This window comes from Granulicatella adiacens ATCC 49175, assembly GCF_025150565.1.
Lineage (GTDB): Bacteria > Bacillota > Bacilli > Lactobacillales > Aerococcaceae > Granulicatella > Granulicatella adiacens.
This window is the reverse complement of record NZ_CP102283.1, coordinates 1,326,445-1,384,115: the sequence shown is the minus strand read 5'-3', so window position 1 is coordinate 1,384,115 and position 57,671 is coordinate 1,326,445. Positions and strand designations below refer to the sequence as shown.

The following is a 57,671-nucleotide window of genomic DNA, read 5'->3' as shown; positions in this document are numbered from 1 at the left end:
GGAACAGTAACGGATGTGAAACGTGTAGCCGAAATGGTTCATGCAGTAGGAGGCATCCTCGTTGTGGATGGTGCTCAAGCAGCGCCGCATCAAAGAGTGGATGTCCAAGCGTTAGATTGTGACTTCTATGCCTTTAGCGGGCATAAAATGCTGGCACCTACAGGGATTGGTATCTTATATGGAAAAGAAGCACTTCTTCAAGAGATGAATCCTGTAGAATTCGGTGGCGAAATGATTGATTTCGTGTACGATGAGGAGAGTACGTGGAATGAATTGCCGTGGAAATTCGAAGCAGGCACGCCAAATATCGCAGGAGCGATTGGATTGTCCGCTGCTATTGATTATTTAGAAGAAATCGGCATGGACAATATCCATCAGCATGAACAAGAAATTGTCGCATTTCTCTTACCAAAGATGCAAGAGATGGAAGGTGTGACAGTCTACGGGCCAAGTGACCCAGCACAACATTCTGGAGTCATTAGCTTTACGATTGATGGCCTCCATCCACACGACATCGCAACGGCGCTTGATATGGAAGGTTTTGCGGTTCGTGCAGGACATCATTGCGCGCAACCTTTAATGAGATGGCTGGATGTACCAGCAACATGTCGTGCAAGTCTTTATATTTATAACACGCTTCAAGAAGCTGAGAAGTTTTTAGAAGCATTAGAAAAAGTAAAGGAGTTTTTCCAATATGGCCTTATCTAAATTAGATCAGCTTTATCGTCAGGTGATTTTGGATCATTCTTCTCATCCTCACCATAAAGGATTGGTGGATGATGCGAGCATTCCAACGATTGAATTTAATAATCCGACGTGTGGAGATGTGTTGCAGTTGCAACTTGTAGTAAATGATAACGGAGTGATTGAAGATGTTCACTTTGATGGACACGGTTGTACGATTAGTATGGCGAGTGCCAGCATGATGAGTGATGCGATTATTGGAAAGACGATTGACGAAGCAGTCTCTTTAGCCGAAGACTTCTCTAGTCTGGTTCAAGGGGAAACTGTGGATGAAGAACCTTTAGGGGATGCGGCGCTCCTTGCCGGTGTTCAAATATTTCCAGCGCGTATTAAATGTGCCACTCTTGCGTGGAAAGCATTAGAACGTGCAGTAGAAAACGAGAAAGCATAAGAAAGTGGTGACAAAATGAGTGGAGTTCCTGAATTAGCCGATTACAAATATGGCTTTCATGAGGATGTAACACCTGTTTATGAAACAGGAATGGGATTAAGTGAAGAAGTCGTGCGTACGATTTCAAAGGTGAAGAACGAACCACAATGGATGCTTGATTTCCGATTAAAATCATTGAAGACATTCGAAAATATGCCAATGCAAACATGGGGTGCGGACCTATCAGATATCGATTTTGATGCAATTACTTATTTTAAACGTGCCAGCGATAAGCCAGCGCGTTCATGGGATGATGTTCCTGAAAAAATTAAAGACACCTTCGAGAAAATCGGGATTCCAGAAGCAGAACGTGCGTATTTAGCAGGAGCTTCAGCACAATTTGAATCTGAAGTGGTTTATCATAATATGAAAGAAGAATTCGATAAACTTGGAATTATTTTTACAGATACAGATTCTGCTTTGAAAGAATATCCAGAATTATTCGAAAAATACTTCGCCAAACTTGTACCACCAACGGATAACAAGTTAGCAGCTTTAAACTCAGCAGTATGGTCAGGCGGAACGTTCATCTATGTACCCAAAGGCGTGAAATGTGATGTACCGCTTCAAACGTACTTCCGTATTAACGACCAAAATATGGGTCAATTCGAACGTACCCTCATCATCGTGGATGAAGGGGCTAGCGTACACTATGTTGAAGGATGTACAGCTCCAACGTATTCTTCAAATAGTTTACATGCAGCGATCGTTGAAATCTTCGTTGAAGAAGGTGGATATTGCCGCTATACAACGATTCAAAACTGGTCGGATAATGTGTATAACTTGGTAACGAAACGTGCCAAAGCAGCTGCTTACGGAACCGTTGAGTGGATTGATGGAAACCTTGGTGCAAAGACAACGATGAAATATCCTTCAGTATTCCTTGAAGGACCGTACGCCAAAGGAACAATGTTATCGATTGCGTTTGCCGGAGAAGGTCAACACCAAGATACAGGTGCGAAAATGATTCACAATGCGCCACATACTTCAAGTTCAATCGTTTCAAAATCGATTGCTAAAGATGGTGGAGCGGTGAACTATCGTGGTCAAGTGACGTTCAGTAAAAAATCAGATTATTCGATTTCTCATATTGAATGTGACACGATTATTATGGATGACAAGTCGAAATCAGATACGATTCCATTTAACGAAATTCATAATGATAAAGTGGCTCTAGAACATGAAGCCAAAGTGTCAAAAATCTCAGAAGAGCAATTGTTCTACTTGATGAGTCGTGGAATTAGCGAGTCAGAAGCTACAGAAATGATTGTTATGGGATTCGTTGAACCATTTACAAAGGAACTTCCAATGGAATACGCTGTTGAATTAAACCGTTTAATTGCGTACGAGATGGAAGGGTCCGTTGGATAGATGACATAAGCCAAGAAACATTGATAGAATCAGGTTTCTTGGCTATTTATATTCATAACTCTATTGAATATAATCTTTAGTAATTATATGATTGTAGTAGTTTAATGATAAATAAAAATCGAGGGATATGTTTATGATTAGTGAAGAATATATAGAAAGAGAAAAACGAGTAGCAGAATGCTATAAGAGATACTTTGATTCTAGACCAGAATTAAAGAAAGCATTAGATGAATTACATGATTTGATTGAAAATGATAAGATTTCATTTGAGGAGTTCAGGAAAAGAGCTCTTGAAGCCGGAAAAAAATATGGCTAAGCATCTAACAAGTAATTAGGTGCTTTTTTTGATTGAATCTTAAATTATTTCTCGATGAATCTCTGTAAGGATTCGATAAGGTAGGCTGTTATTCAATGAATAATCTACTCCAAAAGGAAAAAGCTTCTTTATAGTTCTATATTATTTATAAAATATTTTTAAATCGAGTATATTACACTTGTATTATATTCGAGACATGTTATAATATGGTCATCAGAGAAAAAAAGAAAGGAGAATGGGAATGAGAAAACAACCGTGGTCGAACGAAAATAAGACAGAGCGGATTAACTTCACGATTGAACCTTCTTTAAAAGAAGCATTTTTGAAGATAATTTCGACTGATGTTTCAACTTATTTTAGATCGGTCATCGAGAAAGAAGTCGAAGGTCATCAAAAAAAAGTTGAAAACTGGCCGGATGCCATTAAGAATTTATTGCATGGACAATTTAAGGCGTTCTCCGAGCAAGTATTTGGAACATTTAATTACCGAGGACGAAACTATCCTTATAAGATTTTGGATGTTATGTCCGTTGAAGAAGGCCAACCATTGGAAGTCATTGACTATGAAGATGGGCTGGTTTATGTTAAAGTGATTGAGGAGCTCAATCCAGAAAAATTAGTATATGTAACTTTATAGAAAGAAGGAAATTTATCATGCCATTAACAATTATTATTATCGCTTTAGTATTAGTTTTATTAATTATTGCGTTCAAATCAATTCGTATCGTACAACAAGGACACAAAGCAGCTGTTCAATCATTCGGACGTTATGTTGGGGAATTAGGACCAGGGTTACACTTTGTAACACCAATCATTCGTAACATTGCTTACGTTGTAGATATGCGTCAACGTTCATTGGATTTAGATCCACAAGAAATTATCACAAAAGATAACGTTAATTTAACAATTGACGCTTCAGCTAAATACCATGTAGATAATCTTGAAGAATACTTATATGGAAACACAAACCCAGAAGGATTATTACTGTTAGATATCCAAAACGAATTACGTGACATCATCGGTACAATGACGATGGCTGAAATTCTTGGTGGTACAAACAAAATCAACACTGACTTAAACCAACGTGTATTCGGTAAAACAGACTCTTACGGGGTTACAATCGACCGTGTTAACATTGGTGAAGTTATTCCTCCACAAAGCATCGTTGAAGCGATGAACAAACAAATCACTGCTGACCGTGAACGTGATGCTGCGTTAATCGCTGCTGACGCTCGTCAAAAAACAGTTGAAATGGATACAAGAACTCAAAACAACAAATTATTAGCAGATGCTCGTGCTCATGCTGAAAAAATCGCAATTGACACTCAAGCAACTGTTGCTCAATTAACAGCTATCAACAACGCATTAAATGAATCTAACTTAAATGCTGCTGCATTAGAATACTTAGCAATCGATGCTAAAAAAGCTCTTGCTGAAGGTCCAAACAATACAGTTGTATTAATGGATGGACAAAATAACGCAAAAATTGCTGAAAACATTGCTTCATTAGCATCAGGACGTAAAGTTTGGGACGAAGCAGGTAAATAATCATGAAACAACGAGCTAGCAAATCTTTCTTTAGATTGAAGTGGCTTGCCGTGTTGATTGTCAGTTTCTTCATGATGGGAACTTTCCTTAGTGTTGCTGTAAATACAGTATATGCAGAAACGACCTCAGATAATTCTAGTAAAATGGTGGGGTCGTATGAAACCACGGTTAATGTTCAGGCAAACAAAAATTTTAATGAAACAATTACGGTTCCTTTAAAGTTTAACAATCCTGATTATGATTCTGTGAAAATACCTGTTCAACTCAACAATCTAAAAGAAGGAAACTATAAACTTCAATTTTTTGTATTCAGAGAAAATAAAAAATACAAAGTAGATGTCTTTCTCTTAAATAAAAATAATCTATCTATTCACCTTGAATTTATTGATATAGTGGATGGGAAAGTCGTTAAGCCATTCCAATATGATAGAGCAACGGATAAAAGAGATGTAGAGGAGATGACGACTGAAGCCGTAAATGAAAAAGAAAATCAGTCTAATCTGCAATCTACGAATCAAAAGAATAATGACAATAACACAAAGACCAATACGTACGGTAGTGAAAAAAATTCTAATACGAATGACAATAAGAAAATTAGTTTCTTGTTGAATAATTTAAATCTAAAAGATGGCGAATTTTATTATGTATTAGGACAAGCTTTGTTTTTTATCGTATTAATTCTAATGGTATTTGTTTTTATTGGTAAAAAACAAAATAAGGCAAGAAATAACTCACAAAAAGAGAACTCTAATATGAATATGAGATCTCCTAAGAGAAATGAACGACAACAAAATAATACGGATTCTAGATTGGAAGATATTCCACAAAGAGTTTATCGTCCACGTCATAGTATTTCGAATCCAAAACAACGTTCTCAAGCTAAAAAACAAGCGACTAAACAGGCATTACAATCTACAAAACACCAAAGAACTCAACAGAGCCCAGAAGAGTTTGTTGGAACTCAACGTCCAACAAGACCAGTAGTGTATAAGACAAAATCTAAAGAAAAGTCTCATACTTTACCAAGAGTACTTTCTAACAAATCTCTTCCTCGAATCATAAAAACAGTTCGTTTAAAATAAAGCGTCAAATCCTCTAAGTTGTAAAAGACTTAGGGGATTTTTTTACAGGGAAGCATTTGCAGTCTATAAAGAATGGGAGTATTCTAAGTGTGAAGGGTGGAATATGGATGCAAGAAATACAAAAACTAATGAAAAAAATTGAGGCAGATCCTCAAAATACCGAGTATACAAAAGCCGGAATACAGCCATTATTTTCTGCGCCACGACGCGCAAAGATTTTGATTGTTGGGCAAGCTCCTGGAATTAAAGCGCAAGAGAGTCGCTTATTCTGGAACGATAAAAGTGGAGATAATTTAAGAACGTGGATGGGAGTTACTCGTGATTTCTTTTATCAATCCGATTTATTTGCAGTTGTGCCGATGGATTACTATTATCCAGGAAAAGGTAAATCTGGAGATCTTCCACCACGTAAAGGTTTTGCCGAAAAATGGCATGAAAAAACTTTAGCCTTAATGCCAGATATTGAACTCATTATTTTAGTAGGAAAATATGCGCAGGATTATTATTTAAAAGACACCAAAAAGAAAAACTTAACTGAAACCGTAAAAGCGTACAAAGAATACTTACCGAAGATGTTTCCTTTAGTACATCCATCTCCTTTAAACCGCAGATGGATGGCAAAAAATCCATGGTTTGAAAAGGAAGTCTTACCTGAATTTCAAAAGAGAGTTCAAGAAATCATTAAAGGAGCCAAGTAATGAGAACAGAGGTATATCCAGAAATCGAAATCTATAACGAACATATGATTCCAGTGGGGGCCTTGCATACCATTTACGTGGAAGAGTCAGGAAACCCATTAGGACATCCAGTTGTTGTTTTACACGGCGGACCAGGAGGGGCATCCTCTCCAGCGAATCGTCAATTTTTTGATCCAGAATTTTATCGTATTATCCAATTTGATCAACGTGGATGTGGAAAGAGTACCCCTTTTGCATCGTTAGAAGAGAATACGACGCAGGATTTAGTAGCGGATATGGAGAAGATTCGTACCACATTAGGGATTGATAAATGGCTTGTCTTTGGTGGTAGCTGGGGAACAACGCTAGCCTTACATTACACGATTGCACACCGTGAACGCGTCGTAGGATTGATGCTTCGTGGGATTTTTCTTGGCCGACAAAGTGATGTAGATTGGCTGTATCAAGATGGGGCGTCTCATTTTTATCCAGAGAACTTCGAGAAGTTTAAGGCACCGATTCCTGTTGAAGAACAAGGAGAATTGGTGAATGCGTACTACAAGCGTTTGACGTCAGAGGATGAATCGATTTGTCTAGAGGCAGCGCGTGCATGGGCAGAGTGGGAACATGGTCTCGTGAAGTTGATTCCGTATGATCCAATTGTCTGGGATGAAGCAGGTATTCGCGGGGCTCTTACAATTGCGCGAATGGAATGTCACTTCTTCTATCATCACTGCTTTGTAGAAGACGATAATTTCATCTTGAATCATGCTGATGCCTTCAAGGGGATTCCAATGCATATCGTACATGGGCGTTATGATGTGGATTGCCTCCCGAGCGCGGCGTTTGAACTCGCTCAAGCAGTTGATGGCTCAGAACTCATCTTTGCACAAGCGGCAGGACATACCGCAATGGAACCTGCCACGATGGAAGCATTAGTTGGTTTTAGTGAGAAATGCAAAATTTATTTTAAATAAAAAGAAAGGCTCGTAAAATGGATCTACGGGCCTATTTTTGTGTTTAGATTTTTTCAAGAAGCATTGTAGCAATTCGCTCTACGTCTCGGTTACTTCCGCGTAATTCAAATTCATCTAGCACTGGGAATCCAAAGCGTTCTGAATATTGACGGGCAGTGAGGCAGAATTGCTTGTTGAAGTTACGATTTCCGCTACCAATTACGCCAAAGCAATGTGCGTAATTATGTTCATAGGCTAAGAAATCACCGAGTGGATTCGTTAAGACTTCAACGTCTCCATTATCCACGCCATTTCCACCTTCTAAATAAGTCGGTAGAAAAGCAACGAAGGGTTTTCCTACTTTGAAGTAATCTTCTTGGCCTTTAACAAGGTCTTTGACATTGGTTAATGTCACGTTTAAAGATGGCTCCAAGAAGCGGAGTTGATCTTTTAGACGCGTTACAAAGTTATGTGTATTTCCGGTTAAACTAATATAAATAATCGGTAATTCTTTCGACATTGAGAAACCTCCTGAAAGATTTTTGCTGTCTTTAAGTATACCGCACTTTGCCTAATCCTTCTAGAGGGTGTTTTTAAACTTTTAAAAATTGTGAAAATCAGCTATAATACTTGAGAATAAACACGAAGGAGAGACTCATGTCACATTTAAAAGAAGAAGTACAATCTCGCAAGACTTTTGCGATTATTTCCCACCCAGATGCTGGGAAAACAACGATTACAGAACAATTACTCTTATACGGGGGTGCGATTCGTCAAGCTGGTACCGTAAAAGGGAAAAAGACAGGGAAGTTTGCTAAATCTGACTGGATGGAAATCGAAAAACAACGTGGGATTTCTGTTACAAGTTCAGTGATGCAAGTGGAATACGATGGCAACCATATTAATATCGTGGACACACCAGGGCACGAGGACTTCTCAGAAGATACGTATCGTACATTAATGGCCGTGGATAGTGCCGTGATGGTTATCGACAGCGCTAAAGGGATTGAGCCGCAAACGAAGAAATTATTCGAAGTTTGTAGTATGCGTGGAATTCCAATTTTCACATTCATCAACAAATTAGACCGTGATGGACGTGAACCACTTGAATTAATCGCGGAATTAGAAGAAGTATTAGGCATTGACGCGTATCCAATGAACTGGCCAATGGGGATGGGGAAAACATTCCTTGGCTTATATGACATTTACAATAAACGTGTAGAATTGATGCATCCAGAAGAAAACGAAGATAATGACTTCCTACCATTAAACGAAGATGGGGAAGTGGACGGCGATTATGCGTTCAAACAATCAACGCTATATAACCAAGCAATCGAAGACGCACAACTTTTACTAGAAGCAGGGAATGCGTTTGATGAAGAGAAGATTGCGGCTGGTAAATTAACGCCTGTATTCTTCGGTTCAGCCTTAACAGGATTTGGGGTTCAAACATTCTTAGATGCATTTGTTGACTTCGCACCAAGCCCATCTGCGAAGAAGACAGAATCAGGGGAATTGGTAGATCCGTTACAAGAACAATTCACAGGATTCATTTTCAAGATTCAAGCAAACATGAACCTAGCCCACCGCGACCGTATTGCGTTTGTGCGTATCTGTTCAGGAGAATTCACTCCAGGGATGGACATTACAGTGAACCGTTCGCAAAAGAAAATGAAATTATCTCATACAACGCAATTCATGGCCGATAGCCGTGAAACAGTTAAAGCAGCCGTTGCAGGGGATATTATCGGACTTTACGATACAGGGAACTTCCAAATCGGAGATACGATTTATTCAGGAAAAACGCCAGTTCAGTTTGAACCACTCCCACAATTCACGCCAGAGCTCTTTAATAAAGTTTCTGCCAAAAACGTGATGAAGCAAAAATCATTCCATAAAGGAATCGAGCAGTTAGTACAAGAAGGGGCCATCCAATTGTACAAGACATACCATACAGGAGAATATATCCTTGGTGCCGTTGGTCAACTACAATTCGAAGTGTTCCAATACCGCTTATTAAATGAATACAATGCCGAAGTAGTCATGACACCAATCGGAAGTAAGATTGCTCGTTGGATTGATGAAGAACAACTGGATCCAAATATGTCATCAAGCCGTAACTTATTATGTCGCGACCGATTTGACCAACCAGTCTTCTTATTCGAAAACCAATTCGCCCTAAATTGGTTTAAAGATAAACATCCTGATGTAGAATTAAAAGCATTATTCTAATAAAAATAAGAGACTCTCTAATCACTTGATTAGAGAGTCTTTTCGCGTTTTTGATTAAGCCTCGTATCCCATTAGGATTCCGCCTTGTTCTGCATAATAGCTGCAGACCCCGCTTGTGTGGATACTAGAAACATCCGCATCTGGGAACTCGCTATGAACGGCTGCTTGAATTAAGCCACAGATTTCCGGGTTACTACAGTGGCTGATAACCACACGACCACCCTTGTAGCCATTTTTTTTCATTTCAGACCAAACTGCTTGAACAGCTTTCTTTTGACCTTTTGCTTTGTGAAGTAAGTTTAGTGTTCCTTCTGGTGAAGCGTCACCGACTAAGCGGATATTGAGCATTCCGATAACGGCGCCGACTAATTTATTTAATCGACCGTTTTTTACTAGGTTATCGACACGAGCAAGAGCAAATAATAGTTTAGTGCTCGCTAAATATTCTTTTAATGCTGCAACCACTTCTTCAAAAGAAAGTCCTTGAGCAATCAGTTCATTTGCCTTTTGGACAAATAGAACCATTTCACCACTTGCTGAAAGGCTATCGAAGACTTCAATATTTGTTTCAGGGGCTTCTTCTAATAACATTTTTTTGGCTAATTGAGCACTATTTTGGCTTCCTGATAGACCACCAGTAATTGTAATGGCAATAACATTTTCAGCACCTCTATAGGCCTCTAAAAAAGCATCTGGACTTGGACAAGCAGAAGCAGTTTTTTCCTTGGATTCATACATTTCAATCATCATAGCATCAATATCTAATGTTGCATCGTCTTTATAATGTTTCTCGCCCACTTGGACAGTTAATGGTACATTAATATATTCAGTATTTGGTGCTAGATTCTCGATTTCGCGTAAATCGCAACCAGAATCCGCAATTATTTTCCATTTCATAAGAGAATTCTCCTTTGGTAGTATAGTTCATACAAGAGTAATATACTTTGAACTTCAAAACAAGTCAACTAATCTAATTAAAACTTAACATTTTAGTGGAATTTTAGCGCTTTCTGTACTATTGTTAAGGAGTAGAAATAAATCTGAAGGAGGAGTATTATGACTCAAACAATTTCTTTTGGGTATGGATCAAAGCCAGCTCAATTATTATCGAATAAATTAAATCGACATGGAGTAATTGCTGGAGCCACAGGTACAGGGAAAACTGTTACTCTAAAAGTTCTTGCTGAACAATTAAGTGAAGCTGGTGTACCTGTATTACTTTCTGATATTAAAGGAGATTTAGCTAGCCTTGCCGAAAAAGGTGAAGTAACTGAAAAGATTGCTGAACGATTAAAAAAAGTACACGTAGAAGATTTTGAACCAAGTTCTTATCCTGTAGCGTTTTGGGATATTTTTGGAGAAAACGGAATTAATATTCGTACAACCATTTCAGAAATGGGCCCTATTTTATTATCTCAGCTGTTAGGATTAAATGAAACGCAAGAAGGCATTTTAAACATTGCGTTTAAAGTTGCTGATGAACAAGGTTTATTATTAATTGATATTAAAGATTTACGTGCAATGTTAAATTATGTTGGAGCTCATGCTTCTGAATTACGTAATTTATATGGAAATATTGCGCAACAATCTATTGGTACTATTTTACGCAGCTTATTAGTTCTAGAACAACAAGGTGGAAATCAGTTCTTTGGAGAACCAGCTTTTGAAATTGGAGATTTATTTAAAACAGATGCAAGTGGACGTGGAACCATAAATGTATTATCTTCTGAAAAGTTGTTCCAAACACCTAAATTATATGCAACTTTCTTATTATGGTTCTTATCAGAGTTATATGAAAACTTACCTGAAGTAGGAGATTTAGATAAACCAAAACTAGTATTCTTCTTTGACGAAGCACATGTATTATTCAATCAAAGCAACCCAGCTGTACAAGCAAAAATTGAATTAATTGTTCGTTTAATTCGTTCGAAAGGAATTAGTATTTTCTTCGTAACACAAAATCCAACGGATATTCCTAATGCGGTAGCCAGTCAGTTAGGAAATCGAATCCAACATGGCTTACGTGCGTTTACGCCAGCTGAGCAAAAAAATGTCAAATCAGTAGCTGAAACTTTCCGTCAAGAAGAAGGAAAAGATTTAGTTTCAGTGATTACGAATCTAAAAGTAGGGGATGCGGTAGTTTCTACTTTACAGGAAGATGGATCTCCAAGTTTTGCAGAAGTGGTTTCTATTTACCCACCAAAGAGTAAATTAGATGCGGTTGATGCTTTTGTTCGTCAACAGCTAGTAAATCAATCTCCATTCTATGATAAATATGCTGAAATGTTTGACCGTGAGTCTGCTCATGAGCAATTATTAGCATTAGAACAACAATTTCAACAAGAACAAGAAGAAGCTTTAGCTCAAAGAGAAGCTGAAAAACAAGCAGAAGCAGAACGTAAAGAAGCTGAAAAACAAGAAGCTCTTGCACAAAAAGAGGCTGAAAAACAGGCTAAATTAGAAGAAAAAGAACGTGAACGTCAAGAAAGAGAACTAGAACGTCAAGCACGACAAGCAGCAACTAAGAAAGGTGATTCTGCGATGGATCGCTTTACCAAAAATATTATGTCTAGCGTTGGACGTGAAGTAGGCCGAGTGATTACTCGCGGAGTAATGGGCTTGTTCAAAAAATAAGAGGAGGCTGTCCTATGGCAAATGTCGTTGTATTCTTAGCGGAAGGATTTGAAGAGATTGAAGGCCTTGCTACAGTTGATATTTTGAGAAGAGCAGGTCATATTGTTCATACAGTTGGCATTGGTGGACAAGTTATTACGGGTTCTCATAAAATTTCAGTGAAGACAGATGATGAATTAGAAACCTTTTATTGGGCTCAAATTGATGCATTAGTGCTTCCAGGTGGAATTCCAGGAGCTCATCATTTAAGAGAGAATGATTTCCTAATTCAAAAACTGAAAGAATATTCGAAAAAAGGGAAAATTATTGCAGCAATTTGTGCGGCACCAATTGTTCTACATAGGGCAGGATTGCTGAAAAAGAAAAAGTTTACTTGTTATCCCGGTTTTGAAGATGAAATTAATGACGGAATTTATACAGGAACGTTAGTTGAGAAAGATGGAAAAATCATCACGGGTTGTGGTGCAGCTGCAAGTTTCGAATTTGCTTATACAATAGCAGAAGCATTAGGAACAGATACCTCCGCACTTCGAGAAGGGATGCAGTACAATAAGCTTTTTAAAAAATAATAGTAGAAAGATTTGCCCTATTATTGGGGCAAATCTTTTTTGTTACAAAAACATTACAATGTTACAAAAATATTAAATGAATAACTTGATTTTTCCTTGGAAATTTGAGAGAATAAAGTATCAAAATCGACGTAATCTGTATTAGAAATTAGGGAAATATATGAGAAAAGAAGAAATTAATCAAGTAGTGAAGAAATTACGTAGTAAAGGAGTTCGTATTACCCCTCAAAGAGTGGCAATGCTAGAATTTTTAGCTAGCGTGGATACTCATCCAACTGCGGAAGAGATTTATACTGAATTAACAAGATAATATCCTCAAGTCAGTGTGGCGACAGTATATAACAATTTAAACCTGTTTATTAAAGAGGGTGTTGTTAAGGAATTAATGTATGGAGATAGTGCCAGTCGATACGATTTTGATTTAGGACAGCACTATCATGCTGTTTGCGATGTTTGTGGGAAAGTAGTGGATTTATATTATCCAGTTTTAGATGATGTTGAAAAAGCAGCAGAACAATTAACAGGGTTTAAAGTTAGAGGACATCGAATGGAAGTTTATGGGGTTTGTCCGGACTGTCAGAAAAAAGAAAAATAGTATTTAATAAGGGGTCGTGGAGAATGGAGAAGGTCATTCAACGAAGAGCCAATAATGGCAAAGAAAAACATTCAAAAAAAGAAAATAAATATACAAAAAATCCTGAAGAAATGCTAGAGACTGATTTGAAGGAAGAGGCAGTTCAAGAGGAGAATCAAGAGAACCAACGATTCGGTGGGAAGGATTCTAAAAAGAAAAGACCGAAAAAGAAAATTCCTAAAACTATTTTTTGGGTAATTGGAGTTTTAACTCTAGCTATTTTAGTATTTGAATTATTAACGATTCATCGTATTATGGCAGATCAATTTAATGAAGAAGAATTAAAACGTATTATTCAAGTTGAACAAGACGACACAAAAAAATATAACGAAAATTTTACGGTTAAAGATGAAACGAATGGCAACATTGAAATTCAGGAATTAATCCCTACAGATAGTTCTGGAAATGAAGTTGCTTCCATTGCTGAGCAGATTTCGACTTTAAAACAAACGGTGTTAGAAAAATACGCGGGTGCTTCAAAGAAAACTTTGATTTTTTTAAAAGCCTATCAAACAAAAGTTATTTCGAACGTAAATGATATTCATTACTATGTATCTGTATATCAACAAAAGGATCGTGGTTTTGAACAGAAAGAATTTTCGGAGTTAACACATAAACTTGTTTTCGCAGATACTTTACAACCATTTGAAATTTCAAAACTCTTTAATAATGATTTAGCAGTATCTAACTTTTTTGTAAAGAAAGCATTAGATGAATCTAAAGCAAATGGACTATCTGATGAGCAAACAGATAAAATTACTACTCAATTTAAAGATAACAATTGGAAGAAACTAGATACGTCAATCATTCAAAATGGAATTCGTATAAAATACAAAGACACAAACGATTCAGATGCAGAATGGACAATTCCTTTTACCGAGCTTTTTGCATATATGAATGAAAATATGATTCCGGAAACAGAGAAAGAGAACTATACACAATATCTTGCAGCTGTTAAAGAAAAACTAGGTAAGAAGAGAATTGCTTTATCGTTTGATGACGGCCCCCGACCTGAAACAACACCAAGAGTACTAGAAATTCTAAAAAAATATAACGCTCATGCAACATTTTATATCGTAGGAAGTCATGTAGAAGGTAATGAGTCTATTATTAAGCAAATTGTGGCTGAAGGACACGAACTTGGAAACCATAGTTATAGTCATCCTTTATTACCAAAGAAATCAGCAGACGAAGTGTATAAAGAGGTTCATAACACTTCAGACCTCATTGCCAAAGCTTCAGGTGGTTTAAGACCAATGAGTTTGCGTCCGCCATATGGTGGTTTTGATAAAATGGTAGCGGAGCAAGCAGGTATTGCTATAGTGAACTGGTCGATTGACTCGCTAGACTGGAAATATAGGGATGCAGCCAAAACAATTGAGCATATTAAGGAAAATGCTCATAATGGTGGAATCTTATTGATGCATGATATTCATGAAGAATCAGTAGAGGCATTACCAACAATTATTGAATACTTACAAGCAGAAGGTTACGAATTGGTGACTGTAGATGAATTGATGGCAGGACAACCATTAAAACCAAATCATGCATATTTTAACCGTGTTGATATTCAAAAAATAGATTAAGAAGCTTGCAATTTTACTGAAAATAAGGTACATTGAATAAGTGCTTAATGCACAGACCTTTTACAGAGTTTTGCGAATCACCAACGTTTTACTCAGTACAAGGCATAAATTAAAAGAAAGAGGTGTTTAGAAATGGCAATTTCTAAAGAAAAGAAAAACGAAATCATCAAAGAGTATGCATTACACGAAGGAGACACTGGTTCACCAGAAGTACAAATCGCTGTATTAACTTACGAAATCAACCACTTAAATGACCACATCCGTGTTCATAAAAAAGACTTCCACTCAAACCGTGGATTAATGAAAAAAGTTGGTCACCGTCGTAACTTATTAGCATACTTACGTAACAAAGATGTTCAACGTTACCGTGAATTAATCAACCGTTTAGGCTTACGTCGTTAATCTTAAACAAATGGAAGAACTCCCATGCATTCGTGCTTGGGAGTTTTTTAATGGATATTTATTATAGAAAAATAAGAAGATCAATATAACTTATAATGTATAAGTTATATTGCAAAATACAAATGATTAAAAAAAGGCACAAGTCCCAATTATTTGGAACTTGTGCCTTACTATTTTACATTTCTTTTATAGAGTGATCAATGATTTGTCTGTAACACATCATATTTTTATTATTGTAGGATTTAATCACATTTCGTAATAATTTGAAGGAAGAACGTCCTAATTCTAATGTATGAATATCAACATAAGCATCAATTCGAACAGAAGGTTGTACCGAGTCAAAAGTGATAATAGGCAAATGAATTTGTTTTTCATTTAAATATCGGACAGCTCCTTCTGTAAAAAGAGAGTCTGCTGTTACTAGACCATCAATGTTTCCTTCTTTAAGAAGTTCTTTTAAAGTATGGTATCCTTGTTCCCTCGTAAATTCAGATACTTGAGCAATAAGGCTATCATTTATTGGAATATCATATTTTTTTAGAGCTTTTTCATATCCTTTTAATCGGTCTCGGGATACAAATAATTGGTCGCGACCACCGATGAATGCAATAGATTTTGCTCCTTTTTGAATAATATATTCTGTTGCATCAAATCCTGCTTTTTCATTATTATTATCAACAAATGAAATAAGAGGGGATAATGTTTTTCCGATTACAACAGCCGGAAATTCTTGATCAATCGCAAATTCAACAAGGGGGTCCTCAATTTCTCCGTACAGGAAGATGAGTCCATCTACACGTTTTCCAAGAATCGTATCTTTTAGAATGGCTAAACGTTGATTCGTATCTTTTCCAGTACATAATTGTATCGAATATTGATGGTCCGCTGCTGTTTGCGAAATTCCTCGAATTACAGCAGGGAAAAATGAATTTTGATAAAAGATATCTGAGTCTTTGGGAAGAACAACGCCGATGACATTTGTTTTATTACTTGCTAAGCTTCTTGCATTAACATTGGGATGATAATTCAGTGAAGCCATGGCCTCACGTACTTTTTTCTTCGTCGCTTCACTTATACTAGATTTGTCTTGAAGTACTCTTGTAACAGTAGAAGGGGAGACTCCAGAAAGCTTTGCAACATCCTTAATAGTGGATGCCATCTATATTCCTCCTTTCCTAGTAGAGTGATTATTGAAATAAAAAATCTGGGCATGAAAACTGTTATTTTCACGCCCAGAGCATTTAAGGAACTATGATTTGATTGCTCCGTCAACCATACCTTTCATGATATGTTTTTGAGCGAATAGGAATAAGATGATTACTGGTAACATAATCAGTAATGTAGATGTTAGAATCATATCCCATTGTTTTGTAAATGATCCGGCAAAGTTTGATACCGCGATTGGTAATGTTTGAATCGCATTTCCTTTACCAAGTAATAGAAGTGGTAATAGGAAGTCATTCCAAATCCAAATTCCATTCAAGATTAAGATTGTAACGTAGATGGGTTTTAAGATTGGAAGAACTACGTAGAAGAATGTTTGCATTTTGTTACATCCATCTAATTCCGCAGCTTCTTCGATTTCTAAAGGCACCCCTTTAATGAATCCGTGGAACATGAATACTGATAGTGACATACCGAAACCAGTATACGCTAAGATAATCCCTGGATAAGAACGTAATAAGCTAAATCCAAATAATGGAGTAGTAATCGCATCACTTAAAACTTTAAACCAAGTAACAAGTGGATACATTACGACTTGGAAAGGAATAACCATTGAAGCTACGAAAATGAAGAAAATCACTGTCGAAGCTTTTGAACGGAAACGAACAAGTCCCCATGCAGCAAGAGCCGAAAATAGAGTGATTGTGAAAAGAGAAATCACAGTAATAATCGTTGATGATAAAAATGATGATGGGTAATTGATGGAAGGGTTATTCCAAATTGTAACGATATTAGTCCATAGTTGACCAAAACTTGCAGGTAAAGCTAACGGATCTGAAAGAATGTCAGCAGAGCTTTTAGCTGAGTTAATCACTAAAAGAACGATTGGACTCAAGAATAGTAAGAAAAGGATGACTCCTAAAATTTCTAGAAGTAAGATTCCCAATTTTTGTTTTTTCATTATAAGTCAATCTCCTTCCGTTTAGTGATTGAAGTTTGAATCAAGCTGATAACTACCAAGATAAAGAATAAAATAACTGCACGAGCTTGACCTAAAGCCATTAAGTTATCACCTGAAGCAGTATTATAAATGTTCATTGTAATAAACTCAGTACTTTGAATGGCTTTGTCATGCCATAGTAGTGAAGGACCACCACCTGTTAATGAGAAGTTCACATCGAAGATCTTGAATGAGTTAGTAATAGTCAAGAAGAGCGATACAGTGAACGCTGGCATTACCATTGGAATGATAATGTGACGTAGACGTTGCCATGCATTTGCACCGTCAAGTGAAGCAGATTCTACTAAACTTGAAGGTACATTTTGTAAAGCTGCAAAGTAAATCATCATAATATAACCAGCATATTGCCATGTGTTTGTAATGATTAATGCAGTCACAGCTAATTTCACATCTCCAAGGAACAAGTTATCGATTAAGAATTGGCTACCGATTAATTGTCCTAAAGCAGGGAATACTGAGTTATAGATGAATTGCCAAATATAACCAAGAACAAGTCCCCCGATTAAGTTTGGAATAAAGAATCCTGCGCGGAATATATCTTTTAATTTAATCTTGCTGGATACAAGTAAGGCAAGACTAAATGACACAATGTTTACCACGACAACGTTGAATAACGCAAAAATCACAGTAATCATTAAAGAATATTGGAAGCGAGTGTCAGCCAAACTTTCTGTAAAGTTTTTTAGACCTACAAATTGTAGGTTGGTTTGTGTAACGCTCTTCCAGTCGGTTAATGAATAGTAGAACCCTAAGAAGAAAGGCACAATAATAACGAGTGCAAAAATGATAAATGCTGGTAAAACTAATCTATAAAAATTGCGTTTTGCACGATCATCTCTGCTTAAGGCTTTCTTGTTTTTAGACATGAGAGAGTTCCTCCTTTTAATAATTTCCAGGTGGGGTAGCACCTGTATGTATACCTATTGTAGCACATAACCCACAGCCACTAAAAGGCAGCTGTGGGTTTGTTTACTACAATATTATTGATTATTTTTTAATCAAGCTTGGCACTTCTTTAATTTGGTTGATAATTAATTCTTGGAATTTAGCTTTATCAATTGAACCTTGAGCATATTGACCGTAAATTGGTCCTAATTTGTTCATTAAGAAGTTGTCAGGCATGAAGTATGGGTTGTCAAATGAGTAAACAGGTTTTTTAGCGCTAACCCATTCTGCTAAGAAACGAGATAATGGAGCAGATGGTTTCTCAGTAGTGTTAGCAAATGGAGAAATCATGTTCGCTTTGTTTACGATGTAGTCTTGACCTTCTTTAGTATCAGCTAAATCGTTGAAGAATTTATTGATAGATTCTAAAGCTTTAGTGTCTTTGTTAACTACGTAGTAAGATGGAGCACCAATGAATAATCCGTCAGCGTTTTTATCTTTACCTAATGTTTGATAAGGAATGAATCCCATTTCGAAGTTAGCATTTAATTGTTTTAAGTTAGGATCTTTCCAGTTACCTTGGTGAAGGAATGCAGCTTTTCCTGAAGCAAATGCTGAGTCCATATCTTCTTGAGTACCAACTGTTAAGAGTTTCTTATCAGTATGTTTGAATAGTAATTCAACCCAGTTAGTGTAGTTTTCTAAACGAGTTTTGTCCATTTCACCTTTTAGTACTTGGTTTGTTACTGAACGGTCACCGTTTGGAAGACCACTACTTAAGTAAGCACCAAAGTCATGGATACCCATGATCCAAGTTTCACCTTCTTTAGTTGCTGTAGCAACAACAGTAGATAATCCTAATTCATCTTTTTTACTTTCTAAAGTAGCCATTGCTTTCTCAACTGCTTCAAAAGAAGTTAGAGTAGCAGGATCAATTCCAGCTTTAGTTAAGATTTCTTTGTTGTAAGCTAATCCGTATCCTTCTACAGATACTGGGAATCCGTATACGTCGTTACCTTGTTTAAATTCAAACTCAGTTTTATCAATCCAGTCACCTTTTAATGGTTGTAGGTTGTCTTTCCACAAATCATATCCAGCTTGACCTTCAATTACGAATACGTCTGGTGCAGTACCTGCAGTAAATTCAGTTTTTAGTTGGTCAGAAATCTTACATGAACCAGAACAAGTTTTAATATTAACTTTAACTCCGTTTTTGTCTCCCCATTCTTTAGCATATGCTGTTAGGGCTTCTTGGATTTCGCTCTTATTACTATATAAAGTAAATTCTTTTTTGCTTTCAGAGCCTCCATTAGAAGAGTTTGATTGGTTACCTCCGCTTGCACAGCCTGCTAAAGCTAAACCAGCTAAGCCAACCATTAAAGATTTTTTAAACCATTTGTTTGCCATAATATTTTTCCTCCTTAAAATTCGTTGTAGATTACGCAAACGATTTCTTAACTGGTTTTAGTATACCGCTTCCATAAACCGTTTGCAAGTATTTTGTTAAAAAAAATTAAAGGAATAAAAAATACTGAATATAAGTGGTTTTTGGTTGAATTAAATAGAAATTAAGTTTATTTTATCCTTGTATATTCAAGATGTATTAAAAACTTATAAAATAATACTTGTTTTATTAAAAAAAATACTCTAATATTAAAGCAAACGGTTGCGCGAATTATTGCGCTTACATGGATAAATATACTGATTAAGGAGAGAGGTATCAAATATATGAGCAATAGAGAATCAGGTGTGTTAATGCATATTTCATCATTACCTGGTCAATATGGAATCGGAACTTTCGGTAAATCTGCATTTGATTTTGTAGATTTTCTAGTTCGTACGAAACAGACTTATTGGCAAATTTTACCATTAGGAACAACTAGCTATGGAGATTCACCATATCAATCTTTTTCGGCTTTTGCTGGAAATACAAACTTTATCGATTTCGATCTTTTAATAGAAGAAGGACTTCTAAGTAAAGAAGATGTTGAGATGAATTGGGGCGCTGAAGAAACAACGGTTGACTACGCATTATTATATGAAAAACGTCGACCTGTTTTAGAAAAAGCAGTGGCTGCTTTTCTATCTAAAGGAAAAACTCCAGCATACGAAAAATTTGTTGCAGAAAAAGCAGAATGGTTAGAGCCATTTGCAGAGTACATGGCGATTAAAGAATCCTTTGATATGAAACCGTGGACAGCTTGGAGCGACGAAGCGATTAAACGTCGTCAAAAAGATGCATTAGCAGAATATCGCTTACGTCTTGCAGAAAAATTGGAGTATCACCGTGTGACACAATTCTTGTTTGATGAACAGTGGCATGCTTTGAAAAAATACGCGAATGACAACTTCATTCAAATTATTGGCGATATGCCAATTTATGTAGCAGCAGATAGTGTAGAGATGTGGGCAACACCACATTACTTCAAAACTGATGAAGAAGGAAATCCACTTTGTGTTGCTGGATGTCCTGCAGATGATTTTTCTCCGCTAGGTCAATTATGGGGGAATCCAATTTATAATTGGGAAGCAATGAAAGAAGATGGGTTCACTTGGTGGAGCAAACGACTAAAAGCGAGCTTTGAATTGTTTGATGTGGTTCGTATTGACCACTTTAGAGGTTTCTCAGCTTATTGGGAAATTCCAGCAGAGGCTGAAAATGCAACAATTGGGAAATGGGTGAAGGGCCCAGGATATGATTTGTTTAAAGCAGTAAAGGAACAAATTGGAGATCTGCCGATTATTGCTGAAGATTTAGGATTTATGGATGAAGATGTCATCAATCTTCGTGAAGCTACTGGTTTCCCAGGAATGAAAATTCTGGAATTTGGATTTATGGGTGAAAATCCTAAGAGTGGAGATTTACCTCATCATTATCCAGTCAATGCGGTTGCCTATACAGGAACTCATGATAATGATACAGTATTAGGATGGTATAAGTCGGTTCCAACAGAAACAAGAGAATTTTGTAATCGTTACTTAAATCGACGTGATGAGGAACCAATTAGCTATGCTTTACTACGTGGGTTATATGGTTCGGTTAGTCGAATGACAGTTGCAACAATGCAAGATCTACTACAATTAGATGAGACGGCTCGTATGAACATTCCAAGTACGCTCGGAGGAAACTGGGTATGGAGAATGACCAAAGAGCAGTTAACAGAGTCTGTAGAAGAATTCTTACTTGGGATTACTGAATTGTATGATCGTGCAAATCCACATCTTGAAGAAGTGGAAGATGAAGAGGAGTTAGTAGAGGAAGAAAAGTAACCTCACGCAAACCAAAAAGGAGAGAACAATGAAAAATTTTAAACAATATGTAGAAGGAAACTTAGAAAAGTCTTTAAAAGACTGTACAAAAGAAGAAGTTTACTTAGCATTATTACAATTTACGAAAGAAAAAAGTGCAGCCTTACCACAAAATAATGGTAAGAAAAAAGTGTATTACATTTCTGCTGAGTTCTTAATCGGTAAATTATTATCAAACAATCTAATTAACTTAGGGCTTTACGATGAAGTGAAAGAAGTGCTATCAGAAGCTGGACATTCATTAGCTGAAATCGAAGAAATCGAATTAGAACCATCTTTAGGAAATGGGGGTCTAGGACGTCTAGCTGCGTGTTTCCTTGATTCCATCGCAACTCTTGGATTAACGGGAGACGGTGTTGGATTAAACTACCACTATGGCTTATTCGAACAAAAATTCAAAGATAACCAACAAGATGCTGTGCCAAACGTTTGGTTAACACCTGAAAGCTGGTTAGTTCCAACAGAAACTTCTTATAAAGTACCGTTTGCTGACTTTACATTGACTTCAAAAATGTTTGATATCGATGTTTTAGGATATGAACAATCAACTAAAAATAAATTACACTTATTCGATGTGGATTCAATTGACGAGTCTTTAGTTACAAGTGATTCAATTGAGTTTGATAAAACTCAAATCGCTAAAAACTTAACTTTATTCTTATATCCAGATGATAGTGATGAAGCAGGACACTTACTACGTATTTATCAACAATACTTCATGGTAAGTAATGGTGCTCAATTATTAATCGACGAAGCACTTGCTAAAGGAAGTAACTTACACGACTTAGCGGAATACGCAACAGTTCAAATTAACGATACGCACCCATCAATGGTGATTCCTGAATTAATTCGTTTACTTGGGGAACGTGGAATTGAATTTGATGAAGCAGTGGAAATCGTATCTGCAATGACAGCTTACACAAACCACACAATCTTATCAGAAGCGTTAGAAAAATGGCCTTTAGCATACTTAGAAAAAGTAGTGCCACATTTAGTGCCAATTATTAAAGAATTAGACGCTCGCGTAAAAGCAAAATATGAAGACCCATCAGTAGCCATCATCGACGAGCAGGACCGTGTTCACATGGCGCATATGGATATTCACTACGGATATAGCGTAAACGGTGTTGCGGCACTGCATACAGATATCTTAAAAGAAAGTGAATTAAAGAATTTCTACGAAATCTATCCTGAGAAATTCAACAACAAAACAAATGGGATTACATTCCGTCGTTGGTTAATGCATGCCAACCCAGAACTAGCTAAATTATTAGATGAAACAATTGGAACAGAGTGGCGTAAGGATGCTTCTAAATTAGAAGCGTTGAAAGCTTTCCGTCATGATGCGATTGTTCGCGAAAAATTAGACAAGATTAAACGTGATAACAAGAGACGTTTAAGTGTTTACTTGCAAGAAAAGCAAGGCATCACAGTGAATGAAAATTCTATTTTTGATATCCAAATCAAACGTATGCACGAATATAAACGTCAACAAATGAACGCTTTATATGTGATTCATAAATATTTAGATATCAAGAGCGGAAACATTCCAGCTAGACCAATCACCATTATTTTTGGTGGGAAAGCTGCACCTGCATATGTCATTGCCCAAGACGTGATTCATTTAATTCTTTCATTATCTGAATTAATCGCAAATGACCCAGAAGTAAGCCCACACTTACAAGTCGTAATGGTTGAAAACTACAATGTAACAGCAGCAACACACTTAATTCCAGCATGTAATATTTCTGAACAAATTTCTCTTGCTTCAAAAGAAGCCAGCGGAACAGGAAATATGAAATTCATGCTAAACGGGGCATTAACTCTTGGTACTGAAGACGGTGCGAACGTGGAAATCCACGAACTTGTTGGTGACGACAATATCTATATCTTCGGTGAAAAGAGTAATGAAGTCATTGCGCACTATGAAAAAGGCGATTACAACGCTGGCGAGTTTGCTAAGAGAGATGCAATCCGTCCATTAGTAGAATTCGTGAAGAGTGACGCTTTACTTGAAGTAGGAAATAAAGAACGTCTAGAACGTCTATACAACGAGTTAACTACAAAAGACTGGTTCATGACATTATTAGACTTAGAAGATTACATTGAAACAAAAGAACGTATGTATCGCGATTTCGAAAACAGAGACGAATGGAATGCTAAAGTGGTGACAAACATCGCAATGGCCGGCTTCTTCTCAAGTGACCGTACAATCGAAGACTACAACCGTGACATTTGGAAATTAAACTAAATCGATTGAATGAAGGGACACGGTGAATTCCATGCAAATTAAAAACGAAGCAATGCTGATCACTTACTCAGACAGCATGGGAAGCAATATGAAGGACTTAAAAGGCGTTTTGGATAAACATTTCCAAGGCGCGATTAGTGGGGTACATTTACTCCCATTCTTCCCGTCTACAGGGGATAGAGGATTTGCTCCAAGCGACTACACGCGTGTAGATCCGCTTCTGGGAACTTGGGAAGATGTGGATGCTCTAGGGGAACAATATTATTTAATGTTTGATTTCATGATTAACCATATTTCTCGTGAGTCTAAATTCTTCCAAGATTTTGTAAAAAATCACGAAAACTCACCTTACAAAGATATGTTTATTCGTATCCATGAGTTTTTCCCAGAAGGTCGTCCAAATCAAGCAGATATCGACTTGATTTATAAACGTAAAGATAAAGCGCCATTCCAAACTGTTCATTTTGCGGATGGAACGACTGAAGAAGTATGGAACACATTCGGGGAAGAGCAAATCGACCTTGATGTTCGTAAAGAAATCGTGAAAGAGTTTATTCGTGAAACGATTAAAGATATGGCAAGTCACGGATGCTCATTAATTCGTTTAGACGCATTTGCTTATGCAGTAAAGAAACTCGATACAAACGACTTCTTCGTAGAGCCAGATATTTGGGATTTATTAAATGAAGTTCGTGATGAAGCAGCGAAATACCAAGTGGAATTGCTTCCTGAAATTCATGAGCATTATTCAATTCAAATGAAGATTGCAGACCATGATTACTTCGTTTATGACTTTGCATTACCAATGGTAGTGTTATATTCACTATATTCAGGTAAATCAAATCGATTAGCCAACTGGTTACAAATGAGTCCGATGAAGCAATTTACAACACTGGATACGCATGACGGAATCGGTGTCGTGGATGCTAGAGACTTATTAACAGATGAAGAGTTAGATTACACTTCAAACAAATTATACGATGTAGGCGCCAACGTAAAACGAATCTACTCAAGTGAAAAGTACAATAACTTAGATATCTATCAAATTAACAGCACATACTACAGTGCTTTAGGAAATGATGATGCAAGTTACTTATTATCACGTGTGTTGCAATGTTTTGCGCCTGGTATTCCACAAATTTACTACGTGGGATTACTTGCTGGAGAAAATGACATCGAGTTATTAGAATCTTCAAAAGAAGGTCGCAACATCAACCGTCATTATTACACTTTAGAAGAAATCGACCGTGAAGTAGAACGTCCAGTCGTGAAAAAACTAATCAACTTATTACGCTTTAGAAATACATCAAAAGCGTTTGATTTAGAAGGTTCTTTTGAAGTAGAAACTCCAACTGAAAACACAATCGTGATTACACGTAAAGATGCTTCTGGTGCTGCCGAAGCACGTCTTGAAGCAAACCTAGAAACAAAAGAATTCACTATTTTCGAACAAGGAAATGTAGTCACTCTTTAATTTCTTCATTCGTAAATAACAATAGTAAGATGAGTGAGTTTATTCTCTAGAAAAGAGAATAACTCACTCGTTTTTTGTTTACAAAAAAATAGTACTTAATGGGCAGTTATGGTAAAATGACTCTGTATGACAAACTTTGTATCTTCTGGAGTCACCTTACTTTAGAAATAAAAGCGCTCGAACGCGTCGAACGTTTTCATTTCTAAAAGTAGGTCTGGAGGATACGTAAATAAGAGAAAAGGAGATTAGTTATGTCAGAAAAGAAAGTTTTTAGCTATAACTGGGGCGGACGTCAATTACAAGTTGAAATCGGCCAATTAGCAAAGCAAGCCAATGGTGCAGTGTTAGTACGTTACGGTGATACTGTTGTTTTAACAGCGGCTGTTGGTACAAAACAAGCAAAAGATACAGATTTCTTCCCGTTAACAGTAAACTATGAAGAAAAAATGTATGCTGCTGGTAAAATCCCTGGAGGTTTTATCAAACGTGAAGGTCGCCCAAGCGAACATGCTACTCTTACAGCGCGTCTTATTGACCGTCCAATTCGTCCAATGTTTGCGGAAGGTTTCCGTAACGAAGTACAAATCACAAATACGGTAATGTCAGTAGATCCTAACTGCCCACCAGAAATGGCTGCAATGTTTGGTTCTTCATTAGCATTATGTATTTCAGATATTCCATTTGATGGACCAATTGCTGGGGTAGACGTAGGTCGTGTAAACGGTGAATACGTGATTAACCCAACTACTGAACAAAAAGATAACTCAGATATCGAATTATCTGTAGCTGGTACTGCAACTGCTATCAACATGGTAGAAAGTTCAGCTAAAGAAGTGAACGAAGAAGATATGCTTGGAGCATTATTATTTGGTCACGAAGAAATCAAAAAATTAGTGGCTTTCCAAGAAGAAATCGTTCGCGAAGTCGGTAAAGAAAAAATGGAAGTGACTTTACTTTCATTCGACCCAGCTATCGAAGCACAAGTAAAAGATTTATTCAGCCAAGCCATGGTTCACGCGATTCAAACACAAGAAAAATTAGCGCGTGAAGCAAACATTGAAAAAGTAAAAGAAACAGCTATCGAGCACTTCGAAGCTGTCTTAGAAGAAAATGATGAAAAAGCTGGACTTCTAAAACAAGTTTCTCAATTAGTCGATAATTTAGAAAAAGACGAAGTACGTCGTTTAATTACTGAAGAAAAAGTACGTCCTGATGGTCGTAAGATTGACGAAATTCGTCCATTATCTTCAGAAATCGACTTATTACCTCGGGTTCACGGTTCAGGTTTATTCACTCGTGGACAAACGCAAGCATTAACTTCAGCAACACTTGCACCTCTTGGAGAATATCAAGTGATTGATGGTTTAGGAATTGAAGAAGGAAAACGATTCATTCACCACTACAACTTCCCACAATTCTCTGTAGGTTCAGTTGGTCGTGCTGGTAGCCCAGGTCGTCGTGAAATTGGTCACGGTGCACTAGGGGAACGTGCATTGAAACAAGTGATTCCAAGTCCAGAAGACTTCCCATACACAATCCGTCTTGTATCCGAAGTATTAGAATCAAATGGTTCTTCTTCTCAAGCAAGTATTTGTGCGGGAACATTAGCATTGATGGCTGCCGGTGTGCCAATTAAAGCACCTGTAGCAGGTATCGCGATGGGTCTTATTTCTGACGGTACAAACTATACAGTCTTAACAGATATCCAAGGGTTAGAAGACCACTTAGGAGACATGGACTTTAAAGTGGCAGGAACTAAAGACGGTATTACAGCTCTTCAAATGGATATTAAGATTCAAGGGATTACAGAACAAATCTTACGTGAAGCCCTAACACAAGCGAAGAAAGCACGCTTTGAAATCCTTGAAGAATTAACTTCAACAATTGCTGAACCTCGTAAAGAGTTAAGCCCATATGCACCTAAGATTGAAATGATTTCTATCCACCCTGATAAGATTAAAGTGGTTATCGGACGTGGCGGGGAAACAATCAACTCTATCATTGACGAAACAGGCGTTAAAATCGATATCGACCAAGAAGGTCACGTATCAATTGCTTCTACAGATGCTGCTATGATTCAACGTGCAAAAGAAATCATCGAAGATTTAACACGTGAAATCGAAGTTGGACAAGTATACGAAGGAACAGTGCGCCGTATCGAAAAATTCGGTGCATTCGTTGAAATTGCTAAAGGAAAAGATGGATTAGTTCATATTTCTGAATTAGCGCACGAACGCGTTGGTAAAGTAGAAGATGTACTAGCTCTAGGCGATAAAGTAACGGTTAAAGTTATCGAAATCGACGGACAAGGACGTATTAACTTATCACGTAAAGTATTATTACCAAAAGAAGATAAAGAGTAAGTATTACGGATTTTAATAGATAAAATTTTAAAACACTTCCTGCATCAGTGTGGTTGTCATACCGATGTAGGAAGTGTTTTTTTCTTCTCAAAAAAACGATCTTATTCCAAGTGCTTTGGAGTAAGATCGTTACTATTTGATATTTAATTTTAGTGAAGGACTTTATTTAAGAAGTTTTGAGTACGTTCGTTTTGTGGGTTACCAAACACTTCCGCAGGAGTTCCTTCTTCGATGATATAACCACCATCCATAAAGATAACGCGATCGCTAACCTCACGCGCAAATCCCATCTCGTGTGTTACCACGACCATTGTCATCCCTTCTTTAGCTAGGTTTTGCATTACTTCTAATACATCCCCAACCATCTCAGGGTCGAGTGCTGAAGTTGGTTCATCGAATAATAACATTTTTGGTTTCATTGCAAGCGCACGGGCAATAGCCACACGTTGTTTTTGACCACCTGAAAGTGATTTAGGAGAGACATTCGCTTTATCTGCAAGTCCTACCATGCCAAGTAGTTCCATCGCATGTTCTGTGGCAGCTTCCTTTGTCTCACGACCTAATTCTACTGGGGCAAGTATGATATTTTCTAGAACGCTTAGGTGAGGAAAGAGGTTAAAGTGTTGGAACACCATTCCGATTTCCTCACGAACTTTATTTAAGTTAGTTTTCTTATCTGTTAAATCATGACCGTCAATGATGATATGACCGCTATTAATTTTTTCAAGACGGTTTAAACAACGAAGAAAAGTTGATTTACCAGAACCAGAAGGTCCGATAATACAAACGACTTCGCCTTCCTCAATAGAAAGGTCGATGGATTTTAATACTTCTAAGTTGCCATATTTCTTTTGTAGTTTTTGAACTTCGATAATAGCCATTATTTTAAATTCCTTTCTAAGTGAGCTGAAAGTTTCGTTAATAGAACAATTACGATTAAGTACATCACGCCGACGATTAACCACATTTGACTTGATTGTAAGTTACGAGCGATGATGACTTTACCTGTTTGTGTTAATTCGGCGATACCGATAATTGAAAGGATAGAAGTGTCCTTCAATGTGATAACGAATTGGTTGATGAATGAAGGAACCATAATTCGAATCGCTTGCGGCAAGATAACTTTTTGCATGCTTTTTGAATATGGTAGACCTAAACTCATGCAAGCTTCGTATTGGCCTTTATCAACTGCTTGGATACCCCCACGGATAATTTCTGCGATATAAGCGGAAGCATTCAAGCTTAAGGTGATAACACCTGCTACGAATGGTTGCATCGTAATATCGAAGGCTTGTGGAATTCCAAAGTAGATGAAGAACGTTAATACAATTAACGGTACACCGCGGATGGTATCAATGTAAAATCCTGCGATTGCTTGAACGATACTGTTTTGGCTTGTTTTAATTAAACCGAAGATAATACCGATTAAACTTGCAAAGATTAAAGCAACAACCGTTAATACAATCGTATTCCATAAACCAGTTGCAAGAGTTTTCCAGTTTGTTTTAATTAAGCCTAGAATGCTTGTTGCTTCTGTGTTTTCATTAGCATTCGTAGTGTATTTGTTGATGATTTCATCATACTTACCACTTTCTTTTAGTTTTTTCAAACCATTGTTGAAAGCAGCGATCAATTCAGCATTTTCACCTTTATTCACAGCAACACCATATTCTGTTTTGTTTTCGTTATGGTCTGTCATTTTTAAAGGTAAGTTGTTTGATGTGATTGAGTAGGCAAGTACTGGATAGTCTTCAAATAAAGCGTCGCTGTTTCCTACCATTACATCTTGGTACATACTTGATGAATCTTCAAAAGTTGTGATTGTAAAGCCATATTTACTCTTGATAGATTCAGCATAAGTGGCACCTTGTGTTCCTAATTTAACGGCAACTTTTTTTCCTTTTAAATCAGAAAGGCTTGTGATGTCAGAGTTTTTTGAAACTCCCATTCCGATTCCGCTGTCATAGTAACTATCTGTGAAGTTGAATTTTTGTTTACGTTCATCAGTAATTCCCATTCCAGCCATAACAGCGTCTACTTGTCCAGCTTCTAGGGCTTGAACAGCTGCATTAAAGCCAAGAGCCTTAAATTCTACTTCGAAGCCTTCAGCCTCTGCGATACTCTTCATTAATTCAATATCAATTCCGACATATTCACCATTTGTATCTTGGTATTCAAATGGTGCGAATGTAATATCTGTTGCGATTACATATTTTTTAGTTTCTGCTTTTACAGAATTTGTCGGAGAAACGAGGGATAGAAGAGTCATCAATAGAGTGACTAGAACAGCTCCCAAGCTAAATTTCTTTATGTTCATACATATTCCTCCAAATCTACCTTATGTAAAAGGTTTTTCCATTATATGGAAGATTTTCTGAAAATGCAAAAATCAACTCTCATCTCATGTTACATTATATAACATAGCAGTCGATGAATAAAAAATCTCTTCTCTAATAAAAGAGAAGAGAATCATCATTATTTTTCTTCTTCAAGGACACGCCAAATCGCTTTTGCCACACCGCCGTTAACATTGGTGTCTGTCACAAAATCAGCAACAGCTTTAACTGCCTCTGGAGCATTTCCCATCGCAACACCGATTCCAGCATCATGAATCATCGAAACATCATTAAAATTATCGCCGATAGCAAAAGTTTGTTTCATGGATAATCCAAGTGTTTCGGCGTAGTGGGCAACAGCAATGCCTTTTTGTGCATCTTTATGGTTAATTTCCAAATCGGTATAAAATGCGGAAGTGACCACGAGATTTGGATGCACTTGATTGATATGCTCACGAATAGGTTTGAAATAAGTAGGTCCATCTTCGTGTGATACGATAATCTTGAACACTTTAATATCCGGAATCGATAGCACTTCTTCAGAAGTAGTAACATCGGTTGCTTCTAAAAGAATTTTTAGCTGCTTAATTTCTTCCTTTAGTTGCTCAGGTGTTAAATTGTTTCTTTCCACCTTTTTTCGTTCAATTACCTTGTTGATAAAGAGAGCGTAGTTCTTTCTAAAGTTTCCTTCAGAAGTTACAAGTTGCCAATCCAAGTCAATCGAATCGAAGTAGTCCAATAGGGTATAGACGGTGTCATGGGGAATGGTTACTTCCCAAATAATGTCATGTTTTTTATCGAAAATCTGAGCGCCATTCATCGCAATCACAGGAAGATGTAGATTTGCCTGCTCGAGTGCAAAATTGGCTTGAAGATAATCACGTCCGGTACAAACGATGAAGTGTTTTCCTAATTTTTGCAATTTGCGAATAGCTTTGACGTTGTTTTTATGAATCTCTACATGATTTGTGAGGAGAGTACCGTCCATATCCGATGCAAATAATTTTATCATAAGAGTAGACCTTCTATTTCATTTCGTTTAGATGTGTTTGTAACGTTTGAATTTTATCTTGAATACGTCTGAAGCGCGGTTTATTTTCCAATTGGAATTTGGTTACTTCTTCTTGAATAGAGTTCACAACTGCCATTGTTTGTGGAACAATCACGTCTTGGATTTCTTTAATGCCTCTTTCAAGGGTTGCTTTTCCGTTATGAATAACCGCGACTTCTTGACTAACTTCCTGAATCTGTTTGGATAAGATTTCGCGGTTCTCTTTTCCACTTCTTGGGTTGTTTAATAAGGCAACGACACCACCGATGACACTACCAAAAATAAAACCTTTTAGAAATTTACTCATTGATTATGCCTCCATTTGTTCGCGGATTGATTGCGCAATTTTTGCTAATACTTCTGAATTTGGATTTGTTGGGTGCCATTTTAATCCAAAACCATCTTCTTTTGTATAGCGTGGGATTAAGTGGATATGAGAGTGGAAGACGCTTTGGTATGCCAATTCACCATTATTACTTAAAATATTTAATCCTTTAATATCTGGGTTTGATGCTTGAACGGCACGTGCAATTTTAGGAATACGTGCAAAAACTGCGCTTGCTAAGTCTTCATCATATTCGAAGATATTGGCAACATGTTTTTTAGGAACAACCAGTGTGTGTCCTGGTGTCACTTGAGAAATGTCAAGGAACGCGACTACTACGTCATCTTCATACACGATATGTGCTGGAATTTCTTTATTAATAATTTTATCAAAAATACAATCTGTCATGGTATTTCCTCCTTGAGTTTGTACCTCTATCGTATCAAAAAAAGCCTTGAAATGAAAGGATTGCAGAACGGAGATTTGTTATTTTGTCCCTAGAACGAATTCACTCGATTATAGTTTACTGAATTTGAGAAAGTGCATTTATATAGCGTTCTTTCACACTTTTTTGGCTTTATGGTATAATGAAGAGAATAGTTAGATAGGAGAAATTATATGTCACTACAATTAAACAATGTAACTGCAGGATATACAAAAGTTCCTGTCATTACAGACATCACTTTTGATGTAAATCCTGGTGAAATTTGTGGGCTTATCGGTTTGAATGGTGCCGGAAAGAGTACGACGATTAAAACGATTATTGGACAACTTACCCCTTTTAGCGGAAGAGTGGAAGTGGAGAAGCTTAGTATCCTCGAAAACCAACGAGGCTACCGTCAGTCGATTGCGGTCATTCCAGAAAGTCCAGTTCTTTATGAAGAATTGACGTTTAGAGAGCATATTGAATTTGTGGCTCGTTCATATAACCAAATGAACGAAGAAACAATGGCCCATGCAATGGAACTCGTGGAAGCATTTCGTTTAACGAAGCAATTGGATTGGTTCCCAGCGTATTTTTCAAAAGGGATGAAGCAAAAAGTGCTCATCGTCTGTGCATTAATGCTTGACGTGCCCGTCTATGTGGTCGATGAACCATTTTTAGGACTTGATCCACTAGGGATTCGTACCTTACTTCAAGTCTTAAAAGAGAAAAAAGAAAAAGGCGCAGCGATTTTAATGTCGACGCACGTACTAGATACGGCAGAGAAGTATTGTGATCGTTTCATCGTGTTACACGAAGGAAAAGTAATTGCGCAAGGCGATATCGAAGGCTTACGAGCAACTTCGAATATTGAAGAAAATTCTCTAGAGGAAATTTACTTTGCATTAACGACAGGGGACGATGCCCATGAATAGTGCAACAATTTTTGAGGCTCGCGTAAGAAAATATCAAAAGAAAAGCATGAAGTATATTCGCTATATGCTTAATGATCATTTCTTGATTGTTTTATTTTTCTTATTTGGCTTTATCATGGTGCAATACTCGAATTGGATTCAAACGATTCGTGTATTGGAATGGCCTTTACTAGGGTTACTTGCAGTTCTACTAGCGAGTGTTCCATTCTTTGGCGGTGTAGCAACGTTGCTCGAACCAGCCGATGGAATCTTTTTATCGGTAGTGGGGCAAGACTTTAAGGCGTACTTACAAAAAGCGATTCGTCGTAGTTGGGCGCTTCCGCTACTTGTGATGCTGGCTTCCTCTGGAATTGTCTTTCCAATCGTAGCACAAGCCTTTGGAACGAATATGAGTATGTTCACAAAGATATTCCTCTTACAAGTGCTCTTTAAAGATTTATTATTCCGTTGTACGAAATACGCTTATCGTGGAGTGCTTCATTTTACATGGATAGAAAAACTCGGTATTTACTTAATTGCAGTAGCGAATTTCTTCGGAATGTTTTTATGGATTTCTGAAGGGTGGTCATTTGTATTATTAGTGATTCCAATCCTTCTAAGTATTTTTATCGAGTACTATTATGGGAAAGCGGCTTTTGTATACCGCTTCGATTCTATGATTGAATTGGAATTAGAAAGACAGCAACGAATTTATCGTTTATATGCGTTGTTTGTAGATGTGCCAATGGTTCATAAACCTCAAGCCCAACGTCGTTCTTATTTAGATGCTGTATTGAAGGTACTTGTTGGAAAGAATCCAAGTGGTCACCGCTATTTAGTGAGTCGTACGGTCGTTCGTACGAGTCAATATATGAGTTTATTATTACAACTGGCGGTTGTTAGTTTTGTAGTCGCATTATTTTCTCAAGAGTATTATTGGAATTTTATCGTCAATGCGTTACTTGTGATGCTATTAGGATTCCAACTCGTTGGTGTTATCCAAAGTGCCAACACGCAAAATAGTCATTTTTCTTCTCTTGCAGATAACAACGCACGTCTTCAGGATAATTTATCAGTCCTAATGTGGACGATGGTCGCATCTGGTATTGTACTTGGAATTTCTTCAGTAATGGGAATGCGTGAAGTAATTGGTTTAGTAGGGATTATTTTTTATCCGGTTTTCGGAATTTTATTCACTCAATTTTATTTACGTTATCGATTATTAAAGAAAAGAAGAAAAATATAGAATATATATATCAAAGTAGGTCAAGAGCTTGACTGTATGGGGATAAAACCATAAAATAAAAGAATAGATTTATTATAGAAATCAATAGAATTTGTCGTTAGGGATGGAATAAATGGAATATAACATGGACTCAGGATGGGATCTTCATCCAATTGGTGGAGACACCGGTCAAGCATATATGGGAGTAAAAGACCATGAACGCGTGTTTCTAAAAAGGAACGCCTCACCATTTTTAGCGGTGTTATCGGGTGAAGGTATCACTCCTAAGTTAATATGGACCAAACGTGCGGGTAATGGGGATGTCATTACGGCTCAAGAATGGTTAACTGGTAGATCCCTTACTAAGGAAGAAATGGGGTCCATCGAAGTCATCGAGCTGTTACAACAAATCCATCAGTCCCCAAATCTTTTACAAATGTTACAGCAAATTCAAGGTGAAGAATATAGCACACAGAAATTTATTGATGAATATTTGAATAATTTACAATCGGGATTACAAACACATCGTTTTTTAAACGAAGTATTGAATTATTTGATTGAAACTATTCCACTGGTAAGTGAAGTTGGGAAGACAGTTTGTCATGGAGATCTTGATCGTCGTAATTTTATGTTATCTGAAGACGAGAAGCTCTATCTTGTAGACTGGGAAATGGTTCGGCTTGCTGATCCAGTTTCTGATTTGACAATGATACTAACGCAATATATCCCTGTGCATCAATGGGGAGAATGGCTCGATATGTATGGATTACAGCTTTCTACAAATATTTATCAGCGAATTGAATGGTATGCTTTAATGAATTGCTTGAATTACATTAAGAAAACACACTTCGAGGGACGATACCTTGAAATGAATGAGAAAATTCTTTTGGTGAAGTCGATTTACAATAATCGTATCGGAAAACCAAGAGAATCTTAGACAGGAGTTAGACTGTGAGATTAAGAAATAAACCTTGGGCAAAAGATGCTTTAGCGGCTCACCCAGAAATGGTCATCCAAGATCCAGCGCAATGGAAGGGAAGATGGCACGAACGTTTTGGCAATAACAATCCAATCCATATTGAGATTGGTTCAGGAAAAGGCCAATTCGTGAGCGGTATGGCTCGTCAAAACCCAAACATTAACTATATTGGAATTGAAATTCAAGAAAGTGTCCTTGTAGTCGCCCTTGAAAAAGCTCTTTTAGCAGATGTTCCAAACTTACAATTATTACATGTGAACGGTGGACAAGTAACGGACTACTTCGAAGATGGAGAAGTAGATCAAATTTACTTGAACTTCTCAGATCCATGGCCAAAGAAACGTCATGCGAAACGTCGCTTGACTCATGAAAGTTTCTTAGTTGGATATGAAAAAGTATTACCGCCATTTGGAGAATTACACTTTAAGACAGATAACCGTGGCTTATTTGAATACAGCTTAGCGTCATTCTCACAATTCGGGCTTGTGTTAAAACAAGTGTGGTTAGATTTACATCAAGTGGAATTTCCAGGAAATGTGATGACAGAATACGAAGAGAAATTTTCAGCAAAAGGTCATCCAATTTATCGTGTGGAAGTGATTTTCCCACAAGAGAGAATAGTTTTTAAACAACCTAAATAACATATAAAGGAGCCTGATTCGTATGGGGTCAAAAAATAGTTTCAAAGGTGCAAGTTTTTTACTAGCAGCGGGGGCCGTTATCGGTGCATGGGCCACTTCCAAATGGTTTGAACGTAGAAATGTCAATGGAGATGTTATTGTTCAAAATGTACGCAAATTATTTCAAGTAGTAGGTACTATCGAAGGCTCTTGGATTGAGATGGAACCTGTATTCGTGGATAGTCCAGAATTTTATGGGGAAGTTTATTATGGCGGAGTTACTCGTAAGGAAGATGATGAACTTGTCCAATACGAATTTTATGCAGATGCAAAAACAGGAGCCGTTATTGATTTATACAAAATTGGATAATCAAAGAAAGCTGGAGGACCTCCAGCTTTTGGCGCGTTTATAAGATATTTTATAGAGGTAGGAAAGAAGAGGATACAATGGAAGCCAAAACAGAACAATTAATCAAAACGTTAACACAAATGAAAGGAACTAGTGGACACGAAGGCCGTATTCGCGAATTCATGAGAAATGAATTAACACCTTTAGTAGACCGCATTGAACAAGATGGTCTAGGCGGTATTTTTGGGGTTCGTGATAGCAAGGAAGAAGATGCACCACGCATTATGATTGCAGCACACATGGACGAAGTTGGTTTCATGGTAACAAATATCACTCCAAACGGAATGTTCAAAGTAAGTCCTTTAGGGGGATGGAACCCATATGTAGTTTCAGCGCAACGTTTTACTTTATTAACTCGTAATGGAGACTATCCAATTATTTCATCTTCAATCCCACCACACTTATTACGTGCAGCTGGTGGCCAACAAGCAGCTGTGAAAGTAACTGATATTTTATTTGACGCTGGATTCACTTCACACGAAGAAGCCCTTGAATATGGCTGCCGTCCTGGAGATACAATTGTTCCAGATGTAGAAACCATTTGGACTGCGAATAAGAAACGCATGATTTCTAAATCGTGGGATAATCGATATGGATGTACAGTAGTTCTTGAAGCGTTGAAAGCTGTTAAAGATGAAACTTTACCAAACACATTAATCGCTGGAGCAAACGTGCAAGAAGAAGTCGGATTACGTGGAACTGGTCCAAGTGTGACAAAGTTCAATCCTGATTTATTCTTTGCGGTAGATTGCTCAGCAGCAGATGATATTAATGGTTCAAAAGAAACATTTGGGCACTTAGACCAAGGATTCTTATTACGTATTTTAGACCCAGGGATGGTGACTCTTCCCCGTATGAAAGAATTCTTAGAAGATACTGCATTAACACATAATATTCCGTTCCAATACTTTGTTTCACAAGGTGGAACAGATGCTGGTAAAGCACACTTAATGAATCAAGGGGTTCCAAGTGCGGTTATCGGTGTATGTGCTCGTTATATTCATACTCACCAAACAATGTTCTCAATTAAGGACTACGAAGCAGCACGCGAAATGGTCATCCAAACAATTCGTGCGTTAGACCGTAGCACAGTGAACACTATTTTAGACGGAAGAACAAATTAAGATTAAAGAGGTACAATATATGTGGTTAAGTTTTTATAATAAAAAGGGAATCGGCGATACGTTATTATTAACAAGCGGAATAGCAAGCCGTTACGACGTCGAATACGAGAAAAAAGGAAATGTGACTCAAGTCTTTGTTCGTGAGTCAAAAGAAGTTCTAGGCTATAATATTGAAAAGATTTCTGAAGTGATTTCATTTGAAGAAGATGGACAACAAATCTTAGCTCCTGAGCAACAAGAAGTTGTAAAAGGATTGATTGAAAAAGCTGGGTTTGATGTTTCAACTTTAGATTTAACACCGGAAGATGCACTTGTAGTTGGATACGTTGAAAGTTGCGTAGATCATGAAGATTCAGACCACCTACATGTAACAATGACACGAGTAAGTGACTCTGAAGTGTTACAAATCGTCTGCGGAGCACCTAACGTAAAAGCAGGTCAAAAAGTAGTCGTTGCAAAACCTGGTACAGTAATGCCAAGCGGTGCCATCATTTGGGCTGGAGAATTACGCGGAGTGGCTAGTCACGGAATGCTTTGCTCAGCACGTGAATTAGGATTAGAAAATGCACCAGCGAAAAAAGGAATCTTAGTATTAGATGATGCGACTCCAGTAGGGACGCCATTTAAATCATTAAACTTACAATAAAGGAGGATACGGAGTCATGAATGAACCATTTAAGGAGAAAAACGATTCATTCGCTTCTTTGCAATCAAGACGTGAAAAGTCTAATTTTCCAAACTACTTGAAGCAAGGTCAAACTTTTGAAGATCAAGTCGTCGACGAAATGACGCGAGTTGATGCAACTAGAAAAGATGAGACTCCACATGAATCCTTACCATTTGATGAGAGACCTGATGCAGCACTTTTTCAATCGAATGAAAAAGAGGAGCATCAATTACCAGCTCAATTTCGTTCATTTAAGGAAAAAGCGACGGAAGGTCATCAAAAATATAAACCGCGTGTGGATTGGACTTCTTATTTGAATACGAATCAACGCAAACCTTTTAAACCAAGTACGGTACCTTCAAGTACAAGAGGTTTAGAACAAGAGGAGACACCAAAAGTTTCTTATCGTGAATTAGAAAGAGAGTTATTACCAAATAGCACGGACTTGATTTTATTCGAAAAGGAAGAATCCTTATTGGTATCTGTTGAGGAACAAGAAGATACCATTGAGAAACGCTTGAAGGAGTACAATGGTACCTCTCATGAGAAGCCGGTACAAAGCCAAGTTTTCGCAACAAAGGGCTATGTTCCAGCCTTTAAACGCAAACAAGAATCTGATGTTGAAGTTGTGCAAGAGTCCTTATTAGAAGGGTTACCGGAGACAAAAGTTGAAAGACGAAAAGCGCCGGAAAAACCACTAACGGGAAAACAAAGACGAGCGATGAAAAAATCATTATCGATGATTATGGAACAAGAACAGCAGGGACGCCATTTACCTTATGGTTATCCCAAAAAATAGTAGTAGAAAAGTGAGGAGATAGAATGGATAAAAGCAAGATTTATCATTTTACAGGAATTAAAGGCTCCGGAATGAGCGCACTAGCGTTAGTTCTGCATGGTGAAGGATATAAAGTGCAAGGCTCTGATTTAGAAGAGTATTTCTTCACGCAAAGAGGACTTGAAGAAGCGGGGATTCCTTTACTACCTTTTAGTGCCTCTAATATTAAAGAAGGACAAATTGTGATTGCAGGTAATGCATTTCCAGATAGCCACGAAGAATTAGTTGCCGCTCGCGAAAAAGGAATAGAAGTCATTCGATACCATAAATTTTTAGGTGAATTGTTGAAAAATTATAAGAGTGTTGCGATTACAGGTTCTCACGGAAAAACGAGCACAACAGGTTTGTTAGCCCACGTATTAAGTGGAATGGAACCAACAAGTTATCTTATTGGAGATGGAACTGGTAAAGGAGTTGAAAGTTCAGAACACTTCGTATTAGAAGCTTGTGAATATAAACGTCATTTTATGGCTTATCGACCAGATTACGCTATTATGACGAATATCGATTTTGACCACCCAGATTATTATACGGATATCGATGATGTACAAAGTGCCTTTGAAGCCTTTGGTAAACAAGTGAAAAAAGGAATTATTGCTTGTGGTGATGATGAAAGACTTCGTACACTAGAGGCTATTGTTCCTGTAACCTATTATGGTGTTGGTGAACATAATGATGTAATTGCTAAAAACATCCGCAAAGAGAAAGCAGGAAGTTATTTTGATGCTTATATTCACGGTGAATTATATGGTCATTTTTATATTCCTACATACGGAGACCATAACATCTTAAATGCACTTGCAATTATCGCTTTCTACTATTTAAATCAATTAGATCCAAATGAACTAGCTCAGCAGTTTCGAACATTTAGTGGCGTAAAACGTCGCTTTTCTGAAAAAGTTATTAATGGCGTAACTGTTATTGATGACTATGCACACCACCCATCTGAGATTCGTGCTACATTAGATGCGGCTCGACAAAAGTATCCTGATAAAGAAGTAGTAGCTGTCTTCCAACCTCATACTTTTACGAGAACAATCGCGCTTTTAGAGGAGTTTGCTTCAGTATTATCTCTAGCAGACCACGTTTACCTATGTGAAATATTTGCATCTGTTCGTGAAGAAGCCGGTGATGTTTCTATTGAAGATTTAGCAAAATTAGTAAAAGGTGGAGCGAAAGTATTACCACTTGAAAATGTATCTCCACTTCTATCCTATAAAGATGCTGTGATTGTCTTTATGGGAGCAGGAGATGTACAAAAATATGAATTTGCATATGAGAAACTATTATCGAATACTTCTCCAACACAAAACTAAATGAACCAAAAAGCTTGGCGAAAGTCAGGCTTTTTTTATAAACAATCAGTAGAAAAGTATGAATGTCTATTTTTATTAAAGAGATTTGATATTTATAAGAAAGATAAAATTTAAATAGAAGAGGATTCCAGGAGGTATTAAGATGGATTTAAGTAAATTATCTACAGTTTACAACATTAGAAGGATGGGGAGGAATGATGTACCTCTTATTTTGGATTTAGAAAATGGCAATCAATTGTATTTTAATTATTGTCCGCCAAAACCTAGTAAACAATCTGTATTAAATGATTTAAAAGCTCTTCCAGAAGGTAAAAACATAGATGATAAATTTTACATAGGCTTTTTTAAGGAAAATAGATTAGTTGCTATTATGGATTTCATTGTATCTTTTCCGATAAAAGAAACTATCTATATTGGACTTTTTATGATGGATTGTAAAGAGTCGGGACAAGGAAAAGGAAGCCTTATTATTAATGAGGTTTTAACAGCCTTTAGAGAAGAAGGATTTACTAAAGTAAGGCTTGCTTATATGAAAGGAAATCCTCAAAGTAAAAGATTTTGGGAAAAATGTGGTTTTACAGAAACTGGAATTGAAAGAGAGAACGAACATGGAAAAGCTGTCGTTTTAGAAAAAACATTATAAACAGTTTCAGATGAAATATATTCTTACCAAAAACAGTAGATTATATGATTTACTGTTTTTTTGTTTATCACGGTAAATATTTAAAACTAAAGGGTTCATAACGGGATTCACCTTTCAACTCTATTTACGGTTATCATCAAAAAGCTCTTTTTAGTGTTCACAAGTTTGTTTATTTGTTACACTGGTAATGACTTATTAGGAGGCATATTATGGCAAAACAAAAATTATTACTTGTAGACGGAAGTAGCTTAGCATTCCGCGCATTTTTCTCAATTTTAGATTTAAATCGTTTTAAAAATTCCAACGGCTTACATACAAACGCACTCTATTCATTTCACCGTATGTTTAAGTCCATTTTAGACTCTGAAAAACCTACACATGTACTTGTAGCATGGGATGCTGGAAAGACAACTTTCCGTACAGAAATGTATGCAGATTATAAAGGAGGACGTTCGAAAACTCCAGGGGAATTTATTGAACAGATGCCTTATTTTAATGTGCTTTTAGATGCATGGGGAATTCCTCATTATCGATTAAATCAATATGAAGCGGATGATATAATCGGCACTCTTGCAAGAAAAGGGGAAGAAGCAGGATATGAAGTCGTGGTTCTTTCAGGAGATAAAGACTTAATTCAGCTTGCAGACAATAATATCACTGTGAAAATAACGACAAAGGGAGTAACTGAACTGGTCGAATATACTCCTGAAGTGATTTTCGAAAAATATGGATTAACACCTGAACAAATTATCGACATGAAGGGATTAATGGGAGACTCTTCCGACAACTATCCTGGAGTTACAAAAGTCGGTGAAAAGACAGCCGTGAAGCTTCTTCAAGAATTTGGAAGTGTAGAAGGCATTTATGAACATGTCGATGAAATGAAAAAGAGTAAGTTGAAAGAAAACTTAATCAATGATAAAGAGTTGGCTTTTTTAAGTAAGAAACTAGCGCGCATTAATGTAGAGTCGCCAATCGAAATTACATTGGAAGATACACTTCGCAAGGAACAAGATGTGGATGCATTGATGTCGTTCTATAAGGAAATGAACTTCAATTCTTTCCAATCAGACCTATTAAATTCAGGCGGTGCGACTGTAGAAGAAGCACCTAAAGCCGAGCGTCCAACCGTCAAACGTGTGGCGCAGATTTCTGATAACATGCTTAAAAGTGCGACAAGTGTGCATTTTGAGACCCTTGAAGCGAATTATCATGTGGCAGAAGTGATTGCTGTTGCCTTCGGAAATGAAAAGAATGTCTTTGTGACCGATTTAGATACGGCAGTTGCTTCAGAAGTCTTTAAGAAATGGCTTTCGGATGCGTCTGTTGAGAAACATTTATTTGATACAAAAGCTGCAAAAGTATTGGCTCACCGCTTCGGCTTCGACTTAAAAGGTGCCAAATATGATGTGTCCCTTCTAGCATATCTAGTGGATACAAATGATATCGTGAAAGAAATTAGTGATGTGGCCCGTCGTGTCGATGTGACGATTCTTTCCAGTGACGAAGCAGTCTACGGAAAAGGCGTTAAAATACAAATTCCTGAAGATAAAGAGGTTTGGAATCAGCATTTAGCAGCAAAAGTTTTTACAATTGCTAAGGCTCCTGAAAAACTATTGAAACGACTCGAAGAAAATGAACAAACACATCTCTATTGGGAAATGGAATTACCATTGAGTGATATTTTAGCACGCATGGAAATTCAAGGAATTCGTGTCGATAGAGAGCGTTTGGTTGAGATGGGCGTTGAATTTGAAGAACGTCTTAAAGAGATTGAGCAAGAAATTTACGAGCTAGCTGGTGAAGAGTTTAATATCAATTCGACCAAACAACTAGGCGTTATCTTATTTGAAAAGATGGGCTTACCAGTCATCAAGAAGACGAAGACTGGCTATTCAACAGCGGTAGATGTTTTGGAAAAATTGGCACACCAAGCTCCAATCGTAGAATTAATTTTAGAATATCGTCAATTAGCCAAATTAAATTCAACATATGTAGAAGGTCTACAAGCGTATATTCAAGAAGATGGTAAAATTCATACACGATTCATCCAAAACTTAACACAAACAGGTCGTCTTAGCTCAGTGGATCCAAACTTACAAAATATTCCGATTCGTACAAAAGAAGGTCGTCGTATCCGCTACGCGTTCTTGCCAGAACATGACGATTGGAAGATTCTCTCAAGTGACTATTCGCAAATTGAATTACGTGTTTTGGCGCATATTGCTGGCGATAAACATATGATAGAAGCCTTCAAGAATAATGTAGACATCCATACTAATACAGCAATGCGTGTATTTGGCATTTCAAATCCAGACGATGTGACCAGTGAAATGCGTCGCCAAGCCAAAGCCGTAAACTTTGGAATCGTGTATGGAATTAGTGATTATGGCTTGTCTCAAAACTTGAATATTTCCCGTAAGAGAGCCAAAGAATTTATCGACCGTTACTTGGAAGAGTTCCAAGGGGTAAAAGACTTCATGGAATCTATTGTGAAAGAAGCGCGTGAGAAAGATTATGTAGAAACCTTATTCCACCGTCGTCGCTACCTGCCAGATATTCATTCAAGTAACTTTAATTTACGTTCATTCGCAGAACGTACAGCGATGAACTCACCAATTCAGGGAAGCGCCGCAGATATCTTGAAAATGGCGATGATTGAATTAGACCGTGAAATGAGAGAACGTAAATTTAAAGCAAACCTATTATTACAAGTGCACGATGAGTTGATTTTCGAAGTGCCACAAGACGAATTAGAAAGCCTTCAAAGCCTAGTAGAAGGAGTCATGGAAAATGCCGTGAGCTTGAAGGTTCCACTACGAGCAGATAGCAATGTAGGGGACAACTGGTTTGAAGCCAAATAACTAAAAATATTATGGGCATCTCATCTTAACAAATGTAAGTTAGGGATGTCCATTGTGTTTTATCTTTTGAGTTTATAGCGTTTTTGTAGTATACTTTTTGAGTTAAGAGAAGAAGTTAAGGTGATGGAAGGGCTCTTTTAGCGTTCAGATTCCATCACTTTCATTTTGTCAATCAATGGAGGAAATACATGAAATTAAGAAATGATATTCGCAATATTGCTATTATCGCCCACGTTGACCACGGGAAAACTACACTTGTGGATGAATTATTAAAACAATCAGATACATTAGATGCACGAACAGAATTATCAGAACGTGCGATGGACTCAAACGATATCGAACGCGAACGTGGTATTACTATTTTAGCGAAAAATACAGCCGTTCAATATAAAGGAACTCGTATCAATATCATGGATACACCAGGGCACGCGGACTTCGGTGGCGAAGTAGAACGTATCATGAAAATGGTAGACGGTGTAGTTCTTGTAGTGGATGCGTATGAAGGTACAATGCCTCAAACACGTTTCGTATTGAAAAAAGCATTAGAACAACATTTAACACCAATCGTTGTAGTAAACAAAATCGACCGTGACGCTGCTCGTCCAGAAGAAGTAGTTGATGAAGTATTAGAATTATTCATCGAATTAGGAGCAGATGATGATCAATTAGAATTCCCAGTTGTTTATGCTTCAGCATTAAACGGAACTTCAAGTTTATCAGACAACCCAGCTGACCAAGAAAAAACAATGGATTACTTATTCGATACAATTATCGAGCATATCCCAGCTCCAGTGGACAACTCAGATGAACCATTACAATTCCAAGTATCCTTATTAGACTATAATGACTACGTTGGACGTATCGGTATCGGTCGTGTATTCCGTGGAACAATTAAAGTTGGGGACCAAGTAACGTTATTAAAATTAGACGGAACAAAGAAAAACTTCCGTGTTACTAAATTATTTGGTTTCTTCGGATTAAATCGTTTAGAAATCAATGAAGCAAAAGCAGGGGACTTAATCGCTGTATCTGGTATGGAAGATATCTTCGTCGGAGAAACAGTAACTCCAGTAGATTCACATGAAAGCTTACCAGTATTACACATTGACGAACCAACATTACAAATGACATTCTTGACAAACAACTCACCATTTGCGGGTCGAGAAGGGAAATTTGTAACCGCACGTAAGATTGAAGAACGTTTAATGCGTGAATTACACACAGACGTATCACTAAAAGTAGAACCAACTGATTCACCAGATGCATGGATTGTATCAGGTCGTGGAGAATTACACTTATCAATCTTAATCGAAAACATGCGTCGTGAAGGATACGAATTACAAGTATCTCGTCCGGAAGTAATTATTAAAGAAATCGATGGCGTGAAATGTGAACCATTTGAACGTGTACAAATCGATACTCCTGAAGAATACATGGGTTCAATCATCGAATCATTAAGTAACCGTAAAGGTGAAATGCAGGATATGCAACATAATGATAACGGACAAGTTCGTATCGTCTTCTTAGTTCCAGCACGTGGATTATTAGGATATACAACTGAATTCTTATCAATGACACGTGGTTACGGAATTATGAATCACACATTCGATCAATACTTACCATACATTCCAACAAGCATTGGCGGACGTCGTAATGGGGCACTTGTTTCAACAGATACAGGTAAAGCAACGACTTACGGTATTATGGGTGTTGAAGAACGTGGTGTGATTTTCACTGAACCAGGTACTGAAATTTACGAAGGAATGATTGTTGGGGAACACTCTCGTGAAAACGACTTAGCGGTTAACATTACGAAAGCAAAACAACAAACAAATATTCGTTCAGCTACGAAAGACCAAACTTCAGTCATCAAGACGCCTAAGAAATTATCTCTTGAAGAGTCATTAGAATTCTTGTCAGACGATGAGTACTGCGAAATTACTCCAGAAACCATTCGTTTAAGAAAACAAATTCTAAATAAAGGTGAACGTGAAAAAGCCAATAAACGTAAAAAACAAGCTGAATCAGAAAACTAATCTGAATTGTAAAAGGTGGATGCATTGCATCCACCTTTTTGTATATCTTTAGTTATTTAATGTAACGCGAACTGTAATACCGTGGTTGTCGGTAATATCGACTTCTTTTTCGCCACGCTTTTCAACAGTAGTAGCAAGAACCGTTGCTTTTTGAAGAATCTCTTTAAACACTGAAGCGTCGTTTGTTTCAACCGTATAATATGCAAGCCCTGGAATATTTTTGACGCGAACATCAAGATGAGGTCCTCCCCATTGGTTGACCGCAAGATGATGGTGATAATCACCAGAAGCAATCCAACTTCCTGAAGGAACTGAGAATTTATCTTCTACTGGAAGGAGAGTAGTTAAGTATTCCATTGATTCTTTTGAATTTTTGGCAGATAGATGGACGTGTCCCATGCGTGTTCCTTCGGGCATTTGATAAGGAATAGTGTCATGACCGAGTTCATAGATTTCTTGGCCAGCCATTTCCTCAGTGACACCAATAATTCTTCCATCTTCACGAATATCCCAGACGCTTACTGGTTTATCGTGGTATACTTCAATTCCATTCCCCTCGAAATCTTCAAGATAAATCGCTTCGCTATAACCATGGTCTGATGCCCCAATAAGTGGAAGAGACGTATGAACGGCGTGTCTTAAGAAGTCACCAAGCGCTTCACGAGTTGGAAGATGAATAGCTAAGTGGTATAGACCATAACTTTCCTTAACACCTTTATCGATATTGGTTTGAATCAGACGAACGAGAGTAGTTGTTCCAACGCCTAATAATACTTCGTTGTCAGACTGACTTAAGATTTGGAGGCCAAGCCCTTTTGTATAAAATTCAGTTTCTTGTAATAGATGATTCACATTTAGAGCTACTTCGTTAAGTTGAATTTGGCTATTATATAGTGGATACATATTGATTCCTTCTTTCTTATTTATATGAGTCTAGTATACACTTTAATATTAAAATGACAATTAACTTGCTCATGAAAATTTCAATAAAAAAAGTTAAGTTATACCGTATACGGTATAACTTGTATTAGGCGTATTGTGTTTTTATATATTGTTGTAGTATCCTTATAGTAGTAGGTTTATAGAGAGAAGAGATGACAGATGACAAAACAAAGAAAAATCATGTACGGAGTTTTTGGAGTCCTGTTTGCATTTATTTTATTAGCACTTGGGCTGATTCAAATGTTTACGTATCGAGCAACACCTGAGGCACAAGAGACATGGAATATCGCCGCATTTGAACAAAAAAATAACTGGACTCATTTCGAAGTAACAGGAGAGAAAAAAGGGACGCTTTTATTTTATACAGGTGCCTTAGTTGAACCGCAGGCTTATGCGAAATTAGCAGACGGGCTTGCTAAAGAAGAAATAGAAGTATACATTATCTCCTCTAAATTGAATTTACCAGTATTAGATAATGGAACAATGGCAACCATTGTAAAAGAAGAGCATTTGGATAAAGTGTTTATTGGGGGACATTCTCTTGGTGGAGTTGTGTCGACAGTTGAAGCGAAACAGCTAAAAGAGATGAATAAAGTCGCCGGATTAATTTTACTAGCAAGTTATCCAGATCAAAGTACGGATATTAGCGACACTCAAATTCCTGTATTATCGATTACGGCTTCGAATGATAAAATATTGAAACAAGAAAAATATGAAGATGCGAAGTCACGTTTGCCAGAGTCTACACTCTATACAAAGATTGAGGGTGGGAATCATAGTGGTTTTGGACTATATGGTCAGCAAAACGGCGATGGTACAGCTACGATGAGTGCCGAAGAACAACAAAAACAATTAGTTCAACTGATTAAGCAATTTATTGTATCTCATTAAGCTAGGCTTCGGTCTAGCTTTTTTTACAATAGAGTTGAGTTTTCACACCTTGGCAGTTATCATTAATGTAATGAATTTTGGAGGTAGAGTGTATGCAACAAAAAGTAACAAAGAATTGGGTCACTATCGGAACTGGTGTGATTGCCAATGAACTAGCGGTAGCACTAGAATCATTGAACGGAAAACTATACGGGGTTGCTAACCGCACGTATGCCAATGCTGTGAAATTTGCAGAAAAATATGGCATTGAAAAAGTATATAACGAGATTGATGAGGTATTTACAGATCCGGCAGTGGATATTATTTATATTTCTACTCCGCATAACACGCATATTCACTATCTAAAAAAGGCATTGGCTGCTGGAAAGCATGTGATATGCGAAAAGGCCATTACGTTAAACAGTGAAGAGTTAGAAGAAGCATTGCAACTCGCTAAAAAAAATAATGTTGTTTTGGCTGAAGCGATGACGCTTTACCATATGCCAGTCTATAAACAATTAAGTAAAGCAGCTGAGAATCTTGGGGAACTTCGTATGATTCAAATGAACTTCGGAAGCTATAAAGATTATGATATGACGAATCGATTTTTTAATCGCAATCTTGCAGGAGGCGCATTACTGGATATTGGAGTATACGCCTTGTCTTGCATTCGCTACTTCATGAGCGAGGCGCCAAGTTCAATGGTTTCTCAAGTTAAATTAGCGCCAACAGGTGTGGATGAACAAGCAGGTATCGTGTTGACAAATGATGCAGGAGAAATGGCGACTGTTACGATGACGCTCCACGCTAAACAGCCAAAACGTGGAGTCATTGCCTATGACAAAGGGTATATTGAGATTGTTGATTACCCACGCGCGCATAAAGCAACGATTACGTATACAGAAGATGGACACGTTGAAACCTTTGAAGATGAATTGGGATTGGATGCCTTAGCTTATGAAGTGCTAGATATGGAGTCAACCATTAATACAGGAGTAGACCACATGCATCTTGAATATACGGTCGATGTGATGAAAATCATGACCGATTTGCGCCGTGAATGGGGGATCAAGTATCCAGAGGAAGAGGAAGCATGAAGCAACAAGAACAATTAAAACGAATGGAACAGTATGCAAAAAGAGTGCTTAGTGCAGATACAACAGGGCACGATTGGTCGCATATTAAACGCGTCGTCAATACGGCAAAGACGATTGCGAAAGCTGAAGGAGCAGACTTATTTATTTGTGAAGCTGCAGCGCTACTCCATGATGTTATCGATGATAAGATTGTCAAAGATCCTATAGTTGCGTTGAAGGGATTGAAAGAATTTCTAATTTCTATTGAAGTGACTCCTGAACAAGTTGAAGTCATTGAGTCCATCATTACGAGAATGTCGTTTAAGAATCATAAGGAACAACAAGAACTTTCTCTTGAAGGAAAAGTGGTGCAAGACGCTGACCGATTAGATGCCATTGGTGCCATCGGAATTGCCAGAGTGATGTGTTACTCTGGAAGTACAGGAAGACCAATCCACAATCCGGAAATGAAGCCGCGAGAGGAGTTGACGCCTGAAGAGTACAGAAACGGTGAATCTACAGCTATCATGCACTTCTATGAAAAACTATTGAAGTTAAAAGATTTGATGAATACCAAATATGGTAATGAATTGGCAAAAGGGCGGCATGAATTTTTAGAAACGTACTTAGAGCAATTTTATGCTGAATGGGATGGAAAACGATAAAAGATGTAAGCGACAAATTTTTGTCGCTTATTTGTTTTGAAGGAAAAATAGGTGTAAAATAGTAACTACATTTTAAAGTGAGAGGATTGGTTGCGTGGAAGTAGAGCAACAACTAACCAATAAAGAACTTAGAAAAAATATATTTGTCATTGTATGGCCAGTATTTGTGGAAGTACTTCTTGGAGCGCTTTTTGGAATGGTCGACATGATGATGGTTGGGAAGGTGCCTGGAGACACTGCTGCAGCCGTTTCTGCAGTTGGGATGACAAACCAGCCGATGTTTCTTGGTTTAAGTTTGATTCAAGCGTTGAACGTCGGAGGAACTGCAATTATTGCTAGGTATTTTGGGGCGAAGAAATATAACCGAATGGGAAGTATCTTGAAGCATGTAATGATACTTGCAATGGTGTTTTGTGTGACGCCCGCAGCGATCTTAATGTTGATTTTCGCGCCAGAGATTTTAGGACTGATGGGTGCAGACGAGAACGTTATTAATGTCGGATTGAACTACTTTAGGATTGTTACGATTGGGTTTATTTTTCAATCACTATCGTTCACTGTAACCGCGGCGCTACGAGGAATTGGTGAAACTAAAATTCCAATGAAGAATAACATTATCGCCAACAGTTGTAATGTTCTAGGAAATGCCATTTTGATTTATGGACTGTTTGGATTCCCGGCCTTAGGTGTTACTGGGGCGGCAATCTCTACAGCATTATCTAATCTGATTGCGATGGGATTAAACATCCGTTATATCTTGTCAGGAAAGAGTGTCTTGAAACTGGATTTTAAAGAAAAATTTAAGTTTAACATCAATGTGATGCGCGATTTAGTGCGTATCGGAATCCCGACAGCATTAGAACAAATGGCGCTTCGTTTTGGGGTTATCATGTTTTTGAAGATTGTTTCTGGGTTAGGAAACAATGTATATGCGGCGCACCAAATTGCCCTTAATGTACTTTCTCTATCCTACTCTCCGGCGCAAGCTTTCGGAATTACAGCGTCGTCATTAATGGGACAATCGCTTGGGGCTAAGAATGAAAAATTGGCAGAGCGTTACACAAAAATGTGTCAGCGAATTGGTCTGGCTTTAGCGATTATGATGTCTGCTTCGATTTATTTTGGTGCAACCTTGTTAGCGGGAATGTATACGGATAATATAGAAATTATTCAAAATACAGTGATTGCTTTATCTATTGTTGCATTTGTTCAACCATTCCAAAGTCATCAACTAATTACTTCTGGAGCCTTGCGCGGGGCAGGAGATACAGTGTGGCCACTTATTGCTATTTTTATTGGTTCATGTGTGATTCGATTAAGTTTAGGATATGTATTTGTAAATTTCTTTGAATGGGGACTTGCTGGTGCATGGTATGCAGTATTTATAGATCAATTTATTCGAGATATGATTATTCTACTTCGATTTAGAAGTGGGAGATGGAAAAACATTCGAATTGCATAATTAAAAGACAAAAGACTATGTAATTTACATAGTCTTTTTCTTTGACAAAAATTCGACCGATTCACAATCGCTATTCATAAATAAACGGTAAAATACAAGAATAAAGTCTATTTTGCAACATGTTGTTGTAAAAGTACGAAAACTTGTTGCAACAACATGTAATATTCAAGAATAATGTCGAGATTTATAATTAAAGTGCAAATAAATGATAGCGCTTTAATAGAAAGGAGTTTTTATGCTAAGCAAAAGACAATCCCGAATATTATCATTATTAGAAGAAAGCAAGCGTTACTTAACAGCAGAGGAAATAGCCCAAAGCACTGGCGTTTCAAAGAGAACTGTACATTCAGAATTGAAGTCGATGGAAGAAGACTTAAATTCGATAGAAAAGATATTAATACGTAAACGAGGAATTGGCATTGCCATAGAGAATAAGAAGAATCTTGAGTCAAAAACATTCGAACTTAATTCGGATAAATCAAGATTGCAAGTAATAATGGAAAATTTATTATTTGGTGAAAAAATCATCAGTTACAACCGATTGTCTGAACTCTTATTTGTAAGTAAAAGTTCAATTTCTAAAGAACTTGAGAAGGTTCAGAAAATTTTAGGAGGAATAGATTTAAAAAGTTCTGCAAAAGGGAGTTATTTAAATGGAGATGAAAGCCAATTGAGAGAAGCATATATACGTTTTAATCATTGGTTGTTTACTCAGTGTACGTCTAACAATACTTATTCTGATTGGTTAGGAAAACTAGAAGAATATTATTCAGAAAACGTTGTAGCTGCGTGTAAAGATGTATTGATTAGTTATTTAAAAAATAATTGGGATTTTGTTTCTGAAGTATATGTACAAAGTCTCTTAAGTAGTTTAATTGTACAAACTTATCGAATGTATTGTGGGGAATTTGTAAAGTGTAAACCTTCAGGTATTGAGAGTGAAGAGGCGGTAAATCGCATATTAAATGAAGTGTCAGATCGTTTGAACATAGATTTTAACGAAATTGAAAAAGAATATTTTGCAGGAAAGCTTATCAGTTTCCGCTTTGAACCTGCTGCGAGTAAAGTGATTGAACAGCAGTTAGTACACCAAATAGTACTAGACATGTGTTCAGTATTGAAGCTAACAATAAATAACGATTGTGGAATTAAGGCAATGCTAGAAAATCATATGTTTTCCATGCTTTATCGATTAAGAAATCATCAAAAAATTGAAAATCCTTTTGTGGATCAAATAAAAGAAGAGTATGGTGTGGTTTTCCAAACAATCTGGATAGTACTACAAAAATATGAATCTCTATTAAGTGTTCAGTTTAATGATGAAGAAATTGCTTATTTAACAATTTATTTTCAAACCTTTATAGAGGAAAACAGAACAATCAAAAAGTTGTTGGTAGTTTGTCAATTAGGAGTTGCAACTTCAGAATTGATTATTAGAAAATTGATAAATTATTTACCAGCAACCACCAAAGTTGAGAGAGTTTCAAAACAACAATTTGAAAGAATGAAAGATTTAGAGGAGTATTCGCTTATTCTGACAACCATTACTTTAGATAGAGCCAAACATAATACGATTAAAGTATCACCATATTTAACGAAGAATGAATTGCAAATGATTAGAGAGGTATTGGATGAAAATGAATCGTCACATCAAAATGTTCAAAAAGGCATTTCAAATCGTTATGGAGGGATCTTTAATCAGGAGATAGATTGTGTGAAAAAAGAGTGGACAAGTAAAGTTGAAATTATAGAAGCAGCTTCGAATGTTCTTTTTAAGGAAGGTTTCGTAAGTGAAAAATTTAAAGATGGAATTTTAATTCGTGAAAATTTAGGTGGGACAGATTTGCCTATTGGAATAGCTATACCACATGGAAAACCGCAGGATGTTTATAAAACAACTATTCTTCCTGTCACTTTAAAAAGAAAGATTAAATGGGATGAGTTTTATGTTGATATTGTGTTCTTTATCTGTATCTGTGAGGAAGACAGAATGAAAACGAAAAAGATTATCCAAAATATTTATAGCATTATGGAAGATAAAGAGCTATTAAGAAGGATAAGAAACTGCAAATCAATGGAAGAATTTTTTATTACTTTTGAAAAAGAAGGAGATTTGTTATGAGTGAAGTAGTTCAACAGGGATTAATTATTATCAATCAAGAGTTTAAAGGAAAGGAGGATGCAATCCGAAGTTTAATTTCTCGTGCTTTAGTATGTGGGAAACTAAATGACGATAATAAATTTTATCAAGCGGTACTCCAGCGAGAAGAAGAAGTATCAACTGCTATTGGATATTCAATTGCAATTCCTCATGGAAAGTCTGAATCAGTTTTAGAACCATTTGTTGCTTTTGCTCGAAATGTTTGTGAGTTTCAGTGGGGAGAAGAGGATGATTCCAAAGTTCGATTAATATTTATGATTGGTGTACCAAATGAAAGCAGTCAGCTCCATCTTAAGTTTATTTCTCAATTAAGTAAAAAATTGCTGGATGAGGAATTTCGAGAAAAACTATTAATGCTAGATTCAATAGAGGAAATTTTATATCAATTAAAAACAATAAAACTATAGGAGGTAATCAAAATGAAAGTAGTTGGTGTGACAGCTTGCCCGACAGGCATTGCTCATACTTATATGGCGCAAGAGGCAATTGAAAAAGAGTGCCGGAAAAGAGGGTTTGAGGTTAAGGTTGAGACGCAAGGAGGTATGGGAATAGAACAAGAGTTAGAGCAAGAAGAAATTGATGCGGCGGATGTTGTTATTTTAGCGGTAGCAATTAGTATCGAAGGCGAAGAAAGATTTGAAGAAAAAGAAGAACTAGGAAGAGTGTTAACCGTAGAACCTGGAGAAATGATTAAGCATCCAGAGAAATATATTGATGAAGCCATTAAATTAGTAGAATGATTTTTTGAAAAGGGAGATGAAAAAAATGAGTAAAGAAAACAGTGTTTTTAAAGAACTTCAAAAAGCATTTAATTCAGGCGTTTCGTATATGTTACCTGCAGTAGTAGTTGGTGGTATTTTTCTTGCATTCTCTTTAGCAACTGGTGAAGCAACTGAAACTGGTATGTCAGTAACGAATCCTTTCATGAAGAATCTGTTGGATTTAGGATTAGCAGGATTTGGTATGATGATTCCTATTTTATCAGGTTATATTGCCTACTCAATCGCTGGAAAACCTGCTTTAGCACCTGGGATGATTCTCGGATATGTTGCTAACAATCCTATAGGAGAAGGACAAGTAAAAACAGGATTTTTAGGTGCTATGATTTTAGGGGTAGCAGTTGGTTATTTTGTTCAATGGTTCAAAAAATTTAAAGTGCCTAATACAATCAGAACAATTATGCCAATCTTGATCATTCCAATTGTTACAGTATTTGTTTTAGGTATGATTTATATCTACGTGATTGCAGTGCCTATTGGAATTGCTATGACTTGGTTAGTTTCTACATTAAAGGATTTACAAGGAGGAAGTGCGATTCTTCTTGGCGTGATTATTGGAGCTATGACAGCTATTGATATGGGAGGACCAATTAATAAAACAGCAACAGCTTTTACTCTAGCGTTAATGGCTGAAGGCGTGTATGCACCAAATGGTGCTCACCGTATTGCTGTGGCGATTCCACCGCTAGCTATGGCACTATCTACTTTTATTGATCGTAAAAAATATACCGCAGAAGATAAGGACTTAGGAATGTCAGCATTCTTCATGGGGTTAATTGGGATTACTGAAGGTGCAATTCCTTTCGCGGTAAAAGATGTAAAACGTGTGTTACCAGCAATTATTGTTGGTAGTGCGGTAGGTGGAGCTTTAGGAATGATTAATAATGTAGAGGCTTTAGTTCCTCATGGTGGATTAATCATTTTACCAGTTGTTAATGGAAAATTATGGTATGTACTCGCGATGTTAATTGGTACGCTAGTATCTGTTGCGATGTTACACTTCACTAAACCAGATTTAGACGAATCGTTATTAAAATAGGGGGATTCTATTATGAATAAATTACCGATTAAAACAATTGTTGAAGGATTGCTTAAACTTCAGGAGACGGGTGACAGTGCCACAATTTTAGGAATTGGGCCAATGTCAAAAAACTGTGTTCAAGCCACATTAGAGTTGTCGAAAGATGAAGATTTTCCAGTAATGTTTATTGCAAGTCGAAATCAAGTTGATTCTGATGAATTTGGTGGTGGATACGTTAATGGTTGGGACCAAAAACGATTTGCAGCCGCAGTTGAGGAAGTAGCTGATGAGATCGGATATGACAATTTTTACTATCTCTGTCGGGATCATGGTGGACCATGGCAAAGAGATAAGGAAAGAAATGATCATCTTCCTGTTGATGTTGCAATGGAAATTGGAAAGAAATCATATTTGGCAGATATCGAAGCTGGATTTGATTTACTAATGATTGACCCTACAAAAGATCCATTTGAAATCGGAAAAGTAATTCCTTTGGAGACAGTATTAGAAAGAACTGTTGAGCTAATTGAATATTGTGAAAAAGAAAGAATTAAACGAAATATTCCAACTATTGGATACGAAGTGGGAACAGAGGAAACAAATGGTGGCTTAACTTCTACTGAAACATATGAGACATTTATTTTGAAATTGAAAGATGAACTAGAAAAGAGAGATTTACCGATGCCGACATTTATTGTTGGCCAAACTGGGACTTTAGTCCGTAAAACAGATCAAGTAGGTAATTTTAATTTCAAAAATGCATATGATTTAGCAGAAATGGCTAAAAAGTATCATGTAGGACTAAAAGAACACAATGGAGATTATCTAGATGATGTTACTTTGTTAGAACATATTCCATCTTCAATTACTGCAACTAATGTGGCTCCTCAATATGGAACTGAAGAAACTAGAGCATATCTAAATTTAGTTGCTGTGGAAGCTAAATTAGTAAAACATGGTCTAGTTACATCTCCTTCTAAGTTAAGAGAAACATTACTTCTTCATGCGATTAAATCAGAACGCTGGAGAAAGTGGATGATTGGAGATCAAACAAAATTAACTGTTGAAGATATTCTAAGAGATGGGCAAGAAGAATTACAAAATGAAATCCTAGATATTGCAGGTCATTATACATTTAATGATCCTGAAGTGAAGCTTGAAATAGAAAAATTATACGAAAACCTAGCTAAGCATAATATTGATGGACGTAGATATGTAATAGATCATATTAAGAGACCTATTAGAGATTATGTTGAATGTTATAAATTAAAAGGTGTAACAACAAGAATTAAAAACATTCAATAAAGATAAAAGGCTGGAATTTTCCAGCCTTTTTGTTTTGAGCATGAATCATGCGGATTAGTTTACTGAAATGTTAGAAAATCAAAAGAAAACTTATGGAGATTGATTTTTTATTGATTTTCTATCATTTTTGATTGGTGCAGCAACGGTGTTTGTGATACTATAGTAGAAAGATGTAAAGAGATTGGAGTTTTCAAACGATTATGGCAAGAAAAGGTTTATTAATCGTTTTATCTGGGCCTTCAGGAGTCGGAAAAGGAACAGTACGCGCAGCTATTTTTGCAAAAGGCAATCAAAAATTTGTGTACTCAGTATCTGCAACGACTCGTAAGCCAAGACCAGGTGAAGTGGATGGAAAAGATTATTTCTTCAAATCTAGAGAAGAATTTGAAGCGATGATTGAAAATAAAAAATTATTAGAATACGCGGAGTATGTAGGAAACTACTATGGAACACCTTTAGAATATGTGCAAGAAACATTAGATAAAGGAAAAGATGTATTCTTAGAAATCGAAGTTCAAGGAGCGCTTCAAGTTCGCGAAGCGATGCCAGACGGGGTGTTTATTTTCTTAACACCACCTGATTTACATGAACTAGAATCTCGCATCGTAAACCGTGGAACAGATTCAGACGAAGTGATTAAAAATCGTATGAAGGTTGCTAGAGAAGAACTTTGTTTGATGAAGTATTATGATTACTCTGTTGTTAATGATAAAGTAGAAAATGCGGTTCAACAAATTGAAGCTATTATTCAAACTGAACATTTACGAATTCAAAGAAATATAGAGAGTATTGAAGAGTTTGAAGATGAGTTAGAAGAAATTTTAGAGGAAGAGTAGAAAGAGGGAAAGTTGTTATGATGTTATACCCATCAATCGATAAGTTACTAAAAAAAATCGATTCAAAATATTCATTAGTAATTCTTTCAAGTAAACGTGCGCATGAATTACACCACCATGAACCACCATTGTTAGAAAGCTATGAATCACATAAAAATGTTGGTCGTGCGTTAGAAGAAATCGCAGCTGGAAAATTAACTATCCGTGAAGACAGCAAACCAGAACATGTATAAATTAAATATATAGTCAAGGGGGTTCCCCTTGGCTTTTTATTTTTGCAGTAGAGAAGTATAGCGTAGGCAACAACAAAATGAAGTTCAATATGGTATAATAAATAGTAAAACAATTTTGGAGGTGAAAAGATGTATGCAAAAGTAATCGTTGATGTACCAGTCATTCAAGTAAATCGTCCTTTTGATTATCATGTCCCTGAAATATTACAAGAGAGCATTGAAGTTGGAATGCGTGTTGCTGTTCCATTTGGGGGACGTAGTATTTCTGGATTTGTTTTGGCTCTTAGTGATGAAGTTGATTTCGACGGAGAAATAAAAGATATTTTGCATTTAATGGATTTAGATCCCGTCTTGTCACCAGAGATGATTGAGTTAGGCGCCTATTTATCGAAGAAAGTTCATGCATTCCTCATTCAATGCTATCAAACTATGCTTCCAGCGATGTTGAAGTCTAATTATGAAAAACGATTTGTATTAGTGAATCCAAAAGAGAATGAAGATGTATTTCGAGAAATTTTCCATTATGAGAACACATTACTTTATACAGATGACCTACCACAAGAACAACTAAAACGGTTGATGAAGTTAAAAAAAGAAGGCGTTGTAGTTATCGAGACGGTTGTGAAAGACCGTGCCAAGGTGAAAACGGAAGACTGGATTCGATTGAACTACGTGATGCAAGAGTATGAGGAGTTTATTCCTACGCTTTCTGCACGTGCTAAGAAGAAAATATCGCTCTTAAAGACTCTCGCTTCGATGGAAAGAATGGAAATCCAGAAGAAAAGTTTCTTAGAAGATACAGATTTTACAACGGCTGATTTAAAATTTGCAGTAGAGCATAATTGGATTACGATAGTTCAAAAAGAAGTAAGTCGCGATCCGTATAAGGGAAGATTCTTTAA

Annotated in this window: 54 protein-coding genes and 1 pseudogene (2 of these 55 only partly in view); 43 read left to right on the top strand and 12 right to left on the bottom strand. The window is 36.9% G+C overall.

Translation table 11 applies throughout. From position 1 onward, the window contains the following. From NQ540_RS06780 to pip, 9 genes are all read left to right on the top strand, one after another. Window positions 1-708: the 3' portion of a cysteine desulfurase gene (locus NQ540_RS06780; protein ID WP_005606696.1), read on the top strand. It extends 525 nt beyond the left edge of the window; the window shows 708 of its 1,233 coding nt (coding positions 526-1,233); the start codon falls outside the window, past its left edge; its stop codon occupies window positions 706-708. Beyond that, complete coding sequence (gene sufU / locus NQ540_RS06775; RefSeq protein WP_005606694.1) at window positions 695-1,135, top strand: Fe-S cluster assembly sulfur transfer protein SufU; 441 nt, start codon at window positions 695-697, stop codon at window positions 1,133-1,135. Before NQ540_RS06780 ends, sufU begins: the two co-directional genes overlap by 14 nt. Window positions 1,136-1,150: 15 nt before the next feature. Continuing rightward, window positions 1,151-2,545 (top strand): Fe-S cluster assembly protein SufB, encoded by a 1,395-nt coding sequence (sufB, locus tag NQ540_RS06770; RefSeq protein WP_005606693.1) that lies wholly within the window; start codon window positions 1,151-1,153, stop codon window positions 2,543-2,545. A 133-nt stretch (window positions 2,546-2,678) separates the two neighbouring features. Next, window positions 2,679-2,861: a hypothetical protein gene (locus tag NQ540_RS06765; RefSeq protein ID WP_039849085.1), complete on the top strand. Its 183-nt coding sequence runs from the start codon at window positions 2,679-2,681 to the stop codon at window positions 2,859-2,861. Window positions 2,862-3,102: 241 nt separating this feature from the next. Beyond that, window positions 3,103-3,498, top strand: coding sequence for a hypothetical protein (locus NQ540_RS06760; RefSeq protein ID WP_039849084.1), 396 nt, complete (start codon window positions 3,103-3,105; stop codon window positions 3,496-3,498). A gap of 17 nt (window positions 3,499-3,515) precedes the next feature. Beyond that, entirely contained in the window at window positions 3,516-4,409 is an 894-nt protein-coding gene (locus NQ540_RS06755; protein WP_005606687.1) for an SPFH domain-containing protein, read from the top strand. A gap of 2 nt (window positions 4,410-4,411) precedes the next feature. Then, on the top strand, window positions 4,412-5,491 hold the full coding sequence (locus NQ540_RS06750) for a hypothetical protein (protein WP_005606686.1): 1,080 nt from the start codon (window positions 4,412-4,414) through the stop codon (window positions 5,489-5,491). Window positions 5,492-5,598: 107 nt separating this feature from the next. Next, complete coding sequence (locus NQ540_RS06745) at window positions 5,599-6,189, top strand: uracil-DNA glycosylase family protein (protein ID WP_039849082.1); 591 nt, start codon at window positions 5,599-5,601, stop codon at window positions 6,187-6,189. Then, on the top strand, window positions 6,189-7,145 hold the full coding sequence (gene pip / locus NQ540_RS06740) for a prolyl aminopeptidase (RefSeq protein WP_005606683.1): 957 nt from the start codon (window positions 6,189-6,191) through the stop codon (window positions 7,143-7,145). The genes NQ540_RS06745 and pip overlap by 1 nt, the downstream gene beginning before the upstream one ends. 43 nt (window positions 7,146-7,188) lie before the next feature. Here the strand turns inward: pip and nrdI are convergent, their stop codons facing one another. Continuing rightward, a complete protein-coding gene (nrdI, locus tag NQ540_RS06735; RefSeq protein ID WP_005606681.1) occupies window positions 7,189-7,644 on the bottom strand; it encodes a class Ib ribonucleoside-diphosphate reductase assembly flavoprotein NrdI in 456 nt (151 codons plus the stop codon). 137 nt (window positions 7,645-7,781) lie between these two features. Between nrdI and NQ540_RS06730 the strand changes: the two genes are divergently transcribed. Continuing rightward, window positions 7,782-9,356: a peptide chain release factor 3 gene (locus tag NQ540_RS06730; protein WP_005606680.1), complete on the top strand. Its 1,575-nt coding sequence runs from the start codon at window positions 7,782-7,784 to the stop codon at window positions 9,354-9,356. Window positions 9,357-9,410: 54 nt separating this feature from the next. Here NQ540_RS06730 and NQ540_RS06725 read toward each other — a convergent pair whose 3' ends face one another. Beyond that, window positions 9,411-10,253 (bottom strand): DegV family protein, encoded by an 843-nt coding sequence (locus NQ540_RS06725; protein ID WP_005606678.1) that lies wholly within the window; start codon window positions 10,251-10,253, stop codon window positions 9,411-9,413. 159 nt (window positions 10,254-10,412) lie between these two features. On the opposite strand from NQ540_RS06725, the gene NQ540_RS06720 reads away from it, so the two are divergent. The 5 genes and pseudogenes from NQ540_RS06720 (at window position 10,413) to rpsO (ending at window position 15,181) form a co-directional block, all read left to right on the top strand. Next, a complete protein-coding gene (locus NQ540_RS06720) occupies window positions 10,413-11,990 on the top strand; it encodes a helicase HerA-like domain-containing protein (protein ID WP_005606676.1) in 1,578 nt (525 codons plus the stop codon). 14 nt (window positions 11,991-12,004) lie between these two features. Then, on the top strand, window positions 12,005-12,559 hold the full coding sequence (locus NQ540_RS06715) for a DJ-1 family glyoxalase III (protein WP_005606675.1): 555 nt from the start codon (window positions 12,005-12,007) through the stop codon (window positions 12,557-12,559). A gap of 160 nt (window positions 12,560-12,719) precedes the next feature. Then, a pseudogene (locus tag NQ540_RS06710) lies at window positions 12,720-13,154 on the top strand (Fur family transcriptional regulator). A gap of 23 nt (window positions 13,155-13,177) precedes the next feature. Continuing rightward, a complete protein-coding gene (locus NQ540_RS06705; protein ID WP_005606671.1) occupies window positions 13,178-14,779 on the top strand; it encodes a polysaccharide deacetylase family protein in 1,602 nt (533 codons plus the stop codon). Between the two features lie 132 nt (window positions 14,780-14,911). After that, window positions 14,912-15,181: a 30S ribosomal protein S15 gene (rpsO, locus tag NQ540_RS06700; RefSeq protein WP_005606669.1), complete on the top strand. Its 270-nt coding sequence runs from the start codon at window positions 14,912-14,914 to the stop codon at window positions 15,179-15,181. Between the two features lie 175 nt (window positions 15,182-15,356). On the opposite strand, the gene NQ540_RS06695 is transcribed toward rpsO, so the two are convergent. The 4 genes from NQ540_RS06695 to NQ540_RS06680 form a co-directional block, all read right to left on the bottom strand. Continuing rightward, window positions 15,357-16,340 carry a LacI family DNA-binding transcriptional regulator gene (locus tag NQ540_RS06695; protein ID WP_005606668.1) on the bottom strand — a complete coding sequence of 328 codons (984 nt, stop codon included), beginning with the start codon at window positions 16,338-16,340 and terminating at the stop codon, window positions 15,357-15,359. Window positions 16,341-16,430: 90 nt separating this feature from the next. Next, window positions 16,431-17,306 (bottom strand): carbohydrate ABC transporter permease, encoded by an 876-nt coding sequence (locus tag NQ540_RS06690; protein WP_005606666.1) that lies wholly within the window; start codon window positions 17,304-17,306, stop codon window positions 16,431-16,433. Then, the gene (locus NQ540_RS06685; protein WP_005606664.1) at window positions 17,306-18,232 is read right to left on the bottom strand and encodes a carbohydrate ABC transporter permease; all 927 of its coding nucleotides are present in this window, start codon (window positions 18,230-18,232) and stop codon (window positions 17,306-17,308) included. The genes NQ540_RS06690 and NQ540_RS06685 overlap by 1 nt, the downstream gene beginning before the upstream one ends. Before the next feature lie 121 nt (window positions 18,233-18,353). Continuing rightward, the gene (locus NQ540_RS06680; protein WP_005606663.1) at window positions 18,354-19,658 is read right to left on the bottom strand and encodes an ABC transporter substrate-binding protein; all 1,305 of its coding nucleotides are present in this window, start codon (window positions 19,656-19,658) and stop codon (window positions 18,354-18,356) included. A gap of 297 nt (window positions 19,659-19,955) precedes the next feature. Between NQ540_RS06680 and malQ the strand changes: the two genes are divergently transcribed. The 4 genes from malQ (at window position 19,956) to pnp (ending at window position 27,648) form a co-directional block, all read left to right on the top strand. Continuing rightward, window positions 19,956-21,521 carry a 4-alpha-glucanotransferase gene (gene malQ / locus NQ540_RS06675; RefSeq protein WP_259912643.1) on the top strand — a complete coding sequence of 522 codons (1,566 nt, stop codon included), beginning with the start codon at window positions 19,956-19,958 and terminating at the stop codon, window positions 21,519-21,521. A 28-nt stretch (window positions 21,522-21,549) separates the two neighbouring features. After that, on the top strand, window positions 21,550-23,811 hold the full coding sequence (gene glgP, locus NQ540_RS06670; protein WP_005606660.1) for a glycogen/starch/alpha-glucan family phosphorylase: 2,262 nt from the start codon (window positions 21,550-21,552) through the stop codon (window positions 23,809-23,811). A 31-nt stretch (window positions 23,812-23,842) separates the two neighbouring features. After that, window positions 23,843-25,285: a sucrose phosphorylase gene (gene gtfA / locus NQ540_RS06665; protein ID WP_005606658.1), complete on the top strand. Its 1,443-nt coding sequence runs from the start codon at window positions 23,843-23,845 to the stop codon at window positions 25,283-25,285. Window positions 25,286-25,536: 251 nt separating this feature from the next. Then, complete coding sequence (gene pnp / locus NQ540_RS06660) at window positions 25,537-27,648, top strand: polyribonucleotide nucleotidyltransferase (protein WP_005606657.1); 2,112 nt, start codon at window positions 25,537-25,539, stop codon at window positions 27,646-27,648. 149 nt (window positions 27,649-27,797) lie between these two features. Here pnp and NQ540_RS06655 read toward each other — a convergent pair whose 3' ends face one another. The 5 genes from NQ540_RS06655 to NQ540_RS06635 all read right to left on the bottom strand — a co-directional run bounded on the left by NQ540_RS06655 (window position 27,798) and on the right by NQ540_RS06635 (window position 31,768). Continuing rightward, window positions 27,798-28,529, bottom strand: coding sequence for an amino acid ABC transporter ATP-binding protein (locus NQ540_RS06655; protein ID WP_005606655.1), 732 nt, complete (start codon window positions 28,527-28,529; stop codon window positions 27,798-27,800). Beyond that, window positions 28,529-29,965 (bottom strand): amino acid ABC transporter substrate-binding protein/permease, encoded by a 1,437-nt coding sequence (locus NQ540_RS06650; RefSeq protein ID WP_005606653.1) that lies wholly within the window; start codon window positions 29,963-29,965, stop codon window positions 28,529-28,531. The genes NQ540_RS06655 and NQ540_RS06650 overlap by 1 nt, the downstream gene beginning before the upstream one ends. A gap of 158 nt (window positions 29,966-30,123) precedes the next feature. After that, window positions 30,124-30,996: a Cof-type HAD-IIB family hydrolase gene (locus NQ540_RS06645; RefSeq protein WP_005606651.1), complete on the bottom strand. Its 873-nt coding sequence runs from the start codon at window positions 30,994-30,996 to the stop codon at window positions 30,124-30,126. A 13-nt stretch (window positions 30,997-31,009) separates the two neighbouring features. Beyond that, window positions 31,010-31,342 (bottom strand): YtxH domain-containing protein, encoded by a 333-nt coding sequence (locus NQ540_RS06640; RefSeq protein WP_005606650.1) that lies wholly within the window; start codon window positions 31,340-31,342, stop codon window positions 31,010-31,012. A 3-nt stretch (window positions 31,343-31,345) separates the two neighbouring features. Beyond that, complete coding sequence (locus NQ540_RS06635; RefSeq protein ID WP_005606648.1) at window positions 31,346-31,768, bottom strand: HIT family protein; 423 nt, start codon at window positions 31,766-31,768, stop codon at window positions 31,346-31,348. Window positions 31,769-31,978: 210 nt separating this feature from the next. Here NQ540_RS06635 and NQ540_RS06630 point away from each other — a divergent pair, with 210 nt between their 5' ends. From NQ540_RS06630 to typA, 12 genes are all read left to right on the top strand, one after another. After that, on the top strand, window positions 31,979-32,719 hold the full coding sequence (locus tag NQ540_RS06630) for an ABC transporter ATP-binding protein (protein WP_005606646.1): 741 nt from the start codon (window positions 31,979-31,981) through the stop codon (window positions 32,717-32,719). Further along, window positions 32,712-33,944 carry an ABC transporter permease gene (locus tag NQ540_RS06625; protein ID WP_005606645.1) on the top strand — a complete coding sequence of 411 codons (1,233 nt, stop codon included), beginning with the start codon at window positions 32,712-32,714 and terminating at the stop codon, window positions 33,942-33,944. Before NQ540_RS06630 ends, NQ540_RS06625 begins: the two co-directional genes overlap by 8 nt. A 112-nt stretch (window positions 33,945-34,056) precedes the next feature. After that, window positions 34,057-34,860 (top strand): phosphotransferase family protein, encoded by an 804-nt coding sequence (locus NQ540_RS06620; protein ID WP_005606642.1) that lies wholly within the window; start codon window positions 34,057-34,059, stop codon window positions 34,858-34,860. A gap of 14 nt (window positions 34,861-34,874) precedes the next feature. Continuing rightward, window positions 34,875-35,543, top strand: a complete 669-nt coding sequence (gene trmB / locus NQ540_RS06615) for a tRNA (guanosine(46)-N7)-methyltransferase TrmB (RefSeq protein WP_005606640.1) — start codon at window positions 34,875-34,877, stop codon at window positions 35,541-35,543. A 22-nt stretch (window positions 35,544-35,565) separates the two neighbouring features. Then, entirely contained in the window at window positions 35,566-35,892 is a 327-nt protein-coding gene (locus NQ540_RS06610) for a PepSY domain-containing protein (protein WP_005606638.1), read from the top strand. Window positions 35,893-35,969: 77 nt separating this feature from the next. After that, window positions 35,970-37,055, top strand: a complete 1,086-nt coding sequence (gene pepA / locus NQ540_RS06605; protein ID WP_005606636.1) for a glutamyl aminopeptidase — start codon at window positions 35,970-35,972, stop codon at window positions 37,053-37,055. A gap of 19 nt (window positions 37,056-37,074) precedes the next feature. Then, window positions 37,075-37,701, top strand: a complete 627-nt coding sequence (ytpR, locus tag NQ540_RS06600) for a YtpR family tRNA-binding protein (RefSeq protein ID WP_005606635.1) — start codon at window positions 37,075-37,077, stop codon at window positions 37,699-37,701. Window positions 37,702-37,717: 16 nt separating this feature from the next. Then, on the top strand, window positions 37,718-38,521 hold the full coding sequence (locus tag NQ540_RS06595) for a hypothetical protein (RefSeq protein WP_005606633.1): 804 nt from the start codon (window positions 37,718-37,720) through the stop codon (window positions 38,519-38,521). A gap of 23 nt (window positions 38,522-38,544) precedes the next feature. Then, window positions 38,545-39,876, top strand: a complete 1,332-nt coding sequence (gene murC / locus NQ540_RS06590) for a UDP-N-acetylmuramate--L-alanine ligase (protein WP_005606631.1) — start codon at window positions 38,545-38,547, stop codon at window positions 39,874-39,876. A 142-nt stretch (window positions 39,877-40,018) separates the two neighbouring features. Continuing rightward, window positions 40,019-40,519 (top strand): GNAT family N-acetyltransferase, encoded by a 501-nt coding sequence (locus NQ540_RS06585; RefSeq protein ID WP_039849079.1) that lies wholly within the window; start codon window positions 40,019-40,021, stop codon window positions 40,517-40,519. A gap of 209 nt (window positions 40,520-40,728) precedes the next feature. Continuing rightward, window positions 40,729-43,383: a DNA polymerase I gene (gene polA / locus NQ540_RS06580; RefSeq protein WP_005606627.1), complete on the top strand. Its 2,655-nt coding sequence runs from the start codon at window positions 40,729-40,731 to the stop codon at window positions 43,381-43,383. A gap of 188 nt (window positions 43,384-43,571) precedes the next feature. Continuing rightward, entirely contained in the window at window positions 43,572-45,419 is a 1,848-nt protein-coding gene (gene typA / locus NQ540_RS06575; protein ID WP_005606625.1) for a translational GTPase TypA, read from the top strand. A gap of 48 nt (window positions 45,420-45,467) precedes the next feature. On the opposite strand, the gene NQ540_RS06570 is transcribed toward typA, so the two are convergent. Continuing rightward, entirely contained in the window at window positions 45,468-46,322 is an 855-nt protein-coding gene (locus NQ540_RS06570; protein ID WP_005606623.1) for a VOC family protein, read from the bottom strand. Between the two features lie 198 nt (window positions 46,323-46,520). Here NQ540_RS06570 and NQ540_RS06565 point away from each other — a divergent pair, with 198 nt between their 5' ends. The 12 genes from NQ540_RS06565 to priA form a co-directional block, all read left to right on the top strand. Then, complete coding sequence (locus NQ540_RS06565) at window positions 46,521-47,252, top strand: alpha/beta hydrolase (protein WP_005606622.1); 732 nt, start codon at window positions 46,521-46,523, stop codon at window positions 47,250-47,252. A 92-nt stretch (window positions 47,253-47,344) separates the two neighbouring features. Then, window positions 47,345-48,328, top strand: coding sequence for a Gfo/Idh/MocA family protein (locus NQ540_RS06560; RefSeq protein WP_005606620.1), 984 nt, complete (start codon window positions 47,345-47,347; stop codon window positions 48,326-48,328). Further along, window positions 48,325-48,972, top strand: coding sequence for an HD domain-containing protein (locus NQ540_RS06555; RefSeq protein WP_005606618.1), 648 nt, complete (start codon window positions 48,325-48,327; stop codon window positions 48,970-48,972). Before NQ540_RS06560 ends, NQ540_RS06555 begins: the two co-directional genes overlap by 4 nt. Before the next feature lie 94 nt (window positions 48,973-49,066). Continuing rightward, window positions 49,067-50,434, top strand: a complete 1,368-nt coding sequence (locus NQ540_RS06550; RefSeq protein ID WP_005606616.1) for an MATE family efflux transporter — start codon at window positions 49,067-49,069, stop codon at window positions 50,432-50,434. Between the two features lie 235 nt (window positions 50,435-50,669). Next, window positions 50,670-52,556 carry a BglG family transcription antiterminator gene (locus NQ540_RS06545; protein ID WP_005606614.1) on the top strand — a complete coding sequence of 629 codons (1,887 nt, stop codon included), beginning with the start codon at window positions 50,670-50,672 and terminating at the stop codon, window positions 52,554-52,556. Continuing rightward, window positions 52,553-53,002 (top strand): fructose PTS transporter subunit IIA, encoded by a 450-nt coding sequence (locus NQ540_RS06540; RefSeq protein WP_005606613.1) that lies wholly within the window; start codon window positions 52,553-52,555, stop codon window positions 53,000-53,002. The genes NQ540_RS06545 and NQ540_RS06540 overlap by 4 nt, the downstream gene beginning before the upstream one ends. Before the next feature lie 12 nt (window positions 53,003-53,014). Next, entirely contained in the window at window positions 53,015-53,335 is a 321-nt protein-coding gene (locus NQ540_RS06535; RefSeq protein WP_005606610.1) for a PTS fructose transporter subunit IIB, read from the top strand. A 25-nt stretch (window positions 53,336-53,360) separates the two neighbouring features. Further along, window positions 53,361-54,413 (top strand): PTS fructose transporter subunit IIC, encoded by a 1,053-nt coding sequence (locus NQ540_RS06530; RefSeq protein WP_039849077.1) that lies wholly within the window; start codon window positions 53,361-53,363, stop codon window positions 54,411-54,413. A 12-nt stretch (window positions 54,414-54,425) separates the two neighbouring features. Then, window positions 54,426-55,700, top strand: coding sequence for a class II D-tagatose-bisphosphate aldolase non-catalytic subunit (locus tag NQ540_RS06525; RefSeq protein ID WP_005606607.1), 1,275 nt, complete (start codon window positions 54,426-54,428; stop codon window positions 55,698-55,700). 200 nt (window positions 55,701-55,900) lie between these two features. Further along, window positions 55,901-56,536, top strand: a complete 636-nt coding sequence (gmk, locus tag NQ540_RS06520; protein WP_005606605.1) for a guanylate kinase — start codon at window positions 55,901-55,903, stop codon at window positions 56,534-56,536. A gap of 17 nt (window positions 56,537-56,553) precedes the next feature. Then, a complete protein-coding gene (gene rpoZ, locus NQ540_RS06515; protein WP_005606604.1) occupies window positions 56,554-56,769 on the top strand; it encodes a DNA-directed RNA polymerase subunit omega in 216 nt (71 codons plus the stop codon). Between the two features lie 129 nt (window positions 56,770-56,898). Beyond that, window positions 56,899-57,671, top strand: partial view of a primosomal protein N' gene (gene priA, locus NQ540_RS06510; protein ID WP_005606602.1) — the 5' portion only. The gene runs 1,633 nt beyond the window's last position; only the first 773 of its 2,406 coding nucleotides appear in the window; it begins with the start codon at window positions 56,899-56,901; its stop codon lies beyond the right edge, outside the window.

What these genes read in the sequence shown, in the direction of transcription:
- NQ540_RS06570 (WP_005606623.1), bottom strand. Translation starts at nt 46,322, where the DNA reads ATGTATCCACTATATAATAGCCAAATTCAACTTAACGAAGTAGCTCTA.
- sufB (WP_005606693.1), top strand. Translation starts at nt 1,151, where the DNA reads ATGAGTGGAGTTCCTGAATTAGCCGATTACAAATATGGCTTTCATGAG.
- NQ540_RS06715 (WP_005606675.1), top strand. Translation starts at nt 12,005, where the DNA reads ATGGCAAATGTCGTTGTATTCTTAGCGGAAGGATTTGAAGAGATTGAA.
- rpsO (WP_005606669.1), top strand. Translation starts at nt 14,912, where the DNA reads ATGGCAATTTCTAAAGAAAAGAAAAACGAAATCATCAAAGAGTATGCA.
- glgP (WP_005606660.1), top strand. Translation starts at nt 21,550, where the DNA reads ATGAAAAATTTTAAACAATATGTAGAAGGAAACTTAGAAAAGTCTTTA.
- ytpR (WP_005606635.1), top strand. Translation starts at nt 37,075, where the DNA reads ATGTGGTTAAGTTTTTATAATAAAAAGGGAATCGGCGATACGTTATTA.
- NQ540_RS06655 (WP_005606655.1), bottom strand. Translation starts at nt 28,529, where the DNA reads ATGGCTATTATCGAAGTTCAAAAACTACAAAAGAAATATGGCAACTTA.
- NQ540_RS06650 (WP_005606653.1), bottom strand. Translation starts at nt 29,965, where the DNA reads ATGAACATAAAGAAATTTAGCTTGGGAGCTGTTCTAGTCACTCTATTG.
- NQ540_RS06595 (WP_005606633.1), top strand. Translation starts at nt 37,718, where the DNA reads ATGAATGAACCATTTAAGGAGAAAAACGATTCATTCGCTTCTTTGCAA.
- NQ540_RS06680 (WP_005606663.1), bottom strand. Translation starts at nt 19,658, where the DNA reads ATGGCAAACAAATGGTTTAAAAAATCTTTAATGGTTGGCTTAGCTGGT.
- pepA (WP_005606636.1), top strand. Translation starts at nt 35,970, where the DNA reads ATGGAAGCCAAAACAGAACAATTAATCAAAACGTTAACACAAATGAAA.
- NQ540_RS06750 (WP_005606686.1), top strand. Translation starts at nt 4,412, where the DNA reads ATGAAACAACGAGCTAGCAAATCTTTCTTTAGATTGAAGTGGCTTGCC.
- NQ540_RS06535 (WP_005606610.1), top strand. Translation starts at nt 53,015, where the DNA reads ATGAAAGTAGTTGGTGTGACAGCTTGCCCGACAGGCATTGCTCATACT.
- NQ540_RS06690 (WP_005606666.1), bottom strand. Translation starts at nt 17,306, where the DNA reads ATGAAAAAACAAAAATTGGGAATCTTACTTCTAGAAATTTTAGGAGTC.
- NQ540_RS06625 (WP_005606645.1), top strand. Translation starts at nt 32,712, where the DNA reads ATGAATAGTGCAACAATTTTTGAGGCTCGCGTAAGAAAATATCAAAAG.
- NQ540_RS06755 (WP_005606687.1), top strand. Translation starts at nt 3,516, where the DNA reads ATGCCATTAACAATTATTATTATCGCTTTAGTATTAGTTTTATTAATT.
- NQ540_RS06630 (WP_005606646.1), top strand. Translation starts at nt 31,979, where the DNA reads ATGTCACTACAATTAAACAATGTAACTGCAGGATATACAAAAGTTCCT.
- NQ540_RS06720 (WP_005606676.1), top strand. Translation starts at nt 10,413, where the DNA reads ATGACTCAAACAATTTCTTTTGGGTATGGATCAAAGCCAGCTCAATTA.
- polA (WP_005606627.1), top strand. Translation starts at nt 40,729, where the DNA reads ATGGCAAAACAAAAATTATTACTTGTAGACGGAAGTAGCTTAGCATTC.
- NQ540_RS06745 (WP_039849082.1), top strand. Translation starts at nt 5,599, where the DNA reads ATGCAAGAAATACAAAAACTAATGAAAAAAATTGAGGCAGATCCTCAA.
- typA (WP_005606625.1), top strand. Translation starts at nt 43,572, where the DNA reads ATGAAATTAAGAAATGATATTCGCAATATTGCTATTATCGCCCACGTT.
- nrdI (WP_005606681.1), bottom strand. Translation starts at nt 7,644, where the DNA reads ATGTCGAAAGAATTACCGATTATTTATATTAGTTTAACCGGAAATACA.
- NQ540_RS06565 (WP_005606622.1), top strand. Translation starts at nt 46,521, where the DNA reads ATGACAAAACAAAGAAAAATCATGTACGGAGTTTTTGGAGTCCTGTTT.
- NQ540_RS06610 (WP_005606638.1), top strand. Translation starts at nt 35,566, where the DNA reads ATGGGGTCAAAAAATAGTTTCAAAGGTGCAAGTTTTTTACTAGCAGCG.
- murC (WP_005606631.1), top strand. Translation starts at nt 38,545, where the DNA reads ATGGATAAAAGCAAGATTTATCATTTTACAGGAATTAAAGGCTCCGGA.
- NQ540_RS06730 (WP_005606680.1), top strand. Translation starts at nt 7,782, where the DNA reads ATGTCACATTTAAAAGAAGAAGTACAATCTCGCAAGACTTTTGCGATT.
- NQ540_RS06640 (WP_005606650.1), bottom strand. Translation starts at nt 31,342, where the DNA reads ATGAGTAAATTTCTAAAAGGTTTTATTTTTGGTAGTGTCATCGGTGGT.
- rpoZ (WP_005606604.1), top strand. Translation starts at nt 56,554, where the DNA reads ATGATGTTATACCCATCAATCGATAAGTTACTAAAAAAAATCGATTCA.
- NQ540_RS06540 (WP_005606613.1), top strand. Translation starts at nt 52,553, where the DNA reads ATGAGTGAAGTAGTTCAACAGGGATTAATTATTATCAATCAAGAGTTT.
- NQ540_RS06765 (WP_039849085.1), top strand. Translation starts at nt 2,679, where the DNA reads ATGATTAGTGAAGAATATATAGAAAGAGAAAAACGAGTAGCAGAATGC.
- NQ540_RS06635 (WP_005606648.1), bottom strand. Translation starts at nt 31,768, where the DNA reads ATGACAGATTGTATTTTTGATAAAATTATTAATAAAGAAATTCCAGCA.
- NQ540_RS06525 (WP_005606607.1), top strand. Translation starts at nt 54,426, where the DNA reads ATGAATAAATTACCGATTAAAACAATTGTTGAAGGATTGCTTAAACTT.
- NQ540_RS06685 (WP_005606664.1), bottom strand. Translation starts at nt 18,232, where the DNA reads ATGTCTAAAAACAAGAAAGCCTTAAGCAGAGATGATCGTGCAAAACGC.
- NQ540_RS06545 (WP_005606614.1), top strand. Translation starts at nt 50,670, where the DNA reads ATGCTAAGCAAAAGACAATCCCGAATATTATCATTATTAGAAGAAAGC.
- pnp (WP_005606657.1), top strand. Translation starts at nt 25,537, where the DNA reads ATGTCAGAAAAGAAAGTTTTTAGCTATAACTGGGGCGGACGTCAATTA.
- sufU (WP_005606694.1), top strand. Translation starts at nt 695, where the DNA reads ATGGCCTTATCTAAATTAGATCAGCTTTATCGTCAGGTGATTTTGGAT.
- gtfA (WP_005606658.1), top strand. Translation starts at nt 23,843, where the DNA reads ATGCAAATTAAAAACGAAGCAATGCTGATCACTTACTCAGACAGCATG.
- NQ540_RS06560 (WP_005606620.1), top strand. Translation starts at nt 47,345, where the DNA reads ATGCAACAAAAAGTAACAAAGAATTGGGTCACTATCGGAACTGGTGTG.
- NQ540_RS06530 (WP_039849077.1), top strand. Translation starts at nt 53,361, where the DNA reads ATGAGTAAAGAAAACAGTGTTTTTAAAGAACTTCAAAAAGCATTTAAT.
- NQ540_RS06585 (WP_039849079.1), top strand. Translation starts at nt 40,019, where the DNA reads ATGGATTTAAGTAAATTATCTACAGTTTACAACATTAGAAGGATGGGG.
- NQ540_RS06760 (WP_039849084.1), top strand. Translation starts at nt 3,103, where the DNA reads ATGAGAAAACAACCGTGGTCGAACGAAAATAAGACAGAGCGGATTAAC.
- NQ540_RS06695 (WP_005606668.1), bottom strand. Translation starts at nt 16,340, where the DNA reads ATGGCATCCACTATTAAGGATGTTGCAAAGCTTTCTGGAGTCTCCCCT.
- NQ540_RS06705 (WP_005606671.1), top strand. Translation starts at nt 13,178, where the DNA reads ATGGAGAAGGTCATTCAACGAAGAGCCAATAATGGCAAAGAAAAACAT.
- gmk (WP_005606605.1), top strand. Translation starts at nt 55,901, where the DNA reads ATGGCAAGAAAAGGTTTATTAATCGTTTTATCTGGGCCTTCAGGAGTC.
- pip (WP_005606683.1), top strand. Translation starts at nt 6,189, where the DNA reads ATGAGAACAGAGGTATATCCAGAAATCGAAATCTATAACGAACATATG.
- NQ540_RS06725 (WP_005606678.1), bottom strand. Translation starts at nt 10,253, where the DNA reads ATGAAATGGAAAATAATTGCGGATTCTGGTTGCGATTTACGCGAAATC.
- NQ540_RS06555 (WP_005606618.1), top strand. Translation starts at nt 48,325, where the DNA reads ATGAAGCAACAAGAACAATTAAAACGAATGGAACAGTATGCAAAAAGA.
- NQ540_RS06645 (WP_005606651.1), bottom strand. Translation starts at nt 30,996, where the DNA reads ATGATAAAATTATTTGCATCGGATATGGACGGTACTCTCCTCACAAAT.
- NQ540_RS06620 (WP_005606642.1), top strand. Translation starts at nt 34,057, where the DNA reads ATGGAATATAACATGGACTCAGGATGGGATCTTCATCCAATTGGTGGA.